Source organism: Nocardia sp. NPDC005746, assembly GCF_040630785.1.
Taxonomy (GTDB): Bacteria; Actinomycetota; Actinomycetes; order Mycobacteriales; family Mycobacteriaceae; genus Nocardia.
This window is the reverse complement of the sequence record NZ_JBEXYE010000033.1, coordinates 1-46,824: the sequence shown is the minus strand read 5'-3', so window position 1 is coordinate 46,824 and position 46,824 is coordinate 1. Positions and strand designations below refer to the sequence as shown.

Here is a 46,824-nt window from a genome sequence, read left to right as displayed (position 1 = left end):
TACATCTCCGGCCGCCGTTCGGATCTCATCCTGCGCGGCGGCGAGAACGTCTACCCGCAGGAGATCGAGAACGTCCTCGACGAGCACCCGCTGGTGCGCGAGTCGGCCGTGATCGGCATCCCGCACGAAGACCTCGGCCAGGAGGTGGCCGCCATCGTCGTGGTCGACGATCCGCAGACCCTGACCGAGGACGAGCTGCGCGACCACGTGGCCAGGCAACTGGCCTACTTCAAGGTGCCCGCCCGCTGGCTGGTCACCGCGGATCCGCTGCCGCGCAACGCCACCGGCAAGGTGCTGCGCCGCGACCTCACCATGGGGAAGTGAATTCCACCCGGGCTCGGCGGTATGTGGCAAGCCCAATACATCGCCGTCAAACTCTGCGGCGGCTATCCTCTGGTTTGAGCGGGGCCGTGTCCGGGTTATGTTCCCGTGCAAGCGATCTGCGAAACCCGGCGGGGGATGCTGCGTTGAAGTGGCGATAGACACGCGGTGGCGGAGGCAGGGGTGAGTCGGAACCTGAGCCGGAACCCGTGCGCGGCGAGTTGCCTCCAGCGCAACCGCAACCCCGAGCCGAACCGATTGCGGTGCACGACAACGCGCTCATCGTGGCGAATCCTGACCCGTCGCTGACAACGCCGTCGGCGGTCTGGATCGCGGCCGACGGCACCGCGCTGGTCGGCGCGCTCGCCAAACGCAAGGCACGCCAACGGGGTACGCCGCCGGCTAGGTTCTTCAAGCGGAGCATGGGCACCGATCGGCCGGTCACCGCGGGCCACGCGGTCCTAATCCCATTGCAGGCGTCGGTCCCCCTGCTGCGGCACCTGAAGCAGACCGCCTAGGCGACGCTGGGCGTGCCGATCGAGCGGGCCGTCATCACCGTGCCCGCGTAGTTCGAGACCAGCGCCAAGACCCAGGCCACCAAGGCGGGCGAGGCGGCGGGGCTGGAGGTGGCCGAGACGCTCATGGAGCCGGTGGCCGCCGCCCTCGCGCACATGCACGAGAACGGCTGGTCGGAGTCCGAGCTCCGCCGCTAGAGGCAGCGGGCCGAGTCGCCTTCGATGCCGGCGACTTCGTGGCGTGGCCGCGGGTGAACGAGCAGCTCGCGGATCTGATCCACGAGGTCACGCAGATTCCGTCGATCAACGAGATCGTGATCATGCAACAGAACCGGGCGGCCTGCGCGAGTACCTGCGTAAGGACATCGACGGGGTCGACGCTGCCATCCACGCCAAATACGCCGAACTGCCATCGGATCCGCGCATCGATCCGCAGGATCGCGTCAAGCTGCCCGGCCGGCGCGACGGTCTGCTCGCCGAACCGGCCGCCATCTCCCTCGCCGTCGACGACGTGGATCCGCAGCGGCCCGGCGCGCCCGAACAGTTGAAGACCATCCTGCTCGAGCGGCTCCGACCGCTGGAACGGCGCGTCACCGGCTGGGGACGCGATGCGGGCATCGGCGGACGCCGTAACCGGCCCCGATCCGAGCTCGAACAGGGCGGGTCGAGTTCAGCGCATCCGCGCTGATCGGCCCGGGAGCGCGCGGGGACGCGCCCTCCGGTCCGGCACTGGACGAACCGGAGTGCCGGGCCTCGCCGACCGCGCCGCATTGTCGACTGTGTCGAGGCTCTCTTTGCGGCAAATTTACTGCGACATCACAGGTCACGCGCAGGGAGTTGAGCAGATGCATCTCGGAGCCGTCGGCACGCTGGACGAGGATCGGACGGAGGCCGCCCCCCGCCTCCGCTTCGATCCCGATTCGCTGCCGCCCCGTGCGAGGCTGACCTGGCCCGGCGCCCCGGCGTCATTGACCGAGCTGATCGAGATCTTCTCGGCCCTGGGCCTGCACGTCACCACCCACGAGGTGAGCGTGGAGGGGCTGTGCACCGAGCATCGATTCACCTTCCGGCCCACGGCCTTCGGGCTGAGCGAGCCGACGGCCGAGCTGCTCGCGGAGGCGTTCACCGCCGCCACCGCGGGCACGCTGGAGATCGACGGCTTCACCGGTCTGATCGCCACCGCGGGCCTGGCCTGGCAGGACGCGATCCTGGTGCGGGCCGCCTGCCGGTATCTGCGGCAGGCAGGGCTGCGCATGAGCGAGCCCCGGATCGCCGAAATCCTCACCGCTCATCCGGATTTCGTGCGCGCGTTCGTCGCGCTGTTCCACGCGCGCTTCGATCCCGAGCACCCGGATCGCGCCACCGCGGCAGCCGATGCCGACGCCGAGGCCAAGCACCGCCTGGAGTCGGCCACCACCCTGCCCGAGGATCAGCTGCTGCGCGGGCTGTACACCTTCTGCACCGCGGTCTTGCGCACCAACTGGTTCCAGCCGGACCGGGCGGTCGCCGCGTTCAAGATCGATCCCGCGCGGTTGTCGCTGTCCACGCCGATCACGCCCTACCGCGAGATCTTCGTGCACTCCACCCGGGTCGAGGGCAGTCACGTGCGCGGCGGCGTGATCGCGCGCGGCGGTCTGCGCTGGTCGGATCGCGTCGACGACTTCCGCACCGAGGTGCTGGGCCTGATGAAGACCCAGACGGTGAAGAACTCGGTGATCGTCCCGATGGGCGCCAAGGGCGCGTTCGTCGTGCGGGGCGGCCGCACCGATCCGGCCTCGGCGGAATTCGCGTACGCGGCCTTCATCGGCGGCCTGCTCGACGTCACCGACAATGTCGTGGACGGCGTCATCACCACGCCCGCGCACACCGTCGTCTACGACGACCCGGATTCGTATCTGGTGGTGGCCGCCGACAAGGGCACCGCCCGCTTCTCGGATCTGGCCAATTCCATTGCGGTGGCACGTGGTTTCTGGCTCGGCGACGCCTTCGCCTCGGGCGGCTCGACCGGCTACGACCACAAGGCGCTGGGCATCACCGCGCGCGGCGCGTGGCGCTCGATTCGGCAGCATTTCGCCGAACTCGGCATCGATCCCGATACCCAGCCCTTCACGGTCACCGGTATCGGCGACATGTCGGGCGACGTCTTCGGCAACGGCATGCTCGAGACCGACCGCATCCGCCTGGTGGCCGCCTTCGACCACCGGCACATCTTCCTGGACCCCGACCCGGATCCGGTGCTCTCGCACCAGGAACGCACCCGGCTGGCCGGATTGGAGCGCAGCAGCTGGGCCGACTACGACCCGGCGCTGATCTCCGCGGGCGGCGGCGTGTGGCCGCGCACCGCGAAATCGGTGCCGCTCGCACCGGAGGTGCGGGCGCGGCTGGGCGTCACCGCCGCCGAACTACCCGCACCCGAGCTGATCCGGGCCATGCTCGGCGCGGAGGTGGACCTGCTGTTCAACGGCGGCATCGGCACCTACGTGCGGGCCCGGGACGAACAGGACGCCGACGTGGCCGACCCGTCCAACGACGAGGTGCGGATCACCGCGGATCGACTGCGCTGCCGGGTCATCGGCGAGGGCGGCAATCTGGGGCTCACCCAGCAGGCCCGCATCGAATTCGCCGTCGCCGGCGGCAAGGTCAACGCCGACTTCATCGACAACGCCGCCGGCGTGGCCACCTCCGACCGCGAGGTGAACCTCAAGATCGCGCTGGATTCCGCGGTGGCAGCGGGACTGTCGACCGTCGACGAACGCAATCGGCTACTGGCCGCGGAGGCCGACGCCGTGGCCCGCGCCGTGCTCGCCGACTGCGATCGACAGGCACTGGCCATCAGCCTCGCCGAGACGCACGCCCCCTTCCTCATCGACCGGCACGGCCGCCTGATCGAGAACCTCGAGCACGCGACCGAACTCGACCGAGCCGCCGAATTCCTGCCCACCCCGGCCGATCTCGCGGCGCGCCGCCGCGCGGGCAAGGGCCTGGTGCGCCCGGAGATCGCGGTATTGCTGGCCACCGCCAAGAACCTGGTCCGCGAGGAACTGCTGGCCTCGGACGCGCCGACCGACCCGGTGGTGACCGGCGCGCTGGCGAGCTACTTCCCCGACCGCATCCGGGACCTGCTGGGCGAGCGGCTGCTGGGCGAGCATCCGGTGGCCCGCGAGATCATCGCGGTGGCCGCGGCCAACCAGGTGATCAATCGGGTCGGCCCCGGCATGATCCACCGGCTCGAGGAGCGGCTGGGCGCGGGCACCCCGCAGATCGTGCTGGCCTGCGCCGTCGTCGACGCCGTCCTGGACGTGGACCGGTGGTGGCGTGAGGCACTGGCATTGCCGGGCGTCTCCCCGCAGATTCGGATGGGCATCCTCAAGGGCATTCAGGACGCGGTCGAACAGGCCACCGCCTGGCTGCTCACCCATCGCAGCGCGGCCACCTGGTCCGCCGAGATCGACTGCCACGCACCGGTTGTCGCCGAACTGATGACGGTCCTACCACGCCCCGGCGGCTATCCCGGGCGGGATCTGGCCAACCTGCGCCTACTCGCCCAGGCCCTGCCGCTGAGCGCGACCGCCCGCCGCACCGGGCTGCCGGTCACGCTGGTCAGCCAGACCTACCGCGAGCTCGGCGAATTGATCGGCCTGGACTGGCTGGCCACGACCTTCGCGGCCACCCGCACCTCCGACCACTGGGAGACGCTGGCCGCCGCGGTGCTGGCCGATGAACTCCAAGCCCGCTGGCACGCGCTCGCGGCGGCGGTCCTGTCCTGGGCCTCCCCCGCCGATTCGGCCCGCGACCACGTCGCCGCGTGGAAGTCCTCGCCGGCCGCGCTGCGGCTGGTGGAGCTGGTCGCGCGCCTGCGCCGTTCGGGCACGGTCGATCTCGCCCGGCTCTGCGTCGTCAACGCCGAACTCGCGACCGCCGCCCTCGGCAACGAGTAGCCGCCACACCACCGATCAGCGGCGGGCCACGACGGCCAGCAGCAGTTCGGCGCGAACCAGCGCCTGATCGAGCTTGCAGCCCAGGATCGATTCGATCCTGGCCACGCGGCTGCGCAGGGTGTGGCGGTGCACGCCGAGCGCGGTGGCGGCGGTCTCCCACTGGCCGTGGGCCTCGAGGTAGGCGCGCAGTGAGCCGATGAGATCGGTGCCGTGCCGGTCGTCGTAGTCGATCAGCGGCTGCAGCATGGCCTCCGACACCGCGCTCAGCACCCGCTGGGCCTCCGGAAAGGCCAGCAGCGCATGGCCCGCCAGCGCCGCCAGCTCCAGCGGGCGGGCCCCGGGCGCCGCCGCCGAGGCGGCCAGCTCGGCATTGTCGACAGCCGCACTGAAGCGGCGCAGCGGATGCGGGGAGCTCAGCCCCGCGCGCACGGTGGCGCGCACATCGGCGGGCAGATCGGCCAGGAGTTGCTCGGCGACCTCGTCGGTGTCGGAGCCGCGGAGCAGGACCGCGGCGTGGTCGCCCGTGACGTGCGCGAACAGCTGCCGGTTGAGCAGGCGCAGCCGCGCGTCGATCGCGTCGAGGGCGACCGCCGCGGCCTCGGGCCCGGGGCACCACAGCACCAGGGCGCGGATGCGGCCGGTGCGGTCGGCGGCCGCGGTCAGGTGCTGCCACATGCTGTCGGGGTCGCCCGGCTGTTGCAGCAGCATGGCGATGGCTTGAGAGTTCAAGTGGTTCTGGGCCATTCGCAACCGGGCCGGCTTCTCGAAGTCGAGGGCGAGCAGCGAGCTGGCGTGACCGAGCAGCACCTGATCGACCGGACCGAGTGCGGTGGCGGTGACGACCGCGAGGTGCCCGTGCACGGTCTGCCCGGCACTGATGGCCTGCAGCACGATGTACTGCCCCGACGACACCTGGATGACGCCGCTGCCCGCGCTCTCGCCGTGCGCGGCGATGAACTCCCCGATGCGGTCGAGGGTCTCGGCGGCGGGCGACCGCGGATGCGCCTCGGTCACGACGCCGTCGCCGCCGACCACGAGCACCGTCGCCGACAGCGCCACCGACAGCTCCTTGATGACCGCGCGCACGCCCTGCACGGCCGCCCGCGTCATGCGCGGCTGCGCCCGCGAGGCGCGCAGCACCTTTTCGTACTCCTGCTCGGCGAGCCGCTGCATGACCTTCTTGGTGATGGCCGCGAACGGGGTCGGCAGCGGCACCTCGAACAGCGGCAGCCCGAGCCGGTCAGCGGCCTCGACCAGATCCGCGGGCACCGTCTCGTGCGAGAGCCCGATGCCGAATCCGACGCCCGCCACCCCGGCCGCCCCGAGGTCCTCGAGATACCGCGACCGGTCGGCGCGACTGAGCGGCAAACCCATGCCGGTGGTCAGCACCAGCTCGCCCCCGGACAGCCATTGCTGGGGTTCGGTCAGCTCAGAGGTCAGGACGAGGGTGATGGCCCGTCCGAGCCCGCTCGCGCCGCCCTTGAGCACGAGGCCCAGCTCAGGTTGGGACAGGACCCATCGGACAGGTATTCCCGCGTTCACAGCGCTCCCATAGCAATCTGGACGATCTGTCGAAACCGAATTCTTCTCCCACGCCGATCCGGCAGGTGACGCAGGGGTGTGTTGCGCAGCACACTAACTGGCAACCCCACAGAACGCACTTTCGAACGAGATCGGGCACACACATGACGACTGAGCTGCTCCGCAACTACATCGATGGCCGGCTGGTGCCCGCCACCACGTCGGAGTCGTTCGAACTGATCAGCCCCGTGGACGAAGCGGTGACCGGCCTCAGCCCGATCTCCGGCCGGGCCGATATCGACGCCGCCGTCGCCGCCGCCACCCGCGCCCTCCCCGCCTGGAAGGCGACCACCCCGAGTCAGCGTCAGGCCGCGCTGCTGAAGTTGGCCGACGCCATCGAGGCCAACTCCGACGCCCTCGTCGAGGCGCAGTGCCGCGATACCGGCCAGCCCAAACATCTGGTCGCCTCCGAGGAGGTCGCCGCCGGCGCCGATCACCTGCGCTTCTTCGCGGGCGCCGCGCGCATGCTGGAGGGCAAGTCGGCCGGCGAGTACATGTCCGGGTTCACCTCATATGTGCGCCGGGAGCCGATCGGCGTGATCGGCCAGGTGACCCCGTGGAACTACCCGCTGATGATGGCCATCTGGAAGATCGGCCCGGCCCTGGCGACCGGGAACACGGTGGTGCTCAAGCCCAGTGACACCACCCCGGGCAGCACCCTGCTGCTGGCCGAGCTGTCGCACGGCATCCTGCCCGACGGCGTGCTCAATGTGGTGCTGGGCACCGCGAGCACCGGCGCGACCCTGGTGAGCCACCCCGACCTGGACATGGTGGCGATCACCGGTTCGGTGCGGGCGGGCATCGCGGTGGCCGAGGCCGCCGCCGCGCAGGTCAAGCGCGCGCACCTCGAACTCGGCGGCAACGCGCCGGTGATGATCTTCGGCGACGCCGATCTGGCGCTGGCCGCCGACCGCATCGGCGACGCGGCCTTCTTCAACGCCGGTCAGGACTGCACCGCCGCCACCCGGGTGCTGGTGCACGAGTCGGTGCACGACGACTTCGTCGAGGCGCTGGTGAAGAAGGCGCGGACGGTGAAGCCGGGCCTGCCCGACGACCCCGACGCCGCCTACGGCCCGCTCAACAACATCCGGCACTTCGAGTCCGTCATCGGCAAGATCGCGGCGCTGCCCGCGCACGCCAGCGTCGCCACCGGCGGTGAGCGGGTCGGCGAGCGCGGCTTCTACCTCGCCCCGACCGTCATCACCGGTGTGCGCCAGGACGATCCGATCGTGCAGGAGGAGATCTTCGGCCCGGTCATCACCGTGCAGACCTTCGCCGACGAGGCCGCCGCCGTGCGGCTCGCCAATGACGTCGTCTACGGCCTGGCCTCGAGCGTGTGGACCCGCGATCACGGTGTGGTACAGCGCGTTTCGGCGGCCCTGGACTTCGGCGCGGTGTGGGTCAACTGCCATATCCCGCTGGTGGCGGAGATGCCGCACGGCGGGTTCAAGCGCTCCGGCTACGGCAAGGATCTCTCCGCCTACGGCGTGGAGGACTACACCCGCGTCAAGCACGTGATGAGCGCGCACGACTGAGTCCACCGCGCCACCCGACCTGTCACTCCTTTCCGCAGAAAGACTTTCGATGACCGAGATCACCTACCGGCTCCCGCAGCAGCGGGTGCTGACCACCGCCCTACCGGGCCCTCGCTCGCAGGAGCTGGCCGCCCGCCGCAAGGCCGCCGTCGCGGCCGGGGTGGGTTCCACCGCGCCGGTGTACGCGGCCGACGCCGACGGCGGCGTCATCGTCGACGTCGACGGCAATTCGCTGATCGACCTGGCCGCCGGTATCGCGGTGACCAATGTCGGCGCTTCGCACCCCAAGGTGGTCGCGGCGGTGCGGGAGCAGGTCGAGCGGTTCACGCACTCCTGCTTCATGGTCACCCCGTACGAGGCGTACATCGAGGTGTGCGAGCAGCTCTCGGCGCTCACCCCGGGCGATCACGAGAAGCGCAGCGTCCTGTTCAACTCCGGCGCGGAGGCGGTGGAGAACGCGGTCAAGGTGGCGCGCCTGGCCACCGGCCGGACCGCGGTGGTCGCCTTCGACCACGCCTATCACGGCCGCACCAACCTGACCATGGCGCTGACCGCGAAATCCATGCCCTACAAGTCGCATTTCGGTCCGTTCGCCCCCGAGGTGTACCGGATGCCGATGTCCTACCCGTTCCGCGACGGCGGGCAGGACGGCGCGGCCGCCGCCCGCGAGGCGATCACCCGGATCGAGAAGCAGATCGGCGCGGATTCGGTGGCGGCGATCATCATCGAGCCGATCCAGGGCGAGGGCGGATTCATCGTGCCCGCGGCCGGTTTCCTGCCGACGCTGGTGGAGTGGGCGCGCGCGAACGGCGTGGTGTTCATCGCCGACGAGGTGCAGACCGGTTTCGCGCGCACCGGCGAATGGTTCGCCTGCGATCACGAGGGCGTGGTCCCCGACATCATCACCATGGCCAAGGGCATCGCCGGCGGTATGCCGCTCTCGGCCATCACCGGCCGCGCCGAACTGCTCGACGCCGTGCACGCGGGCGGCCTGGGCGGCACCTACGGCGGCAACCCGGTCGCCTGCGCGGCGGCACTGGCCGCCATCGACGCCATCCGGGACCACGATCTGCCCGCCCGCGCCCGCCGGATCGGCGAGACGGCGCTGACGCGCTTCCACGCCCTGGCGCGGGAAGTTCCGGCCGTCGGCGACGTGCGCGGCCGCGGCGCCATGCTGGCGCTCGAGTTCGTCCGCCCCGGCACCACCGAACCCGATGCGGCACTGACCGCCGCCGTCGCCAAGCGCTGCCTGGAGCAGGGTGTGCTCACCCTGACCTGCGGCACCTACGGCAATGTCATTCGACTGCTGCCGCCGCTGGTGATCAGCGACGAACTGCTCGACGAGGCGCTGACGGTGCTGTGCACCGCCATCGCCGATCTCGCGGGCCGATAGGGGGCTGGGACGACAATGTTGGAATACGACAACATCAGCGCCCGCGTCCCCACCGGGATGTGGATCGACGGGGCGTCCGCCCCGGCCGCCGGCGGCCGCACCTTCGCGGTCCACGATCCGGCCGGTGGCGGGGTCCTCACCGAGGTCGCCGACGCGAACGGCGAGGACGCCCTGCGCGCCCTCGACTCGGCCTGCCGGGCCCAGTCCGCGTGGGCCGCGACGTCTCCGCGGGAACGTTCGATGATCCTGCGCCGCGCCTGGGAGATCCTGCTCGAACACACCGAGGACATCGCGCTGCTGATGACCCTGGAAATGGGCAAGACCCTCGCCGAAGCGCGCGGCGAGGTCGCCTACGGCGGCGAATTCCTGCGCTGGTTCAGCGAGGAGGCCGTGCGCGTCGGCGGCCGCTACACCGAATCCCCCGCCGGGACCGGGCGCATCCTGGTCACCCAGCAGCCGGTCGGCCCCTGCCTGGCGATCACTCCGTGGAACTTCCCGCTGGCCATGGGCGCTCGCAAGATCGCCCCGGCGCTGGCCGCGGGCTGCACCGTCATCGTGAAGCCCGCCGAGGACACCCCGCTGACCATGCTGGCCCTGGCGCGGATCTTCGCCGAGGCCGGTCTGCCCGCGGGCGTGCTGTCGGTGCTGCCGGGCAGCGATGCCGCGGCCATCACCGCGCCGCTGCTGGCGGATCCGCGCCTGCGCAAGGTGACCTTCACCGGTTCGACCCGGGTGGGCAAACTGCTGCTGCGTCAGGCCGCCGACAATGTCCTGCGGACCTCGATGGAGCTGGGCGGCAACGCCCCGTTCATCGTGTTCGAGGACGCCGACCTCGACCAGGCGCTGGCCGGGGCGATGGCGGCGAAGATGCGCAACGGCGGCGAGGCGTGCACCGCGGCCAACCGCATCTACGTGCACAACTCGATTCGCGCGGAGTTCGCCTCGCGCCTGGCCGAGAAGATCGGCGCGCTCCGCGTCGGACCCGGTTACGCACCGGGCGTCGACACCGGCCCGCTGATCAACGAACGGCAGCGCAAAACCGTTGCGGCACTGGTCGACGACGCCGTCGCCGGCGGCGCGGTGGTCCGCACCGGCGGTCAGATCATCGACGGGCCGGGCTGGTTCTTCCAGCCCACCGTGCTCGACGAGGTGCCGCGCACCGCGCGCATGCACCGCGAGGAGATCTTCGGCCCGGTCGCCGCCGTCTACGGCTTCGACACCGAGGACGAGGTCGTGGCCCTGGCCAATGACACCGAATACGGCTTGGCCGCCTACTTCTACACGCAGGATCTGGATCGCGCGCTGCGCGTGTCCGCCGCGCTCGAGGCCGGGATGGTCGGCGTGAATCGCGGCGTCATCTCCGATCCGGCGGCCCCGTTCGGCGGGGTGAAGCAGTCCGGTCTGGGCAGTGAGGGCGGGTCCGAAGGGATCCACGAGTACCTCGACACCAAATACGTCGCGCTGACCCGCTGACGTCATTCCCCGGCACCCCGGCCCCTGCGCCGGATCCGGTGCCAACCCGGTCTCCGGCAATGACGCCGCCGATCGGTTCGCCACCGCGGCGCGGTGCGGTCGAGGGCCCCGGCCTTCGACCGCGCCACACCCCGTACCAGGAGCTTGGATGCTCGTACAGAACACCTCCGAGACGGCAGAGCCCGCTCAGGACCACACCGCTTCCAGCGGTAAGGGATTGGCCACCGACAAGGTCGGCACCCTGGCCGGCGCGGTCCTGAGTATCGCGTCCATCGCCCCCGCCTACACCACCACGGCCAGCGTGGGCCTGATCGTCGCCGCGGTCGGCCTGAAGATGCCCGCCCTGCTGATCGCCGGGTTCGTTCCGATGTTCCTGGCGGCCTTCGCCTATCGCGAGTTCAGCACCGAGACACCGGACTGCGGAGCCTCCTTCACCTGGTCGGCGCGCGCGCTGGGACCCTACGTCGGCTGGATGGCCGGCTGGGGTTCGGTGATCGCGGTGGTCATCGTGCTCGCCAATATCGCCGCGGTGGGAGCGGAGTTCCTCTATCTGACCATCGGACGGATGACGCACTCGGAATACATTGCGGCACTGGGTGAGAACAAGCTGATCAATATCGTCACCACGCTCGTCTTCCTGGCCGCGGCCGGATGGGCGGCCAGTCGGGGCATCAGTTCCAGTGAGCGGGTGCAGTACGTGCTCGTCGGGTTCCAGCTGACCGTGCTGCTGCTGTTCGCGGGCATCGCCCTGGCCAAGGCCCTCAGCGGCGATACGCCGTCGGGGCTGAGCTTCAGCCTCGACTGGTTCAACCCGCTGACCGGACTCACCCTGGGCGCCTTCGCGATCGGATTGATCGGCTCGGTGTTCATGTACTGGGGCTGGGATACCGCACTCACCCTGGGCGAGGAGTGCAAGGACCCTCAGCGCACGCCCGGCCGCGCCGGACTGCTGTCGATCCTGACCGTGCTGGGCACCTATCTGCTGCTGGCGGTCGCGCTCATGTGGTACGCCGGGGTCGGCGACACCGGCATCGGCCTGGGCGGGGAGAAGGCCCGCAACAATGTCTTCGGCACGCTCGCCGAACCGGTGATGGGCAGCGCCGGTGAACTGCTGCTGTTCCTGGCCGTCCTGGTCTCCACCATCGCCAGCCTGCAGGCCACCTTCCTGCCCGCCGCGCGCGCCATGCTCGCCATGGGCACGTTCAAGGCGCTGCCCGAACGGTTCGCGTCGGTGCACCCGGTGTATCAGGTGCCGCGGTTCGGCGCGGCGGTCGCCGCGGTGGTGGCGGGCGGTCTGTACGCGATCACCGCGCTGCTGTCCGAGCACGTGCTGCTGGACACCATCGCCGCCCTCGGCATCATGATCTGCTGGTACTACGGCATCACCGCGTTCGCCTCGGTCTGGTACTTCCGCAAGCGGTGGTTCGCCTCCGCGCGCGACACCGTGTTCAAGCTCGTGTTCCCGCTGCTGGGCGGAGCCATGCTGCTGGTGGTGTTCGGCATCTCGGTCCGCGAGAGCCTGAAGCCCGAAGTCGGCAGCGGCGCTTCGATTCTCGGCATCGGCCTGGTGTTCTACCTCGGCTTCGGGATCCTGGCGCTGGGCGCGGTGCTCATGCTGATCCAGCGCTGGCGTCAGCCGGAGTACTTCCAGGGCAAGACCTTGCCGCGCGCGGTGTCGGGCGATCCGATGCCCGAGCCGGTCGCACCCCATCTGAGCGGGCACTAGCGCGCCGCACCCTTTCGACCATCAGGAGTTGTCATGCACGTCATCACTTGTTTCGAACCACCCGTTTCGCATGCGCGAGTGCAGGATCCGGTCCGCCCGCCGCTGCGGGTCGCACTGGTCCAGCACCGCTGGCAGGCCGACGGCGAGGCCGTGATCGCCGAGCTGAACGAGGGCATCGCGCGCGCCGCCGAGCTGGGCGCCAAGGCGGTCTTCCTGCCCGAGGTCACGCTGAGCAAGTACCCCGCCTTCGTGCGCGGCGGCGAGAATCCGGGCGCCGACGCCGAGGACCTGACCACGGGTCCGACCTTCACCTTCGCGGCCAAGGCCGCCATCGAGCACGGCGTGTTCGTGCACGCCTCGCTGTACGAGCGCGCCGACGAGGGTGACGGGCTCGGCTTCAACACCGCGATCCTGGTGTCCCCCACCGGCGAACTGGTCGGCCGCACCCGCAAGCTGCACATTCCGGTGTCGGCCGGCTACTACGAGGACACCTACTTCCGGGCCGGACCGGCCACCGACGAGGCGTACCGGCCGCACAGCCACCCCGATCTCGGCCCGGCGCGCATCGGTATGCCGACCTGCTGGGACGAGTGGTTCCCCGAGGTCGCCCGCATGTACTCGCTCGCGGGCGCCGACGTCATCGTCTATCCGACCGCCATCGGCTCCGAGCCCACCTTCCCGGATTTCGACACCCAGCCCCTGTGGCAGCACGTGATCGTCGGAAACGGCATCACCGCGGGCACTTTCATGGTGGTGCCCAATCGTTACGGCGACGAAGGCGAGATCACCTTCTACGGTTCGTCGTTCATCTCCGACCCGTACGGCCGGGTGCTGGTGCAGGCTCCGCGCGACGAATCCGCCGTGCTGGTGGCCGATCTGGATCTGGATCAGCGCACCGACTGGCTGACGCTGTTCCCATTCCTGGACACCCGCCGCCCCGACACCTACGCCCGCCTCACGGCTCCGGTCGACACCGAGCACCCCTTCGGGCGGGCCTGATGAGCTGGCGTATGCCCGCCGAGCACGGGCCGCACCGCCGCACCTGGATGGCGTTCCCACCCGAGGGTTCGGAGATCACCGCGACCCCCGAGGCGACCGACGAGGCTCGCAGCGCCTGGACCGCGGTCGCGCACGCGGTGGCCGAGTTCGAACCGGTGACCATGGTCGTCGATCCGGCCGACGTCGGCACGGCCCGGCGCACCCTGTCCTCGGCGATAGACATCGTGGTCGCGCCGCTCGACGATGCCTGGATGCGCGATATCGGGCCGACCTTCGTGCACGCCGACGACGGTTCGGTGGCGGCCGTGAACTGGGTGTTCAACGGGTGGGGCCAACAGGATTGGGCCTCCTGGGACGACGACCGCGAGATCGGCCGGGCGGTCGCGGCGGCGGCCGGGATCCCGGTCGTCGAGTCGCCGCTGGTGAACGAGGGCGGCGGCATCCAGGTCGACGGCGCGGGCACGGTCATCCTCACCGACACCGTGCAGTTGGACCCGTTCCGCAATCCGGGCCTGTCCAAGGCCGAGGTCGAAGCCGAACTGCGGCGCACCATCGGCATCGATACCGCGATCTGGCTGCCGCGCGGGCTGTGGCGCGATTCCCAGCGCTTCGGCACCCGCGGGCATTCCGACATCGTGGCGGCGCTGCCCGCGCCCGGGGTGGTGCTGGTGCACGATCAGCGCGACGGCGAACATCCCGACCACGCGCTCAGCCTCGAGCTGATGAAGCAGTTCGCGAACGAGACGACTTCCGCCGGAAAGCCTTTCACGGTCGTCCCGCTGCCCGCGCCGCGCACGCTGCGCGACGCGGAGGGGTTCGTCGACTACAGCTACATCAATCACTACGTCTGCAACGACGCGGTCATCCTGTGCGGGTTCGACGACCCGAACGATGCCGAGGCCGCGTCCGTGCTGGCCGAGGTCTATCCCGGCCGGACCATCGTCACCGTCGACGCGCGGCCGATCTTCGCGCGGGGCGGCGGAATCCACTGCATCACCCAGAACGAACCGCTGCCGGTCTCTGCCGGGCGGTAGCGGGCTCACCCGCACGGACATCGGACCGTCACGCCACCCTGGCGAATGAGGGGCGGTCCGGTGCGCCGAATCGGCGCGGGCATGATCGTGACCGCGCCCACATACTGAAATAGCAACCTCCGGGCTATCCGGAGGTCCTCGAATTACCGGTTAAGGAGCTCTCGTGGCTGTCATCACTCGTGACGTCGTGATCGTGGGTGCCGGACCCTCCGGCCTGACCGCTGCGGCGGAATTACGGAAGGCCGGCCTCACGGTGGCCGTATTGGAGGCCCGCGATCGGGTCGGCGGCCGCACCTGGACCGGCGACGTCGACGGCGCCATGATCGAGATCGGCGGCCAGTGGCTGTCCCCGCACCACACCGCCGCGCTGGCGCTGGTGCGCGAACTCGGGCTGGAGACCTTCTCCCGCTACCGCGACGGCGACTCGGTCTACCTGGCCGCGGACGGCACCCGCCAGCAATTCGTCGGCGACGTCTTCCCCGCCGCCCCCGAGACCGCCGCCGAGATCGACCGGCTGATCAAGCTGCTCGACGAGCTGGCGGCCGAGGTCGGCGCCGAGGCCCCGTGGACGCATCCGCAAGCGGCGGAGCTGGATTCGGTGCCGTTCAGCATCTGGCTCGAACGCCAGTCCGACAACGAATACGCCCGCGAGACGGTGTCGTTCTACGTCGCCGGCGCCATGCTGACCAAGCCCGCGCACACCTTCTCCACCCTCCAGGCCCTGCACATGGCCGCCGCGCAGGGGTCCTACACCTCGCTGGCCACCGACACCTTCATGCTCGACAAGCGCGTGGTCGGCGGGATGCAGCAGGTGTCGCAGCGCCTGGCCGCTCCCCTCGGCGCCGATCTGCACCTCGGTGCGCCGGTGCGCCGGATCCAGTGGTCCGAGACGGGTGTGACCGCCTTCGCCGACGGCGATCTCGAGGTGCGCGCGAACCGCCTGGTACTGGCGGTGCCGCCGAACCTGTACGCCGGTATCAGCTTCGATCCCCCGCTGCCGCGCCGCCGCCACCAGATGTACCAGCACATGTCGTTCGGCTTCGTGGTGAAGGTGCACGCGGTGTACGAGACCCCGTTCTGGCGCGCGAAGGGCTTGTCCGGCACCGGCTTCAGCGACACCGACATGGTCTCGGAGGTGTACGACAACACCAACCACGGCATGGACAACGGCGCCATGGTCGGTTTCATCGCCCACGAACAGGCCGACGCCTACTTCGCCATGGGTCCGGCCGAACGCAAGCGGGCCGCGCTCGACTGCCTGGTGCGCTACCTGGGCCCCGAAGCCGCCGAACCGGTCGTCTTCTACGAATCCGATTGGGGCTCCGAGGAATGGACGCGCGGCGCCTACGGCGTCAGCTTCGACCTCGGCGGCATGACCCGCTACGGCCACGATCACCGCGACCCGATCGGGCCCATGCACTTCGCCTGCTCGGACCTGGCCGGCCACGGCTTCCAGCACGTCGACGGCGCGGTCCGGATGGGCAAGGCGGCGGCCGCCGCCATCGTGGCGCAGCACAGTCTGGTCTGACGCACCTCGATGAGCGATCGGGGGGACCGCTACACTGGGCCACTGACTGAAATTTCAGTCGATAGCGTGGCCCGGTGTCGAAGGAGGTAGGGCGCATGGATACATCGGCGTTCGGCCGCTACGACCTGCAATCGCTCATCGGTGAAGGCGGTATGGGACGGGTCTATCGCGCCTACGACACGGAAACCGACCGGGTCGTCGCGGTGAAGGTCCTGCACGAGCGCCTCGCGACGGACCCGGAATACCGGGAGCGATTCCGTCGCGAGGCTCACTCCACCGCGCGGCTGCGCGAGCCCCACATCGTGCCTATCCACCACTTCGGCGAGATCGACGGCCGCCTGTACCTCGACATGCGGCTGATCGACGGCACCGATCTGCACACGCTGCTGTCCCAGCGAGGCGCCATGCCGCCCCGGCTGGCGGTGTCGTTCATCGACCAGGCCGCCGCCGCGCTGGACGCCGCGCACGCCGAAGGCCTGGTGCACCGCGACGTCAAACCATCCAACCTGCTGATCAACGGCCGGGACTTCGTCTATCTGATCGACTTCGGCATCGCCCACTCCGGAGCGGTGGGCCTCACCGGGGTCGGCAACGCGATCGGCACCTTCACCTATATGGCCCCCGAACGGTTCACCACCGGCCATGCCGACGCGCGCTCGGACGTCTACGCGCTGGCGTGCGTCCTGTACGAGTGTCTCACCGGGAACCGCCCCTATCCGGGCGACAGTCTGGAACAGCAGCTGGCCGGGCATCTGCACACCCCGCCGCCGCGGCCCAGTCCGGCCCGGCCCGGCATTCCCGTCGCACTCGACGAGGTGATCGCGCGCGGGCTCGCGAAGAATCCCGACCACCGCTACCCCACCGCCGGGGCGCTCGCGGCGGCCGCCAGACGCGCGGTCGAGTCCGCTCCCCGCACCGCCTCGCCCTTCGAATCCGGCAGCGGCGCACGGCAACCCGCCACCCGGATCCTCCCGCCACCGCCGCGGCTCGGTCCGCCCGCCCCGCCACCCCGGCCGGTCGCGGCGCCGGTGCCATCACCCCGACGGCGGCGCCGAGCCGTCGGCGTCATCTCGAGCGTGGCGATCCTGGCGGCGCTGATCGGCGCGATCACCTACTTCCTGCTGCCGCCCGCCGCGGAGGAGGAGCCGGACTACCGGACCGGGTACTCGGTCGAGACCACCGGTTACCCGTCCGAAGCCGGCTCCCCCGTCCCGAGTGAATAGGAACTCAGTAGTCCCACCCGCCGATCCGAAGGATGGCGTTGGTCGATCCGACCGCGCCTGGCGGGGTGCCCGCGACGATGACCACCAGATCGCCTCTGCGATAACGGTTCATGGCCGGCAGCGCATCGTCGATCCGGGCGATCATGCCGTCGGTGGAACGCACCTCGGGCAGGATGAAAGTTCTCTGTGCCCCAGGTCAGGGCCAGTTGGTCGCGACGGCGAGAATCCCGACCGTGCGGCTGGCCCGCGCGTCCGCCGCCCGCACCCGCTCGTAGCCGGCCCGGTGGTCGGCGTGGCTGAAGTTCATTCGGGCGATATCCATTCCGCTGGTGACGAGATCCTCGATCCCCGCATCGGTGGCGACCTCTGGTCCCAGGGCGCACACCCCCGGCGCGCCGGCGGGTGCCGCTCCGCGGGGTTTCAAGCGCGGAGTGGGCGGGGATCATGGTGCGAGCGTTGTCAATTCGGCGCCTTCCGTGGCCGAGAGCACAGACCGGTCCGCCAGGGGATGCGGGAGCATCGCCCTGGCGGATGTCGGTGCGCTGATCGATGGTTGTGTACAGCTCAGGGGTTGGTGTCGGCCGGGATCGATCGACGCCGGGGACGCCATCCCGGCCGCGGGACACTGTCGAGCAGCGCCCGCGTGTACGGGTGCCGGGGGTCGCGGAGCAGCTCGTCCGTCGGCCCGGCTTCGACGATCCGACCGGTCTGCATGACGATGCAGTGCTCGGTGATCTGGCGGACGACCGCCAGGTCGTGGGTGATGAACACGTAGGAGATCCCGGTGGACTCCCGGATATCGTCGAGCAGGTTGAGGATCTGCGCCTGGATCGAGACATCCAGGGCGGCAACGGCTTCGTCGAGTACCAGCACCCGGGGATCGGCGGCGAGCGCGCGGGCGATGGCGACGCGCTGACGTTGGCCGCCCGACAGGTGCGCGGGCAGGGACGCGAGCAGGCGCGCGTCGAGCGCGACCATATCGGCGAGTTGCCGCACCCGCTCGGCGGTGGCGGCGTGCCCGGTGTGCAGGCGCACGGCCTCGGTGAGCGTCTGGCGGACCGTGCGCTGGGGATCGAGGCTGGTATACGGGTCCTGGAACACCATCTGCGCCTCCCGGGCCCTCGCGCGGCGCGCACGCGTGGAGCGCGACGGCCGGGATCGGTCGCCACCGCAGCAGACGATGCAGCCGGCGCTGGGCTGTTCCAGCCCGATGATCATGCGAGCGACGGTGGTCTTGCCCGAGCCCGATTCGCCGACGATGCCGATCGAGGACCCGGCGGCCAGTTCGAAGGACACGTCGGTGACCGCGGCGAAGGCGCCGAAGTTCTTGCACAGTCCGGAGACTCGCAGTGCCGGTTCGTTCATTCGGTGTCTCCTCGCAACCGCGGTCCGAGTTCGTCGGCGCGCAGGCATCGCACGGCGACGCCGGATTCGTGGGTCAATGGCACGGGGCCGGATTCGGTGCAGCCGGGCACGTGGAAGGGGCAGCGGGCGGCGAACGCGCAGGTCGGTTCCGCCTCCCACGCCCCGATCGGGCGTCCGGGGATGGCCGCCAAGCGCGTCCGGGGCCGGTCGAGGTCGGGTCGCGCGCCCGCCAGGGCCGCGGTGTAGGGATGTCGCGGATCGTGGTGCAGCGCTTCCGATTCCTGCGATTCGACGATCTGGCCCGCGTACATGACGGCGGTGCGGTCGCAGACGGCGGCGGCGAGATCCAGGTCGTGGGTGATGAACAGCAGCGACATCCCGGCGTCGTGGCGCATCTCGTCGAGGATCGCCATCACCTCCGACTGGGTCGTCACGTCGAGGGCGGTGGTGGGCTCGTCGGCGAGGATGAGCTTGGGTTCGCCGAGCAGGGCGGCGGCGATCATGACCCGTTGCAGCATGCCGCCGGACAGGTCGCCCGGGTACTGCCGCATCCGGCGGGCGGTATCGGTGATCCCGACCTCGGAGAGCATGCGCTGCGCGCGCCGGGTCGCCTCGTGCCGGTCGGTCCGGCCGACCGTCCGCAACTGCTCGGTCAGGAAGTCGCCGATGCGCCGCACCGGATTGATGTACGCGCGGGGGTCCTGGAAGATCACCGCCAGATCGCCGCGCTTGCGGCGCAGGGCGTCACCGCGCAGGGCGAGCAGGTCCTGGCCGTCGAAGCGGATGGTCCCGGTGGTCTCGGCCCGGTCGGGCAGCAGCCGGGCCAGCGTCCGCAGGGTCATGGACTTCCCGGCCCCGGATTCCCCGACCAGCCCGAGCGCTTCGCCGCGCTCGATGGTCAGCGAGATGTCGCGCAGGACTTGGCGTTTGCGGCCGCCGACGTCCAGGGTCAGATTCAGTCCCTCGATCGCGACCAGCGGCGCGTCGGCGCCGGTGGCCGCGGGACCCCGCGACCCGGGGACGGTCTGGGGGGTGGCGGTAGTCATGAGCGTTCCCTGCCCTGCTTGTCGTTGAGGCGTTCACCGAGGATGTTGAAGGAGACGATGACCAGGACCAGCGCGGCGCCCGCGACGAACGATTCGGCGGGAAACCCTTGCAGCACACCGGTTTCTCCCTCGGAGACCATGACGCCCCAGTCGGCCTGCGGCGGCTGGACACCCAGTCCGAGGAAGGAGACCGCCGCGAGATCCAGTGCGGCCCAGCCGAACAGGATCGTGGCCTGCGCGACGAGCAGGGGCGCGATATTGGGGATCAGGTGCCGGATCGCGATGGACCAGGCGCCGCTCCCCTGCACCTCGAGCGCCTCGATGTAGGGCAGCGAGCGTTCGCGCAGGGCCGCGCCGCGCACGATCCGGGCCACGTAGGGGGTGTAGGCGACCGCCAGCGCGAGCGCCGCCGACCACTGGCTGGGCCCGAAGACCGCCGCGCCGAGGACCGCGAGCAGCAGTCCCGGGAACGCGAACACGAGATCGGATCCCGAGGAGATGACGCTGTCGGTCCAGCCGCGCCGCCACGCCGCGAGCACCGCGAGCGCGGTCCCCGCGATGATCGCCACCGCGGTGACGATGAACGCGCCCAGCATGGACGAGCGCGCCCCGACGAGCAGACGCGAGAGCAGGTCACGGCCCTGGGAGTCGAAACCCAGCGGGTGCGAACCGGTGGCGCCGACGAACGCGTGCGAGAGGTTGCTCTCGTTCGGCGGGAACGGGGCCAGCAGCGGCCCGAAGACGGCGACGATGATCGCCAGCACGATGATCACCGCGCTCGCGTAACCGATCCAGCCGACACCGTTCAGGCCGGGAACCCGCCACCTGCGTCCGGTCGGGAGGCTGACATCCGAGGCGGGCACGGGCCCGGAGACGATGGTCATGCCGCCGCCGTTCCGAGACTCACCCGCGGGTCGAGCAGCGCGTAGAGGAAGTCCACGACGCTGTTGACGATCACGAACGCCACCACCATGAGCAGCGAAATGGCTTGGACCACTGCGAAATCCTTGTTCTGTGCGGCCGTGACCAGACTCGATCCCAGCCCGTTGAGGTTGAACGCCTGCTCCACGATCGACACCAGCACGATCAGCGACGCCAGGGCCAGGCCGGTGACGGTGGTGATGGGGATCGCGGCATTGCGCAGAATGTGGCGGCGCAGAATGTGGTGCGCCGGCAGGCCGCGACTGATAGCGGTCCGGACGTGCTCGCGGGCGGATTCGGTCCGCACCGACGCCCGGGTGATGCGGGCGACCAGCGCCAGCGACGAGCACGCCAGCGCGATCGCCGGCAGCGTGAGATGTTTGATCTGGTCGGCGAATCCGACGCCGTCGCCCAGGGCCGGGAACCAGTGCAGCTTCACGGCGAACAGACTGATCAGCGCGAGAGCCGCGACGAAGGACGGGAGCGCCGCGAGCACGGTGGTGGTCAGCAGCGCCGCGGTGTCCAGGATGCCGGGCTTGAGGGCGCTGAGAACGCCGATGCCGATACCGATCACCACAATGATCAGCGACGTGTAGGCCACCAGCAGCAACGTGGTCGGCGCACGTTGCGCGATGAGCGTCGACACGTCCTGCCGGGTACCGATGGAGTAGCCGAGGTCGCCGTGCAGCGCCGAGGTCAGCCAGTACCAATAGCGCACCGGCAGCGGGTCGGCGAGGTGATACCGCTCGGTCAGCACCGCGCGGTACTCCGGGGTGATCTGCCGCCCGCCGGTCAGCACCGCGATGGGGTCGCCCGGCGCCAGATACATCGCGGCGTAGACGCCGATGCTGGAGATGAACAGGGTCGCGAGCAGCAGGGCGCCGCGTCGCAGGAGGAAGCCGCGCATGTCATTGCCCCCGGCCGAGTCCGGCCAGCCACGGCGCCTGCATGTAGGCGAACGAGGAGGGCGCGCCGGTGAGCTTCTTGTCCAGGATCAGGAACAGCGCGGGATGGACCATCGGGATCCAGGGCAGGTCGGCCATGACCAGCCGGTCGGCCTCGATCATGGCCGCGGCCCGCTGGTCCGGGTCGGCCTGGGTGCGGGCGCGTTCGAGCGCGGCGTGCAGTTGCGGATTGTCGTAACCCGAATAGTTCTGCGCGCCTTTGGGTTCGGTGTAGCTGGCGATCAGCGCCGCGGGATCGGCGGAGTCACCGTAGGTGGTGGTGCTGAACGCGTCGACACCCTCGCGGGCCTTGGGATCGGTGAACAGGTTGATGTAGTTCTGCGGCGAGACGTTGGACAGGCTGGCGTTCAAGCCGATCGAATCGGCCGCTTCCAGCCACGCGTTGGCGGCGGTGTTGACCGTGGACAGTCCGGTGGAGGTGGCGATGACGAACGGCTTCCCGGTGGCTCCGGCCTCGCGGATGAGCTGCTTGGCCCGCTCGAGGTCGGGCGCGGGATCCGGCGCCGCGTTCCAGGCCGCGGTGAACGCGTCCTTCGCGTACCCCCAGGTGCCCGGATTGGTGGACATACGCGGCCCGACCGCGTTGCCGCCGTACACCGCGGCGCTGAAGGCGTTGCGGTCGAAGGCCAGCGACAGCGCCTGCCGGACCCGCAGGTCGCCGAGCACGCCGGTGAGATTGGCGGGGATCAGGAATTCGGTCTCGCCCGAGGGTCCCTTGTGGATCTCGACATTCTTGATCTGCTCGAGCTCCCGGAATGTGGAGGTGTCGGTCAGATAGGTTCCGCTGATCTCGCCGGTCGACAGCCCGGTGGTCAGGGTGGCCGCGTTGGAGACTCCGCGGAAGTCGATCCGGTTGGTCATCGGTTTCAGCGACGGATCCCAGTAATTCGGATTCGCCGTCACCGTCAGCGATCTTCCGGCCGTCCACTCGGCCAATTTGTACGGCCCGGTGCACATCGCGCCCCCGTCGGGCGTGCCATAGCGCTGCCCCTGACCGCGGGCATACCGTTCCTCGATGACCACACCCGCCATCGACGAGAGCTCCCCGGGCAGCCAGTAGTCCGGGCTGCTGAGGGTGAGCGTGACGGTGTCGGGACCATCGACGGAGATCTTGGTGATGCGGTTGAGGACCGTGCTGTAGAAGCCGCCCGTCTGGGTGTCCATATTGCGTTGCAGGCTGAACGCGACGTCGGCCGGAGTCAGCGGTTGACCGTCCCAGAAGCGCACTCCGGCACGCAGTTTCAGGACCAGGGTGGTCGGGGTGGCGAAGTGGTATTCACTGGCCAGCCCGGGCGCGAGCGACCCGTCGGGCTGTTGGCGCAGTAGCGATTCGCACAGCGTCGAGACCACGGTGTTCTCCGGGTAGTCGAACGCGGTGGCCGGATCGATCGTGGTGGGGTCGCGGTACAGCGCCCAGGTGGCGCTGTCCGCGGGCCCGGCCGCCGCGGCGGTCATCGAGGGGAGGCCCAGGAAGTTCGAGCTGGAGATGGCGGTGGCGGAGGTTTCCGGCCGTCCGCCGCACCCGGCCAGCAGAGCTGTCGCACAGGTGGCCAGGGCGACCGTTTTCATTGTGGTGATGCGCATTTCGTCCCTCGGAATGTCGTGGGCCTGTCTCGGTGTGCCGCGGGCTAGCCGCCGGGCACGGGAGGGGTGGTGCTGTTATGCCTCGACGGCGGCAGATTCGGCGGTGAGAGCGCCGTAACTGGCCGGGCGGCGGGTGTCGAACATGCCGAAGGTGAGCCAGTCCCGACGCTGGTCCAGATCCAGGTCCGCGACCAGGACGGTGTCCCGGTCCCGCGGCGCCTGCACGATCGTCCGCCCGTACGGATCGGAAATGAACGACGACCCGTAGAAGGTGATGCCGTCCTCGTGCCCGATCCGATTCACCGCGACCATGAAGGTGGCATTCGCCAGGCCATTGGCCGCGATCATCTGATGCCACATCGGCAGAGTGTCGAATTCCTTCAATTCGGGATCACTGCCGATCGCGGTCGGATAGACCAGAATCTCCGCGCCGCGCAGCGAATACACGCGCGCCAGTTCCGGGAACCACTGATCCCAGCAGGTGGGGAATCCGAATCGGCTGCCCGCCGCGTCGATCACCGGGAATCCGCTGTCGTCGGAATCGAAATAGCGGTCCTCGTGATACCCGGGGAATTGGGGAATGTGCAGTTTGCGGGTGCGGGCCAGCACCTCGCCGCTGGGCGCGACCAGGATCGCGGTGTTGTACCCGCGGCCGGTGTCGCTGTGCTCGTAGAGCGAGGCGTGCACCAGGATCCCGTGGCGGGCAGCGAGGTCCCGCGCGAACGTAGTGGTGGGCCCGTCGGGAATGGTCTCCCGGTGCGCCGCGGCCTCGGCGTTGTCGGGCACGGTCGCGAAGTACGGGCTCAGGGTCAGTTCCTGCAGGCACACCACCTGCGCCCCGAGCAGCGCCGCGCGGGCGACGCCGGCGGCCAGGACCGCGCGATGTTCGTCCGGATCGGCGTGCCAGCTGGTCTGCACCGCGCCGACCCGGATCGGGGTCCGCGTCGGCGGGTCGGTGCGGGCCGGTGAGGACGTCGGCGTGCCGAGCGCGGTGACGGTGACGAAGGTGCCGTCATCGGTGTGGTCGGGTCCACGGAAATCGAGGTCGCTCACAGGTTCACCCCCGCGCTGGTCACGGCCGGGATCTGTTGGGTGATGCAGTGGACGCCACCGCCGCCGAAGGCGACGATATTGCCCGGGACGCCGACGACTTCGCGATCGGGGAAGGCCTTGCGCAGGGTGTCCAGCGCGGGCTCGTCGAGTTCGTGCCCGGCGGTCGGGGTGATCACCGCGCCGTTGGCGACGTAGAAGTTGGCGTAGGCGACCATGGTGTCGGTGCCGTCGGGCAGGGTGGTGACCGGGAATTCGGGCAGTTCGTAGATTTCGAACGGCCGGCCCGCCGAGTCGGTCGCGGACCGCAGCACCTCGAGGTTGGCGGCCATCCGCTCGTAATCGGGCAGATCAGGATTCGTACAGGTCTGGGCGACCACCGCGCCCGGCCGCACGAACGTGCAGACGCCGTCGACGTGGCCGTCGGTGTGAGCGTCGTCGAAATGCCCGTAGGGCAGCCAGATCACGGTCGTGATGCCCAGTCGCAGCCGCAGCTCCGCCTCGATCTCCTCCCGCGACATCGACGGGTTGCGATTCGGGTTGAGCAGGCACTGCTCGGTGGTGATGAGGGTGCCCTCGCCGTCGACGGTGATCGAGCCGCCCTCGAGCACCATGCCCGAGGCGTGGCGATCGAAACCGAGGGCCTGGAGTATCCGCCCGGCGAGTGCGTCGTCCTTGTCGTAGGGCAGGAATCGTTCGCCCCACGAGTTGAAGCGGAAGTCGACGCCCGCGCGCCGCCCGTCCCGATCCCGCACGATCAGCGGCCCGGAATCCCGGATCCAGGAATCGTCGATCGGCATCTCGACGACATCGACCGCCCTGCCGCACGCCTTGCGCACCTCGTCGGCCTGACCCGGATTGGCGATCATCAGCACCGGCTCGAAGTCACCGATGGCGTTCGCGGTCGCGGCGTACTCCGCTTTCGCTTCCTCGAAGTAGGGGCCCCACAGGCTTTCGCGGGTCGGCCACGCCATGAGGCAGCGCTCGTGCGGCGCCCATTCGGCCGGCATTCGCCAGGTGGTGGTTGTACTGCTTTCCATTTGCGTTCTTCCGATCGTTCGGACGTCGAAACGTAGGGGCATCTTCACACTGACCAAATTGTTAGTCAATGGCGCTGACCGGCCTGGACCTGCTGCGATACCTGCCGGTCAGCGGGTTGCGGTCAGTTCACCGGAGCGGGCGGGGTGGCCAGGTCGGCGAAGAACTGGAACAGGGCCACCGCCGTGATCGGCCCGCCGACGGCGATCAGACCGACAGCCGCACCCAGCGGCGCGGTGGCGGCGGCGGTGACCAGGCAACCGCCGATCGCGCCCGGGATCGCCAGGGTCCCCAGGGTCGGGATGCCCGCGCCGGCGCCCAGCAGCGCCCCGCCCGCGACGCAGCCCACGGCCGCGCCGATCGCGGTTCCGATCAGGGTGCCGACCGCGGCGCCGATGGTGGCGGCACTGGAGAGGTTGGCCAGCGCCTGGTTGTAGTTGGGATTGGCGGTCGCGTCGATCGAGGTCAGCGTCGGCGTTCCCGCCGGAACCGGCACCGCCGCGGCCGGATCGGTACCGGGCGTCAAGGTGGCGGTGTTGCCCTCGACGCGGGCCGCGATCGGCCAGACCATGCCCTCACGCTGATAACTCAGCGGCAGCACCGCGACCGGTGCGCCGCTGCGGTCGAGCACCTCGAACCGGCCGTCCCGGGCGGCCAGCGAACCGGCGTCGGTGGTGACCACGACCGAGTGGTCGACCAGGGTGGCCCGGTACTGGATGCCGGGTGCCGAGTTCGGCGAATCCGGCTGCGCACCAGCGATATTCGCGGTCATCGACGTGCTGGCGAGAGCGGCCGCCGCCAGGGCCGCGGTCGTGGTGATCGAGCGAAACTTCATCCTGATCTCTCCGGTTGGGGATGTTCGGTGTGGATCAGTGTGCGCCGCATCACTCCCGTGATCGCCATGACAATGTGTCTAAATTTTCAGTCAGTATTCGCCCGACCGTCCACTGGAAGTGCGACAGACTCCGCACTACAAGTGCATGACGCGCCCGTACGGCGGCTATCGATTGAATTTTCAGTCAGGGCTATCATCTCGGTAGCCCTGCGATCGCTCATGCGATCGGAACCCATCAACGGACCGGACAACAAGGAGTGGCGCGATGCGGCGGCGGCGATTCTTTCAGGTGAGCATGGCGATGGCGGGCGGTCTGCTGCTGGCCGCGTGCGACGACACCGGCTCGGACACCAATGACACTCCGCCCAGCCGGGTTCCGCATGACGACCGCGCCTGGTTGATGCCCGAGGAGGGCGATCCGCACACCCGGACCTGGATGGCATTCGGTGCGAGCGAACGGGTCTGGGGCGCGGAGCTGCTCCCGGTGGTCCGCCACAACCTGGCCTCGATCGCGCAGGCCATCGCGCGGTTCGAGCCGGTGTCGATGCTGGTCCGCCCCGAGGAGATGGACATCGCGCGCGGGCTGATCGGCGGCGCGAACGTCGAACTACTGCCCGCCGCGCTCGGCGATCTGTGGATGCGCGACACCGGGCCGGTGTTCGTCAAGGGCGTCGGGGCGCTCGCGGGGGTCGATTTCAACTTCAACGGGTGGGGCGGGAAACAGTCGCACGCCCAGGACGCGAAGGTCGCGCAGATCGTCACCGGCCGGGCCGGGGTCGAAACGCTGCACACCGGTCTGGTGCTCGAGGGCGGCGGGATCGAGGTCGACGGCCAGGGCACCGCCATCATCACCGAAAGCTGTGTGCTCAACGACAATCGGAACCCGGGTTGGAGCAAGCCGGAGGTCGAGGCCGAGCTGAAGTACCTGCTCGGCCTCGAGAAGATCATCTGGCTGCCCGGCATCAAGGGCCACGACATCACCGACGGCCACACCGACTTCTACGCCCGCTTCGCGCGGCCGGGCGTCGTCGTGGCGGGCCTCGACACCGACCCCGAGTCCTACGACCACGACGTCACCCAGCGTCACCTCGAAATACTGAGGGACGCAACGGATGTGCACGGCAACCCGCTGCGGGTGGAGGTGATCGAAGGTCCGGCGCAGGTACGCCCGCAGTACCGGAACGAGAAGGACTTCGCGGCCGGGTACATCAACTTCTACGTCTGCAACGGTGCTGTCATCGCGCCGCAGTTCGGCGATCCGGACGGCGATGCGGCCGCCAAGGACACCCTCGAGCGTCTGTTCCCGGACCGCGAGGTCGTACAGATCGATATCGACGGCATCGCCGCGGGCGGCGGCGGTATCCACTGCACCACCCAGCAGCAGCCGGTCGGCTAGCGCGGTGAGGGAACGTGAACGGCACATCCTGGACGCGGCGGTCCGGGTGATCGCCGAGGACGGGGTGCAGGGTTTGCGCATCGGCAAGTTCGCCGCCGAGGCCCGCGTCTCGACCGCACTGATCTACCACTACTTCGAGGATCGGGCGGGCGTGCTGCGCCATGCCCTCGAATATCTGGATCTGCGGGCGGCGGCGCACATCGAGGAGGCGGTGCCCGCGGACCTGTGCCCGCGCGCCGCACTCGACCGGATGCTGCTGGTGGAACTGCAGAGCGCGCTCGACGTGCGCATGCACTGCATCGCCTGGGGTGAACTGCGGGCCAGCGCGGTGTTCGCGCCGGAGCTGCGGGAGACATTGCGGTCGACCACCGGTGAATGGGTCGACCATGTCGCGGATGTGATGCGGGAGGTGGTCGAGACCGCGCACGGTAGCCCAGCGCCCGACCTGACCGGCGCGGCCGAACGCCTCACGACCCTGGTGGAAGGCTTGAGCAAACGGTGGCTCAGCGGGTACTGCACTATCGAGCGGACCCGTGAATTGCTCTCCGGCGCAATCACTGCCGAGCTCGCCACGATCTGATCGGTGTCAGACCCGGCCCAGTTCGGCGACGACCGCGCCCGCGAGCAATTCGCGGGCGCGAGCCAGGTCCAGGGAGCCGCTGAGCCAGCGCTCACTGAGGCCCTCCACGAGGGCGGTGAGGCGTTCGGCGGCGGCGGTGGGGTTGACGTCGCGGACCGCGAGCCCCGCCTCGCGGGCCCGCTCGATGAGGGCGGCCGCTTCCTCGACCCAGCTCTCGGTCGTGGTGCGCAGCTGTTCGCGCAGATCCTCGGAGAAGACCGCGCTGGCCCGGAGTTCGCCCCAGGCGATGCTGTTGTTGCGCACGTCGGGAACGTCCTGGATCTCCAGCAGCAGCATATGTTCCAGCGCGGCACGGGGATTGGCGATCGCGAACGCCGAATCGGTATAGCGCTGCGCCTGGGCGTTGATGAATCCCAGCGCGGCGTCGAGCACGCCCGACCGATCCTTGAAGTGGTAGTAGATCAGCGCCGTGGAGACTCCGGCTTCGGCGGCGAGCTTCTCGATACGCAGCCCGCGCACGCCGTCCTGGGCGATGACGCGAATGGCTGCTTCCAGGATCTGAGTCTGACGGTCGGACACGGAACCTCACTTTACGGATGTGCCGGATGATCGGACGTATACGGGTCCCGAGGGATGGGCGGAGTGCTCAGGTTCGCGGGTTCCTGCTGGGTGGTGCAGTGGATGCCGCCACCGCCCGCGGCGATGCCGTCGATCGGGATCTGCGCGACGTAGCGGTCCGGGAACAGGCGGCGCAGGGTGGCGTGTGCCGCCGAATCCGCTCGGGGATCACCGAATTCGGGTGCGATCACCGCGCCGTTGCAGACGTAGAAGTTGATGTAGCCCGCCGCGAAGTCCTCGCCGTCGAACTGCGGGCGGACCTGCGACGGCCCCTCGATCACCTCGACCCGCAAGGGCCTGCCCCGGGCGTCGGTGGCCGAGCGCAGGATCTCGAGATGCGTGTGGGTGACGTCGTAGTCGAAGGAGTCCGGGTCGGTGTCCAGCCCCGCCACGACCACACCCGGCCGGGCGAAGCGGGCGTAGAAGTCGGTGTGCCCGTCGGTGATGTCGTAGCCGGCGATGCCCGGCAGCCAGATGATCCTCTCGAGGCCGAGCAGGTATCGCAGCTCGTCCTCGACGTCCTTCTTCTTCCAGCCCGGGTTCCGATTGTTGTTGAGCACACAGCTTTCGGTGATGATGGCGGTGCCCTGGCCGTCGACCTCGATTCCGCCGCCCTCGAGCACCAATTCGGCGGGCAAGGACTCCACTCCCGCCGTGCGGGTGACGAAGTCGGCCACCTTGCGATCCTGCCGGGCCTTCTGTTTCCCGCCCCAGCCGTTGAAGTTGAAATCGACCGCGGCCATACCGTTCTCGCCGTGTACGAAGACCGGTCCGGAATCGCGCATCCAGATGTCGTCGAGCGGCGCGGGGATCAGGTCGATACGGGGGTCGGTGAGCAGGCGGCGGGCCAGATCGAGGTCCTCGGGGCGGACCACCACCGAGACGGGTTCGAATCGCGCGATCGTCAGCGCGATCCGCGCCAGATCGTGCTGGACCTGTGGCAGCAGGCGTCTCCCCCACACCGCCTCGTTCGCGCCGAAGGCCATCCAGGTCCGCCGGTGCGGATCGCCTTCCTCCGGCATCGACCAGCGGCGGCCGTCGTCCTCGAAGTCGCGCGAATCTCCCAGCAGGCGGCTCAGCGCACCGCTCGCGAATCGGCCCATACCCATGCTTTCTCTCCCGTACTTTTCGAAAGCCCCGCACACCGACTCTAATCTTGACTGAAATTTCAGCCAACACCGGCGCGCGGGGCGGCCTCCGTGATCCCGCAGGTGGTCTAGGCCGTGTTTTGAAAGTAGTTCGTGTGGAGGGGTGCCGCGAAGCGGCACCCCTCCACACGTGAGCTGGAAAGCGCTGTCCACGTTGGCAAATGGGCGAGGTCTCCGGTAGATGGTTCAGCGACCAAGCAGAACTTCACACCGGAGACCTCGTGGCCAGCGTAGCGGTGACGAGGCGATCGGATCTGACCGATGCCCAGTGGGCACGGTTGGAACCGTTGCTGCCTCGCGGCAAGAAGGCGGGCCGTCCGCCGAAATGGAGCAGACGCCAACTTATCGACGGGATCCGATGGCGCACCCGGGTCGGGGCACCGTGGCGGGATGTGCCGGTCGAGTACGGGCCATGGCAGACGATCTATGGAATGTTCCGGCGCTGGCAGCGGGCCGGGAACTGGGTTTTCATCCTGAAGTTGCTGCAAGCGTTGGCCGACGCCGTCGGCGCGATCTGCTGGCAGGTGAGTGTGGATTCCACCATCGCGCGGGCTCATCAACACGCCGCCGGAGCCCGCCGCGACGGTGACCGACAGGTCGAACCACCTGGCGGGGTCTATCCCGAACCTGCCGATCACGCGTTCGGTCGTTCGCGCGGCGGCTGGGGCACGAAACTGCACGTGGCCTACGAACAGGGACTGCGCCCGTTGGCAGTGGTACTGACCGGTGGCCAGGCCGCCGACAGTCCGCGCATGAGCGCGGTACTGGAGGCGATCTGGGTGCCGCGCTTCGGGCCGGGGCGGGCGCGAGTTCGTCCGGACCGGGTCTTGGCCGACAAGGCGTATTCCTCTCGCGCCAACCGCGCCTATCTGGCCCGACGTGGCATCCGGGCGACCATCCCGATTCCGGCCGACCAACTCGCCAAACGCCGCAACCGCGGCTCAGGTGGCGGGCGGCCACCGGCATTCGACCCCGAGATCTACCGCGACCGCAACGCCGTCGAGCGCGGCATCAACCAGCTCAAGCAACACCGCGCTGTCGCAACACGATTCGACAAACTCGCCGTCCGCTACCTGGCCACGATCCACATCGCCGCCATCAACCAATGGCTACGGTGACCCGACTTTCAAAACACGGCCTAGTCCACCGGTTCCTGCTGCGTGGTGCAGTGGATACCGCCGCCACCCCAGGCGATGCCGTCGATGTTCACCTGCACGATCTGCCGGTTCGGGAACAGCCGGGCCAGGGTGGACTTGGCGGCCGAATCCGCTTCGGCGTCACCGAATTCCGGGGCGATGACTGCGCCGTTGCAGACGTAGAAGTTGATGTACCCGGCCGCGAAGTCCTTGGTCTTGTACTCGGGCCGGACCTGGGTCGGCGCCTTGATGACCTCCACCTGCACCTGCCGGCCGCGCGCATCGGTGGCCGTCTTCAGGATCTCGAGGTGGCGCTTGGTGACGTCGTGGTCGTAGGACTTCGGGTCGGTGTCGAGCGCGGCCACCACCACCCCGGGCCGGGCGAAGCGGGCGTAGAAGTCGGTATGCCCGTCGGTGATGTCCTGCCCCGCGATACCGGGCAGCCAGATGATCTTCTTCAGCCCGAGCAGCTTGTCCAGTTCGGCCTCGACATCGGCCTTGCTCCAGCCGGGGTTGCGATTGGCGTTGAGCACACAGCTCTCGGTGATGATGGCGGTGCCCTCGCCGTCGACCTCGATCCCGCCGCCCTCGAGCACCAGCTCGGTCGACACGGTCCGCGCCCCCGCGCGACCGGCGACCAGGCCCGCCACCCGCGCGTCCTGCCCGTGCGCCTGCTTGTTGCCCCACCCGTTGAAGTTGAAGTCGACCCCGGCCTTGCCGCCGCCGCCCTTGACGAACACCGGCCCGGTGTCGCGCATCCACAGATCGTCGAGCGCGGCGGGCACCAGCTCGACGTTCGCCCCGCCGATCAGCCCGCGCGCGATGTCCGTCTCCTCGGGACGGACCAGCATCGACACCGGCTCGAACCGCGCGATGGCCTGCGCGATCGAGGCCAGGTTGCGCTGGGCCTCGGGCAGCACGTCACCATAGGCGGCACTCGCTCCGAACGCCATCCAGGTGCGCTTGTGCGGCTCCCCTTCCTCCGGCATCGACCACGGCCGGTCGCCGCCCCCACTGCCGGTGGCGGGCATGGCCGAGGCGGCCTTGGCGGCGAGGAGCACCCCGCCGACCACACCGATACCCGTCTGTACGAACCGACGACGCTGCATACATATCTCCCAAAAATCCGGTCTTGCTCGAAGGCTGCAACGGTATCCCTGACTAAAAATTCAGTCAAGGAGTGAGCGGCAGGAGTCCCCGGCCGTCGCGAACAGGTCAGTGCGCCAGCGTCAGCGTGGGCGGGGGCCGACGGAAACCGCGGGTCAGGATGCCGAGGTAGAGCACGCCCGCACTCAGCCAGACGGCGCCGATCACCAGGGTCCGTCCCATGTACACCAGGCCGAACAGGATCAGCGACGGCAGGCCGAGGACGCGCCGCAGCTGGGCGTCACCGGTGGGGTCGCCGGTCCGAGCCCGGGGTGTGGTCCGGGCTTCAGGGAAGGTCATCGTCGTTCTCGCATTCGATGGTCGTGCGGTTCCCCGCCGCGGCGAGGCGGTAGGTGGTGTGTCCGGCCAGCCAGGTCTCCAGCACCTTGATCTCCGGGATCGATGGCGGGGCAGACGATCTCGGGTCGGTGTCGAGCCACACCAGATCGGCGGCGGAACCGGGGGCCAGAGTCCCCCACGCGGCGTCGCGGCGGTCCGCGAAGGCCTGGTGGGCGACGCCGGCGGTGTAGGCGTCCAGGGCGGTGGTGATGTCGAGGAGCTCGGCGGGAATCCAGCCGCCGCTCAGTTCACCCGCGGCGTTGCGGCGGGTCACCGCCGTCGCGATGCCGTCGAGCGGAATCGCCGACGACACCGGCCAATCGGAGCCGAACGCCAGGCGGGCGCCGCTCTCGGCCAGGCTCCGGAAAGGGTATTGGCGTTCGGAACGCCGAGCGCCGAGCCGGGGCATGGTCAGATCGACCATGACGGGGTCGAGTTGCGCCCACAGCGGCTGCACATTCGCCACCACGCCGAGTGCGGCGAACCGTGGAATGTCGTCGGGGCTGATCAGTTGCGCGTGGGCGATCACCGGTCGCCGGTCGCGCGGCCCGTTGCGGTCGGCGCAGGCCACGACCGCGTCGAGTGCCGACCGGACCGCCGCATCGCCGATGGCGTGGATGTGCAGCTGGAACCCGGCGGCGTCGACGGCCGCGGCGGCGTCGGCCAGCGCCGCGGGCTCCCAGGTGTCCATGCCGCGCGAATGGCGGTGGGTGCAATACGGTTCGAGCAGCGCCGCGGTCTCGTTCTCGATGATGCCGTCGGCGAAGAACTTGACCGAATTCGCGGTCAGCAGTGGGTGATCGAGGGTCCGGACCCGGGCGCGGGAGGCGAGCAGGGTGGGCAGGTCCTCGGTGAACCGGCGCGGGTCGGCCAGCAGCGCCAGGTTCACGCGGGTCGACAGCGCACCGGAGCGAGCGGCCTCGAGGTAGACGGCGACGTCGGACGCCTCCACCCAGGCGTCTTGCACCCAGGTGACACCGTGCCGCGCGTACTGCGCGGTCGCGCGCCGCAGCGCGTCGACCCGCGCGGTGGTCTCGCCGGCGGGTGCGGCGGCCAGGAGCAGGTCCACCGCCCCGGCCTCGCGCAGCGTGCCGAGTGGGCTCCCGTCCAGCCGCCTCGGGATCTCGCCGAGCACCGGTTCGGGTGTGTCGGCGGTGATGCCGGCCAGTTCGAGCGCCGCCGAATTGCACCAGACCGTGTGATAGTCCCAGGCCCGCAACAAGACTGGGCGGTCCGGGACCGCGTTGTCGAGCCAGGCGGCGTCGAAGAGCCCGTCGGGGGCGAGACTGCTGTCGTAGCCCGCGCCGATGATCCAGCCGGGGCCGGGATGCCGCCCGGCCCATCGACGCAGCACTTCGGCGATCTCGGAAACGCTTGTGCAGGTTCGCACCTGAGGGCCGACGGCCTCCAGTCCGCCGAAGATGGGATGCGCGTGCCCCTCGCCGAACGCGGGCATCAGGAAGCCTCCGCGCAGATCGACGGTCCGCAGATCACCGGCCGGCACGGTCCGGGACCACCGCACGGCGTCCGCGCCGACCGCTACGACCCGGCCGTCCGCGATGCCGAGCGTCTCGTATTCGGGCTCTCCCGGCGACCAGATCGACCCACCGAGGAACAATGTGGGGCGTTTCCGCGGGCCTTGGGCACGCAAATGACGATCCCTACTCTCGCACGCCTATTGTGATGTGAGTCACGTGAACTGAAGTCATTATGCGGCGAATTCGAGAATATGCAACCTGCCTTGTCGGCGAAACTCGGCCATGTTTCCACACCGAAACGTACATTGGCTTCGAGCGGTCGATTTGCATGCGTGACCGCCGTGCCGATCCGCCGATTTAATGCCCCCTCACCTGCGCATACGTCGAACTTTTCGGTCGAACTCCGACCCAGGACGACACCCGCGCAGCCAGCCCCCGGTGAGGCATCGGTCACACTTCCGATCGCGGCACGGATCGCGGCAGAAACCCTGTCCAGCCCTTATTGCCTAGTACTATCAATCAAAGAATGAATTCCGATTGGTTCTATCAATTAGCGCTCGATAGTTTCGAAAACAGCGATCCCACCACCTTTCGGAATGAGGCCAATTCATGTCGCTGATCAACAAGCGGATCAAGTCCTTCTCGGCGGAGGCGTTCAAGGACGGCTCCTTCGTGACCGTTTCGGACGCGGACATCCAGGGCAAGTGGGCGGTCTTCTTCTTCTACCCGGCCGACTTCACCTTCGTGTGCCCGACCGAGCTCGGCGACCTCGCCGACCACTACGACGAGCTGCAGCGCCTGGGCGTCGAGGTCTTCTCCGTCTCCACCGACACCCACTTCACGCACAAGGCGTGGCACGCGTCCTCCGACACCATCGGCAAGATCAAGTACGCCATGATCGGCGACCCCGCCCTCCGGATCAGCGCCGACTTCGGGGTGCTTCGCGAGGACGAGGGCCTGGCCGACCGCGGCACCTTCCTGGTCGACCCGGACGGCGTCGTCCAGTTCACCGAGGTCACCGCGGAGGGCATCGGCCGCAACGCATCCGAGCTGCTGCGCAAGGTCAAGGCCGCCCAGTACGTTCGCTCGCACCCGGGCGAGGTCTGCCCGGCCAAGTGGGAAGAGGGCGAGGAGACCCTGGCCCCGTCCCTGGAGCTCGTCGGCAAGATCTGATTCGCCGACGCCTGCCCGCACCCGTTCCCGACCCATCGGAGTAGACCCGCATGCTCGACGCCTCGCTCGCACGCCAACTGAAGACACTGCTGGAGAAGGTGACTCAGCCGATCGAGCTGGTGTCCACCCTCGATGACCGCCCCAAGTCCGCGGAACTCGCCGAACTCCTCGACGAGATCGCCGGTCTGTCGGATCTGGTCACCCACGCGCGCACCGGCGACGACCCGCGCCGGCCGTCGTTCGTGATCCGCCGCGCGGGCACCGGCATCGAGGTCGGGTTCGCCGGAATCCCACTCGGACACGAGTTCTCGTCTTTGGTTCTCGCGCTGCTGCAGGTCGGCGGCCACCCCTCGAAGGAGGCCGCGGAGCTGCTCGCCCAGGTGCGCGATCTCGAGGGCGAGTTCCACTTCGAGACCTATTTCTCCCTGTCCTGCCAGAACTGTCCCGATGTCGTGCAGGCGCTGAACCTGATGTGCGTCCTGAACCCGACCATCACGCACACCGCGATCGATGGGGCACTGTTTCAGGACGAGGTCGCCAACCGCCAGGTGATGGCGGTGCCGAGCGTGTTCCTCAATGGTGAACCGTTCGGCTCGGGCCGGATGAGCCTCGAGCAGATCGTCGGCCGGCTCGATGTCGGGGCCGCGGCGCGCACCGCCACCGCGATCTCCGAGAAGGACCCCTTCGACGTGCTCGTCGTGGGCGGCGGACCGGCGGGAGCCACCGCGGCGATCTACGCGGCGCGCAAGGGAATTCGGACCGGAGTCGTGGCGGAGCGCTTCGGCGGTCAGGTGCTCGACACGGTGGGCATCGAGAATTTCGCCTCGGTGCCCTACACCGAGGGCCCGAAGCTCGCCGCCGCGCTGGACGACCATGTTCGCCGGTACGACGTCGACATCATGAACGCGCAGCACGCCACGGCGCTGATCCCGGCGGTCACGGAGCAGGGTCTGGTCGAGGTGGAGCTCGCGAGCGGTGTGCGCCTGCTGGCGCGCAGCGTGATCCTCTCCACCGGGGCGCGGTGGCGGTCGATGAACGTTCCCGGCGAGACCGAATACCGGAACAAGGGCGTCACCTACTGCCCGCACTGTGACGGCCCCTTGTTCAAGGGCAAGCGCGTGGCGGTGATCGGGGGCGGGAATTCCGGCGTCGAGGCCGCCATCGATCTCGCCGGGATCGTCGCGCACGTGACGCTGGTCGAATTCGACGCCGAGCTGCGTGCCGACGAAGTCCTGCAGCGCAAGCTCCGCAGCCTGCCCAATATCGACATCCTGCTCAGCGCGCAGACGACCGAGGTGGTCGGCGACGGCGTCAAGGTCACCGGCCTGACCTACGCCGATCGCACGACCGGGGCGTGGCATTCGGTCGACGTGGATGGCGTCTTCGTCCAGATCGGACTGCTACCCAACACCGAATGGCTCTCCGGCACTGTCGATCTCACCCCGCGCGGTGAGATCGTCATCGATGATCACGGCCACACGTCCGTTCCCGGCGTGTACGCGGCGGGCGACTGCACCACGGCCCCGTTCAAGCAGATCATCGTCGCCGCCGGCGCCGGAGCGACGGCGGCCCTCGGTGCGTTCGACCACCTGATCCGCACCAGCCCGGCCCTCGAAACCGGTGCGCGATAGCTCACCCGAGCGGACCGAGGTACCCGTCGGTCCCGGTTCGTCCGCGAGTCCGGTGCCGGGTCCGCCACGATCACGGGACCAGGGGCAGGGAGGGCGGAAAGGTCACCGGGACGGTGACCGGGGCGCGATGGAAAGTGCTGGTGCGCCATGGCAGTTCGGACAGGGGGACCGCGAGTTTGATGTCGGGGAGGGCATCGAGGAGTTGGTCGAGGGCCCCGCGAGCGATGATGGAGGCTATCGGCTGGGCCGGACAGGTGTGGGCGCCCGAACCCCAGGCGAGGTGGGAGCGATTGCCGGTGTGGTCGCCGGAGACGGCGGGGTCGTTATTGCACGCGGTAATGCTGATCAGGACCGGTTGGTTCGCTGGGAGCCAGGAGCTGCCCACCAGCTGGGGCTGCTGCGGGTAGCGGGGGCATGCGTTGGCGAGCGGGGGGTCGGTGAACAGGACCTTGTCGATGGCGTCGCGCAGTTGGAGGGAGCCGGCGAGGACGTCGTCATGGAAGGAGGTGTCGTCGGCCATCAGGACCAGGGCGCTGACGATGAGATTCCAGGTCGATTCCGCGCCCATGGCGTAGAGCTCGGCCAGTTGTTCGACGATCTCGGCATCGGCGAAACCGGCGGCGTGGCCGATCAGGGTCGAGGTGACGTCGCGGTCCGGGGAACGCCGCCTGATGGCTACCGATTCGGCCAGGACGGCGCGGAATCGGCGCTCGGCGAGGTCTGCGGCGGCCGTGTCGGTGGCCTCGATCAGATCCATCAGTGCGGCGCCGGCTTCCGCGCCGAGCACGAGCGGCAGGCCCATCAACTCGTTGAGGACGCGCAGGGTGAGCGGGCGGGCGTAGTCGGCGAGCAGGTCGGCCTGCCCGACGCCGCAAAAACTGTTGATCAATGGCACAGCGGCGGATTCGACCGTGTCGAGGAGCCGGTACTGGTCGATGTCGGCCATTGCGGCCAGATAGGCCGAACGGTGGGTCGATCGGCCCTTGTCCGACGATTCCACGGGACCCCACTCCATGATGGGCATGACCGGGCAGCTCTCCGGAATGGTCTCCTCCCAGGCACGCGAATCGGCCGGAAAGCGCTCGGGGTCACCGAGAATCCGTAGCGCCTCGCGATAGCCGAGGACCAGAACGGCAGGAATTCCGGCGGCCAGTTCGATGGGCGCCACAGGGCCGTACCGGCGGCGCAGGTCCTCGTACGCGCGGTGCGGGTCGGCGGCGAATTCTGGCGAGTGCAGCTTCACTCGCGCGGCTCCGCGCAGCGGTTCGGCACTGGAAACTCGAACATCTTCAACGTGCAACTCCCATGAACGGGTGAAACATGATCGGTGAGAAGTGCTCAGAACAAACGAAATCACGTCGGTGATTGCTGCGGGGATGCGATCGGTCCTGTGCCGCATCGATATCCCGTAACCTGCGCGGACCCTGCAGTCCGGTCCGCGGCGATGCTACCGACGTGCCGGAGAGACCGTGATACGCCTGTCTATCCGGCGACACGTTAAACATGCTCCGCTGTAACAGGTTTCGTTCACTCGTCGAATGTTACCCCCAGCTACCATCGCGCGCATCCTGGAGTAGGTGAGGATAGTCGAGCAGCAGTCGTGTTGTTGCTCATGGTATGTCGGAAATTAGCTGATCCCTGTGATCCGCTGTGGTGCGCACCCGTCTCCGAATTCGGGTGCGCACCTTGCCCATCGAGTGTCAGCCCGGAATCTGGTTGGCCAATCCGTTTCGCCGGAAATCGGAGAACTGCTGGGAGTCAGTGCAGAAGCCGCAGTCGGGGCCGAAGAATTCGGTGCGGGCGTTCGCGTCGTCCATCAGCCAGTACCGGAGCCAGGCCATGGACGGGCCGCGCATGTCCCCACCTGTGATGCCGGTGCCGAAGTGGGTGGCCCCGCGCAGCTCCGCGTACTCGGCCGGGGCCTGGTCGACGGCGTTGTACATGGCCTTCACCAGGACCGGCCACACGATCGCGTCGAACTGGCCGGCGAGGAACAGCGACGGCTTGTGGAGCTGGCCGGGGTCGTTGAGGGGTCCCGGCTGGATCGCGACGACCGTGTCGACGCGGGGGTCGACGGCGGCGTTGATCGCACCCGACCCGCCCTGGGAGTGTCCCGCGGACCCGATCCGGTCCAGGTTGACCTTGCCGTAGAAGACGCTGGATGGATCACCGTTGAGCTTCTCGATGAGGTCGATCCCGCTGCGCATGGTGATCGCGAAATTGCTCACGGGCGTATTGGCTGCCACCACGATGAAGCCGTGGCTGGCGTAGTGGCGCAGCAGCAGGGTGTACGCCCCGGGCAGCACGCCGGTCCCGTTGCCCCAGATGATCACCGGGTGCTTCTCCCCGTGCGCGCCCATGGTCTGCGGGTAGTACAGCGTGTGCACGACACCGATACTGACCTCCGGCGAATAGGGGCCCGCCGCAGCCCAGTTCCGGCCCACGCTCGGAATGCCGTCGGCGTGGGCGGGCGGCGCGACGCCGGTGAGAGTCAGCGCGGTGACCGCCGCCGTGACGAGGGCCGTCACGGCGGCGCGGAGGATGGAGGTGCGAATGCGCATGCGCGAACACCGTCCCTTTCGAATGCGGCCCGGAGGGCGGATTACACACCGGCGCAGCGTGACTGCGGTCCGGCGACTAGGCCGTTTGCCTGGCGGAAAGCTATGGCGCGTTCCCGCCGCGTGCGGCCGGAATCCGTTTCCCGGCGAAAGTCTTGTGCCTGAGCACAGACGGGCGGTCGTGAGACTGTTTCGCCTGCCCAGACCGGGGCTATCGGCGGGCCGCCTCGACCGCCAGCGCGAGCTCGATCATCGCGCGGGGTTCGGCGATGGACCGGCCGGTGAGCTCCTCGACCCGCCGCAACCGGTTCAGCACGGTGTTGCGGTGGCAATACAGGATCGCCGCCGCACCCGCCGCCGAGCCGCCCGTGTCGAGCCACGCGGTCACGGTGGCCAGCAACACGTCACGCTCGGCCGCGGGCAATCCGAGCACCGGGCCGAGCACTACGGACCGGAGTCGCTCGGCGAGGTCGGACTGCGCGGCCACCAGGGCGGCGGGCAGTCGCCGATCGAGCACCACCACCTCGTCGGCGCCGGGCGCGCAGGTCTGCAAGGCGATCTCTGCCAGCCAACGGGCCCTGGCCAATTCCGCCAGCGAACCCACCACCGGACTGATCCCGGCCGCCACCCCGTGCTCCTGGAGTAGCCGGGCAGGTTCGGTCAGTGGGTCACCACCAAGCGCGATCAGCCCCACCTCGTGGTCGGCACGGATCCGCCACAGGATGTGAAAACCGTTGGTGGCCGGGCGCCCCCGATCGCGGGGCAGACCCGCGATCGGGGTCACCGACCGCACCGCGGCCACCGCGTAGCGGGCCCGCTCGGGCAGGCCGAGGAACGCCGACGCCTCCGCAACCAGTCCCGCGCCCCCACCTGCGGGAAACGTCGCTCCCGGACCCCCGAGCAGCACGTCGAGCACCGCGTTGCGCCGCTCACCGTCCCGTGCCAGCCGCTCCGACTCCACCGCCTGGTAGGCCTCGGTGACAGCCCCGATCAGCAGATCGACGATGTCCCACAGATCACCCACGCACGGCAGCAGATCCGGCAGCGAGGCCGGATCCTTCTCCGTCACCGTCGCGATCATCGCCTCCCACAGCAGCCGACAGCCCCGCCGGTACGCGTCCTGCAGCGAGGCCAGCGGCAGCCCTTGCCCCGCCCGCGTCCGCCCGGTCCAGGTCGCGTCGGAGAGATCGATCGGCTGGTCCTGCGAACGGTCCAACATCGAGGCCACGGTCTGACGCAGATTGCGCAGGATCGTGTCCCGCAACTCCGCGGGCGCGATCAGCGCGGCGTATGCGGCGTCGTCTGTGATGATCCGCTCGGACAGACCGGTGGCGATAGCGGGCAACCGATCCGAGAGCGGCTCGGCCACGGCGGCCAGGATGTGCGATGTCTTGTCCCGGTCCAGCACCTGGCCGCCGCCTTCCTCCACCAACGACCCCGCGGCCACGCAACGCTGCGCGACCAGCATGGTAGCCCGCCCGCCCCGGGGTGTAACCCAGAACTTATTGCAATCCAACCGCAATACAGCACCGGCTGGTGGTGCACCACCTCGGACAACACCCAACCGTCCGATCGAAATCATCGGCGGCCCCGACAAACTCGTCGAGTCTCGGCGGCGTGTTGGACGGACCCGACTGCAACATCGTCATAGGCACCGCGAGACGAGTAGTTCCGAAGTCGGGAACCCGAAGACCTCCCTGCCCAAATGCGCTCGTCGAGCGGCGTGGGCGAGAGCGCCGCCGAAAAGTCCGCCGGCGGTCGCCACCGACCAGGCTTTGTTCGTCCGTGTCGGCGGTAATTCGGTTGCGGTTGTGTGCGATTGCGGTCTCCCCAGCGGACGGCATCGGCCCGCAATCCGGGGACCACCACGATGATGGGTGCGACGAGGGCGGGTTCGCCTTGCGGGGTTCCCCACGACACGATCGCCGGTACCGGCTGTCCGGGCGCCGGCCATGGCGGCGAGATGCGCTGCGCGGTGGGTCGATCGGCCGGCGCCGACAGATTCGACGGGCCCCCACTCCATGATGGGCATGACCGGGCAGCCCTCTGGAATACCCGACTGCCAAGAGCGTGGATCGGCCGGAAAGTGTTCGGGGTCACCGAGAAACCGAAGCGCCTCGCGATAGCCGAGGACCAGAGCGGCAGGGATACCGGCGGCCAGTTCGATGGGCGCCACGGGGCGTACCGATGGCGTAGGTCCTCGTAGGCGCGGTGCGGATCCGCGGCGAATGCGGGCGATTAACGACGTTCCCTTCGCGTTTGCTGCACAGCACCGATCGCATTCCTGACAGCGGAGCATGTTTGACGTGACGGTTGGCAGTCCGAGCGCACCACCGAACGCGTCTACGCCGCAGGAGGTTTCGCCGCCCCGACGCAAGCAGTCCCGCGGATTTGGTCGAGAACCGGCGCAAAGCCCGAGCCATGCACCGCCCCACCGGTATCGCAGCGGCTCAGGCGCTGATCCACAGCCAAGAGGGTGGTCGCCTTCTCGGGAACGCTCCGCTCTCAACCATGTCCCGGTTGGCTCTGCTGGGCCACCCATGCGGCGATCTGGGCGCGTGTGGTGAATTCGAGTTTGGTCAGGATGTGTTCGACGTGTCCGTTCGCGGTCCGCAAAGAAATGCGCAGCCGATCAGCGATGGCCCTGTTGGTCAGGCCGGAGGCGACGAGGTCGGCCACCTCCCCCTCCCGAATTGTCAACCGCGACTGACCATCAGCCGCGGCCCTCGGTTGCTCCCCCAGCGCATAGTCGATCGCGGCGTCGAGATCCAGTGCGGCGCCTTCGCGGTAGGCGGTGTCGAAGGACCGCTGGCCCAGGCTGTGGCGAGCGGCTTGCTTGCAGCCCTCGTGCTGATCCACAAAGTCCGGATACAGCACGGCGGAACCGCCAATCGTCCGAGAGAGGGCTCGCGCGGCACCCAGCAACACGGCCGCGCGCCGCGCGCTGCCCTCCGCTCCTACAATCCAGGCCAGTGTTTCCAGGGCTATCGCGGCCATGAACGGGTCCTTCTGCTGCCCGATCAGCCGCAGTCCCTCCCGCACCAGCCGCAGAGCCCTGTCACTATCACCCTGGCGCCACACCGCAACCGCTGTGTCGCACAAGGCATAAGACCGATGTACAGCATCGCCGTGGGACTCCGTGACCGCGAGGGCCTGCTCGTGATACGAGAGGGCCGCAGCGGTGTCCTCCCGGAATTCGTGCACCCAGCCGAGTCCGAGCAGAGCCCAGATCTGGCCGTAGACGTCGCCCTGGGCGGTGAATGACTCGAGTGCGGCCTCCAAGGGGGCACGTGCTCGCGCAGGATCGTCGCCGCTGCGGACCGCGTGGAGACCTGTGGCGAGATCCGCGAACGCGTGCACGATCGGATGCTCGGTCCGATCAGCCAGGGCCTGCGCCTGCATCACCAGTGAGGCCGCTGCCGCCAGATCGTTCTGGGAAACTGTCACGATGGTGGCGCGCCACAGTGCCTTGGCGCGTAGCACCGTCGCAGTCGTGGGTCCGCCGGCGAGGGCGCGATTGAGCCAGTACCGTGCCTCGGCCAGCTGACCGTGGGAGAACCAAAATGGTTGCAGGGCCGCCGCGAGCGACAAGGCGGCCTCGGATTCCGCCTCAGCACCGGTCAGGCAGAACTCCAGCGCCTCGCGCAGGTTCGATTGTTCGCGGTCGAGAGAGGCGATCCAGTCGAGCTGGCGCGGGCTGATCCAGTCGGCCTCGGCGCGCTCGGCGAGCCGTCGATACCAATCCAGATGGCGGCAACGGAACTTCGTGTACTCGTGGGCCTCTTCGAGCTTCTCGCGGCCGTATTCGAGCACCGTCTCGAGCAACCGGAATCGCACCAGCGAGCCCGGCCCCTCCCGGATCAGAATGGACTTGTCGACCAGGGCGGCAAGTACATCCGGCACATCCTCCGTCATCAAGTCGTCTCGGCACACATGTTCGACGGCGTCGAGTTCGAAGCTGCCGGCGAACACCGACATCCGCGCCCAGAGCGTTTGTTCGGCCGGGCTGCACAGCGAATAGCTCCAGTCGATGCACCACCTGAGGGTCTGCTGGCGGCTGGGGGCGCTGCGGCTGCCGCGCGTGAGAAGTACATACCGGTCGGTGAGCCGCCGCATGATCTGCTCGGGAGACAGCGTCCGCAACCGAGCCGCCGCCAATTCTATCGCCAACGGCAGCCCGTCGAGGCGGCGACAGATCTCGGTGACGGCGGCCACGTTGCCGTCCGTGAGCGCGAATCCTGGCACGACGGCGGCGGCCCGTTCGACGAACAGTGTGACGGCGTCATAGTGGGCCGCGTCCCGCAGTGACAGTTCTCGATCCGGGGCGGGCACGGTCAGTGGCTGCACCCGCAGCACCGCTTCGCCGTCTATGTCCAGAGGCTCGCGGCTGGTGGTGAGAATTCGTAGTTCGGGGCACGCACACAGCAAGGTCTCAGCGATCTTCGCCACCGTGTCGATGATGTGCTCGCAGTTGTCGAGCACCAGCAGCAACTGCTTCGGAGCCAGGAATCCGATCAACACATCGAGTACCGGCTTCCGTTGTGGCCGCAACCCGACGGCGGCGGCGATCACGCCGGGCAGCAGCGCACCGTCTTGCAGCTCCGCGAGCTGAACCAGCGCCACTGCGTGCGGACCCTTGCGTTGCGCACCTGCCGTGATCCGCAAGGCCAGTCGCGTCTTGCCCACCCCGCCGATCCCGGTCAAGGTCAACAGCCGCGAGCTCGTCAATAGGCTCTTGGCCTCGGTCAGTTCAACGCGCCGGCCGACAAAACTTGTCAGATCCAGCGGAAGAGCTGCCTCTGCGCCAGCCAACAAACCGGACGACTCGGGTCGTACTCGTGAGCGGTCAACGGCCGGCGGAATCAACGGAGCAGGAGCGCTTTCCTCCCGCTCAGCACCCGCCGCGGCCTGCACTGCCATGCCATCGACCGGCCACCCGTGCTCGGCCTGCAGTCGCTGCAGCTGCTCGCCCAACGCCGCCATGGAAGGCCGCTGCTCAGGGTCGCGGGCCATCGCACATTCGATGGCGGCCGAGATGTCGTCATCGATGCCGTGCACACGCAGATTTGGCGTCGGTTGCAGGGTAATTCGCGCGAATTGGGCGACCAGCTCCTCGCCGTTACGCCGCTCGAACGCCGCATGTCCGGTCAGCAACGCGAAGCAAGTAGCACCGAGGCTATAAACGTCCGCCGCCGCGGTCGGCTCCTCACCCGCCAGTACCTCCGGTGCGGTGAAGGCCGGCGAACCCGTTATCGTTCCGGTAACGGTGCGAAATCCGTCGCCAACGCGCGCGATCCCGAAATCGGTCAGTGCCAATTCGCCGTAATCGCTGATCAGGATGTTGCTGGGCTTTACGTCCCGGTGGAGGATGCCGAGCCGGTGCGCGGTCTCCAACGCCCCGGCAACCTGCACGCCCACGCGCAACGTCCCCTCCGCCGATAGCGGACCATGACGAGCAACTCTGGCAGCGAGGGAACCCCGCTGGTAGTAGGGCATTACCAGATACGGCCGACCGGACGCGGTGGTGCCCACCTCCAATACCCCGACGATGCGTGGATGTCCGGTCAGCCGGCCCATCGCCCGCTGCTCCCGGACGAACCGCTTCCGGTTGTCTTCCTCGAGGTCTGCGATCAGAACCTTTACCGCCACAATTCGATCCGACGCCGTCTGGGTGCAGTGATACACGATGCCGAAGCCGCCGCTCCCGACCTCCTGGGCATTCACGAATCCGGCAGCAGCCAGTTCCGCCGTGATCTCCGGGCCCACGGCATGGTGAGTTTCCACAGGGTCGGTTTCGCGCATCAGCTGTCCCTGCCTTCGTGACGTAGCCAGAATATCGCGCTGCCGAGCATATTGGCCTCGTTCTGTGGTGACGGCACACCGCACGAGCAACTCCATTTGATCGCAGCCATTACTGAAACCAGCCCATGGCGTCCATGCGCGAACTCTGTCGAGTCATGAAGCCCGGCTGGACGCGGTCAAAGTCGGCACCGGTCAGCGGCAGACCGTCTCGTGGACTGTGTTCAACCACGTCGTGCGACAGGCGCGTCCGCGATATGCAGGGGTCGTTCAGTCGACATTCGACCAATTCTGTTGTGCGACATGCCGATAGCAGAGAATTTCTCGGCGGTTGGGCATACTTCGGGTATCGAGGCTCGTCGCGACCGTAGTGGTGGGCGCGGCGGAATCCTTGCCGGGACCAGTTTTCGCCCAGCTGCGCCGGGATCGAGTGCCGCGGCGGGACCGGCACGTGATTGTGGGGTGGTGGATGGCGTTGGGTACTGCGGTGCCACCCAGCAGCCCGGCAGGCGAACCGCTCACTCACTCGCGAACACGCGCATCAGGTGAGCCGCGGCCGGCCGCAGGCATTCGGTTACGCCAACGGCGGTAGGCCCCGCCGGTGACCAGCAGGATCCGGTACGCGGAAACCAGAATCATCATGACCGCCATCAGCGCGGCGTCGAATATCGCGATCGGAGCCCGGGCGATGCGCTTGAAATTGCGGCGCAGCATGATCGCCGAATTGGCCAGTGGCGTGGAATGGTGTTCATCGTGCGACGGTCTCCATGGCGTGCCCGGTCAGGGCAAGGAAAACTCAGGGATGCGAACGGAAGCTCTTCGGCCTCGACTCGTTGCGGCGGGCGGCCGGGGAAAATCACTGACAGTCCGGTCAGGTGCGGACTTCCTGCACTGCGGCCCCGGCTCGGACCTCGAGGATGGCGAGCAGGACCATCCGGCACACGGACATGCCCGACAGATGTCCAGGCAACGTCAGCACTGTTTGCGCCTTGGCTCGGCGGCATTCCTGCACGAGATCGACGAATGCCGGGGGCAGTGTGGCGCTCTGCGGTGCCGGCTCGTGGAATACGGTGCCCAGCGCATACCCGAGTGAGCTGGCGGCGGCCCTCAATATGCTATCGCTGGAATTCGTGTCGCGATCACTCAGCAGGTCATCGCGCACGTATCCATAGGCAAGAGGCAGCAAAGCAGTCATCGAAAGCACCGGGCTTCCTGGTCGGTAGGCCACGAGAGGGTTATCTCCAGCGGCCGGGAGGGTGTGTCATCTGGATCTGTCAGCCCGGGGGCGGCATGTGGGCACCCTGTGGCATCGCTTTCGGTATGCGGGCGCGGCTGATGCGCTCACGGGAGTGGGCGGGTTGGAAAGACCACGGAGACAATGCCCTCCGGTTGCTGGGCATTCGGCGGGACCATGGAAACCTCCGCGATCGGTCCGGTGGATTTCGCTCCAGCATCGTCCGTGCGGAGTACTCTCACGACGGTTGAATGGCCGTGGTGACATACCTATTTTTGGCCGAGCGGCAGCGATTGTCGGTTGACAGCGGGCGTGCACGAGTTGGTTGGTGGCCCCGGATTTGTGCCACCACGCAGGCGAAACCCGCTGCGATAGCGATGCATGACGGGCATATGTTTGTTCCTCGCCCAACTAGTACTCCAACATCACTTCGTGATGTTTGCCTGTCTTCGCTGGTAGTGGGCTTGTTTGGCGCGGTGTTGATGTCTTCGTCGCCAGGTCGACCAGCGATATGCCAT

37 protein-coding genes and 3 pseudogenes are annotated in these 46,824 nt (G+C 68.7%); 17 read left to right on the top strand and 23 right to left on the bottom strand.

The window, feature by feature from the left end:
- Together ABZ412_RS34575 and ABZ412_RS34570 are read left to right on the top strand one after the other, a co-directional pair.
- Positions 1 to 324, top strand: a pseudogene (locus ABZ412_RS34575) (long-chain fatty acid--CoA ligase); the annotation flags it as partial.
- 260 nt (positions 325 to 584) lie between these two features.
- Complete coding sequence (locus ABZ412_RS34570; RefSeq protein ID WP_357289126.1) at positions 585 to 839, top strand: hypothetical protein; 255 nt, start codon at positions 585 to 587, stop codon at positions 837 to 839.
- Here ABZ412_RS34570 and ABZ412_RS34565 read toward each other — a convergent pair.
- Positions 836 to 994, bottom strand: a complete 159-nt coding sequence (locus tag ABZ412_RS34565; protein ID WP_357289123.1) for a hypothetical protein — start codon at positions 992 to 994, stop codon at positions 836 to 838. The two genes, ABZ412_RS34570 and ABZ412_RS34565, sit on opposite strands and share 4 nt — an antisense overlap.
- Positions 995 to 1,077: 83 nt before the next feature.
- On the opposite strand from ABZ412_RS34565, the gene ABZ412_RS34560 reads away from it, so the two are divergent.
- Together ABZ412_RS34560 and ABZ412_RS34555 are read left to right on the top strand one after the other, a co-directional pair.
- The gene (locus ABZ412_RS34560) at positions 1,078 to 1,524 is read left to right on the top strand and encodes a hypothetical protein (protein WP_357289121.1); all 447 of its coding nucleotides are present in this window, start codon (positions 1,078 to 1,080) and stop codon (positions 1,522 to 1,524) included.
- 157 nt (positions 1,525 to 1,681) lie between these two features.
- Complete coding sequence (locus tag ABZ412_RS34555; RefSeq protein WP_357289118.1) at positions 1,682 to 4,774, top strand: NAD-glutamate dehydrogenase domain-containing protein; 3,093 nt, start codon at positions 1,682 to 1,684, stop codon at positions 4,772 to 4,774.
- 15 nt (positions 4,775 to 4,789) lie between these two features.
- Here ABZ412_RS34555 and ABZ412_RS34550 read toward each other — a convergent pair whose 3' ends face one another.
- Entirely contained in the window at positions 4,790 to 6,316 is a 1,527-nt protein-coding gene (locus tag ABZ412_RS34550) for a PucR family transcriptional regulator (RefSeq protein ID WP_357289117.1), read from the bottom strand.
- 143 nt (positions 6,317 to 6,459) lie between these two features.
- On the opposite strand from ABZ412_RS34550, the gene ABZ412_RS34545 reads away from it, so the two are divergent.
- The 8 genes from ABZ412_RS34545 to ABZ412_RS34510 all read left to right on the top strand — a co-directional run bounded on the left by ABZ412_RS34545 (position 6,460) and on the right by ABZ412_RS34510 (position 17,266).
- Positions 6,460 to 7,890: an aminobutyraldehyde dehydrogenase gene (locus ABZ412_RS34545; RefSeq protein WP_357289114.1), complete on the top strand. Its 1,431-nt coding sequence runs from the start codon at positions 6,460 to 6,462 to the stop codon at positions 7,888 to 7,890.
- A gap of 49 nt (positions 7,891 to 7,939) precedes the next feature.
- Positions 7,940 to 9,283, top strand: a complete 1,344-nt coding sequence (gene gabT, locus ABZ412_RS34540; RefSeq protein WP_357289112.1) for a 4-aminobutyrate--2-oxoglutarate transaminase — start codon at positions 7,940 to 7,942, stop codon at positions 9,281 to 9,283.
- Between the two features lie 15 nt (positions 9,284 to 9,298).
- Positions 9,299 to 10,756, top strand: coding sequence for an NAD-dependent succinate-semialdehyde dehydrogenase (locus ABZ412_RS34535; RefSeq protein ID WP_357289109.1), 1,458 nt, complete (start codon positions 9,299 to 9,301; stop codon positions 10,754 to 10,756).
- Between the two features lie 148 nt (positions 10,757 to 10,904).
- Positions 10,905 to 12,482 (top strand): APC family permease, encoded by a 1,578-nt coding sequence (locus tag ABZ412_RS34530; protein WP_357289106.1) that lies wholly within the window; start codon positions 10,905 to 10,907, stop codon positions 12,480 to 12,482.
- Between the two features lie 33 nt (positions 12,483 to 12,515).
- Positions 12,516 to 13,481, top strand: a complete 966-nt coding sequence (locus ABZ412_RS34525; protein ID WP_357289103.1) for a nitrilase-related carbon-nitrogen hydrolase — start codon at positions 12,516 to 12,518, stop codon at positions 13,479 to 13,481.
- Entirely contained in the window at positions 13,481 to 14,515 is a 1,035-nt protein-coding gene (locus tag ABZ412_RS34520; protein ID WP_357289100.1) for an agmatine deiminase family protein, read from the top strand. Before ABZ412_RS34525 ends, ABZ412_RS34520 begins: the two co-directional genes overlap by 1 nt.
- 163 nt (positions 14,516 to 14,678) lie before the next feature.
- Complete coding sequence (locus ABZ412_RS34515) at positions 14,679 to 16,043, top strand: NAD(P)/FAD-dependent oxidoreductase (RefSeq protein WP_357289097.1); 1,365 nt, start codon at positions 14,679 to 14,681, stop codon at positions 16,041 to 16,043.
- A 95-nt stretch (positions 16,044 to 16,138) separates the two neighbouring features.
- Positions 16,139 to 17,266 carry a serine/threonine-protein kinase gene (locus tag ABZ412_RS34510; protein WP_357289095.1) on the top strand — a complete coding sequence of 376 codons (1,128 nt, stop codon included), beginning with the start codon at positions 16,139 to 16,141 and terminating at the stop codon, positions 17,264 to 17,266.
- Positions 17,267 to 17,270: 4 nt separating this feature from the next.
- Here ABZ412_RS34510 and ABZ412_RS34505 read toward each other — a convergent pair.
- The 10 genes and pseudogenes from ABZ412_RS34505 to ABZ412_RS34460 all read right to left on the bottom strand — a co-directional run.
- A pseudogene (locus tag ABZ412_RS34505) lies at positions 17,271 to 17,447 on the bottom strand (pyruvate kinase); the annotation flags it as partial.
- Positions 17,448 to 17,462: 15 nt separating this feature from the next.
- On the bottom strand, positions 17,463 to 17,690 hold the full coding sequence (locus ABZ412_RS34500; protein ID WP_357289092.1) for a pyruvate kinase: 228 nt from the start codon (positions 17,688 to 17,690) through the stop codon (positions 17,463 to 17,465).
- 140 nt (positions 17,691 to 17,830) lie between these two features.
- The gene (locus ABZ412_RS34495) at positions 17,831 to 18,631 is read right to left on the bottom strand and encodes an ATP-binding cassette domain-containing protein (RefSeq protein WP_357289090.1); all 801 of its coding nucleotides are present in this window, start codon (positions 18,629 to 18,631) and stop codon (positions 17,831 to 17,833) included.
- Complete coding sequence (locus ABZ412_RS34490; protein WP_357289088.1) at positions 18,628 to 19,677, bottom strand: ABC transporter ATP-binding protein; 1,050 nt, start codon at positions 19,675 to 19,677, stop codon at positions 18,628 to 18,630. The genes ABZ412_RS34495 and ABZ412_RS34490 overlap by 4 nt, the downstream gene beginning before the upstream one ends.
- Positions 19,674 to 20,561, bottom strand: a complete 888-nt coding sequence (locus tag ABZ412_RS34485; protein WP_357289085.1) for an ABC transporter permease — start codon at positions 20,559 to 20,561, stop codon at positions 19,674 to 19,676. Before ABZ412_RS34485 ends, ABZ412_RS34490 begins: the two co-directional genes overlap by 4 nt.
- Positions 20,558 to 21,505 (bottom strand): ABC transporter permease, encoded by a 948-nt coding sequence (locus ABZ412_RS34480; RefSeq protein WP_357289082.1) that lies wholly within the window; start codon positions 21,503 to 21,505, stop codon positions 20,558 to 20,560. Before ABZ412_RS34480 ends, ABZ412_RS34485 begins: the two co-directional genes overlap by 4 nt.
- 1 nt (position 21,506) lies before the next feature.
- Complete coding sequence (locus ABZ412_RS34475) at positions 21,507 to 23,147, bottom strand: ABC transporter substrate-binding protein (RefSeq protein ID WP_357289079.1); 1,641 nt, start codon at positions 23,145 to 23,147, stop codon at positions 21,507 to 21,509.
- A gap of 75 nt (positions 23,148 to 23,222) precedes the next feature.
- Entirely contained in the window at positions 23,223 to 24,200 is a 978-nt protein-coding gene (locus ABZ412_RS34470; RefSeq protein ID WP_357289076.1) for a nitrilase-related carbon-nitrogen hydrolase, read from the bottom strand.
- Positions 24,197 to 25,237: an agmatine deiminase family protein gene (locus ABZ412_RS34465; protein ID WP_357289073.1), complete on the bottom strand. Its 1,041-nt coding sequence runs from the start codon at positions 25,235 to 25,237 to the stop codon at positions 24,197 to 24,199. Before ABZ412_RS34465 ends, ABZ412_RS34470 begins: the two co-directional genes overlap by 4 nt.
- Positions 25,238 to 25,359: 122 nt before the next feature.
- Positions 25,360 to 26,070, bottom strand: coding sequence for a hypothetical protein (locus ABZ412_RS34460; RefSeq protein WP_357289070.1), 711 nt, complete (start codon positions 26,068 to 26,070; stop codon positions 25,360 to 25,362).
- A gap of 265 nt (positions 26,071 to 26,335) precedes the next feature.
- Between ABZ412_RS34460 and ABZ412_RS34455 the strand changes: the two genes are divergently transcribed.
- A complete protein-coding gene (locus tag ABZ412_RS34455; RefSeq protein WP_357289067.1) occupies positions 26,336 to 27,466 on the top strand; it encodes an agmatine deiminase family protein in 1,131 nt (376 codons plus the stop codon).
- A gap of 4 nt (positions 27,467 to 27,470) precedes the next feature.
- Positions 27,471 to 28,046, top strand: coding sequence for a TetR/AcrR family transcriptional regulator (locus ABZ412_RS34450; RefSeq protein ID WP_357289064.1), 576 nt, complete (start codon positions 27,471 to 27,473; stop codon positions 28,044 to 28,046).
- A gap of 6 nt (positions 28,047 to 28,052) precedes the next feature.
- Here ABZ412_RS34450 and ABZ412_RS34445 read toward each other — a convergent pair whose 3' ends face one another.
- Together ABZ412_RS34445 and ABZ412_RS34440 are read right to left on the bottom strand one after the other, a co-directional pair.
- Positions 28,053 to 28,625 carry a TetR/AcrR family transcriptional regulator gene (locus tag ABZ412_RS34445; RefSeq protein ID WP_357289061.1) on the bottom strand — a complete coding sequence of 191 codons (573 nt, stop codon included), beginning with the start codon at positions 28,623 to 28,625 and terminating at the stop codon, positions 28,053 to 28,055.
- 77 nt (positions 28,626 to 28,702) lie between these two features.
- Positions 28,703 to 29,767, bottom strand: a pseudogene (locus ABZ412_RS34440) (agmatine deiminase family protein); the annotation flags it as partial.
- Between the two features lie 266 nt (positions 29,768 to 30,033).
- Here ABZ412_RS34440 and ABZ412_RS34435 point away from each other — a divergent pair.
- Complete coding sequence (locus tag ABZ412_RS34435) at positions 30,034 to 30,930, top strand: IS5 family transposase (RefSeq protein ID WP_357289132.1); 897 nt, start codon at positions 30,034 to 30,036, stop codon at positions 30,928 to 30,930.
- A gap of 20 nt (positions 30,931 to 30,950) precedes the next feature.
- Here ABZ412_RS34435 and ABZ412_RS34430 read toward each other — a convergent pair whose 3' ends face one another.
- The 3 genes from ABZ412_RS34430 to ABZ412_RS34420 all read right to left on the bottom strand — a co-directional run bounded on the left by ABZ412_RS34430 (position 30,951) and on the right by ABZ412_RS34420 (position 34,084).
- Positions 30,951 to 31,979, bottom strand: a complete 1,029-nt coding sequence (locus ABZ412_RS34430; RefSeq protein ID WP_357289129.1) for an agmatine deiminase family protein — start codon at positions 31,977 to 31,979, stop codon at positions 30,951 to 30,953.
- A 184-nt stretch (positions 31,980 to 32,163) separates the two neighbouring features.
- The gene (locus ABZ412_RS34425) at positions 32,164 to 32,394 is read right to left on the bottom strand and encodes a hypothetical protein (RefSeq protein WP_357289058.1); all 231 of its coding nucleotides are present in this window, start codon (positions 32,392 to 32,394) and stop codon (positions 32,164 to 32,166) included.
- Positions 32,381 to 34,084, bottom strand: a complete 1,704-nt coding sequence (locus ABZ412_RS34420; RefSeq protein ID WP_357289054.1) for an amidohydrolase — start codon at positions 34,082 to 34,084, stop codon at positions 32,381 to 32,383. The genes ABZ412_RS34425 and ABZ412_RS34420 overlap by 14 nt, the downstream gene beginning before the upstream one ends.
- A gap of 436 nt (positions 34,085 to 34,520) precedes the next feature.
- On the opposite strand from ABZ412_RS34420, the gene ahpC reads away from it, so the two are divergent.
- Both ahpC and ahpF read left to right on the top strand, forming a co-directional pair.
- On the top strand, positions 34,521 to 35,084 hold the full coding sequence (ahpC, locus tag ABZ412_RS34415) for an alkyl hydroperoxide reductase subunit C (RefSeq protein WP_357289051.1): 564 nt from the start codon (positions 34,521 to 34,523) through the stop codon (positions 35,082 to 35,084).
- Positions 35,085 to 35,134: 50 nt separating this feature from the next.
- Positions 35,135 to 36,715, top strand: coding sequence for an alkyl hydroperoxide reductase subunit F (ahpF, locus tag ABZ412_RS34410; RefSeq protein WP_357289048.1), 1,581 nt, complete (start codon positions 35,135 to 35,137; stop codon positions 36,713 to 36,715).
- A 70-nt stretch (positions 36,716 to 36,785) separates the two neighbouring features.
- On the opposite strand, the gene ABZ412_RS34405 is transcribed toward ahpF, so the two are convergent.
- From ABZ412_RS34405 to ABZ412_RS34380, 6 genes are all read right to left on the bottom strand, one after another.
- Positions 36,786 to 37,958 carry a cytochrome P450 gene (locus ABZ412_RS34405; protein ID WP_357289046.1) on the bottom strand — a complete coding sequence of 391 codons (1,173 nt, stop codon included), beginning with the start codon at positions 37,956 to 37,958 and terminating at the stop codon, positions 36,786 to 36,788.
- Positions 37,959 to 38,415: 457 nt separating this feature from the next.
- Positions 38,416 to 39,276: an acetylxylan esterase gene (locus tag ABZ412_RS34400; RefSeq protein WP_357289043.1), complete on the bottom strand. Its 861-nt coding sequence runs from the start codon at positions 39,274 to 39,276 to the stop codon at positions 38,416 to 38,418.
- 208 nt (positions 39,277 to 39,484) lie between these two features.
- Positions 39,485 to 40,741 (bottom strand): helix-turn-helix domain-containing protein, encoded by a 1,257-nt coding sequence (locus ABZ412_RS34395; RefSeq protein ID WP_357289041.1) that lies wholly within the window; start codon positions 40,739 to 40,741, stop codon positions 39,485 to 39,487.
- 1,037 nt (positions 40,742 to 41,778) lie between these two features.
- Complete coding sequence (locus ABZ412_RS34390) at positions 41,779 to 45,075, bottom strand: protein kinase (protein WP_357289038.1); 3,297 nt, start codon at positions 45,073 to 45,075, stop codon at positions 41,779 to 41,781.
- Positions 45,076 to 45,594: 519 nt separating this feature from the next.
- Complete coding sequence (locus ABZ412_RS34385; RefSeq protein WP_357289135.1) at positions 45,595 to 45,786, bottom strand: hypothetical protein; 192 nt, start codon at positions 45,784 to 45,786, stop codon at positions 45,595 to 45,597.
- 157 nt (positions 45,787 to 45,943) lie between these two features.
- Positions 45,944 to 46,267 carry a hypothetical protein gene (locus ABZ412_RS34380; protein WP_357289035.1) on the bottom strand — a complete coding sequence of 108 codons (324 nt, stop codon included), beginning with the start codon at positions 46,265 to 46,267 and terminating at the stop codon, positions 45,944 to 45,946.
- Between the last annotated feature and the right edge of the window lie 557 nt (positions 46,268 to 46,824).

What these genes read in the sequence shown, in the direction of transcription:
- ABZ412_RS34565 (WP_357289123.1), bottom strand. Translation starts at nt 994, where the DNA reads ATGTGCGCGAGGGCGGCGGCCACCGGCTCCATGAGCGTCTCGGCCACC.
- ABZ412_RS34555 (WP_357289118.1), top strand. Translation starts at nt 1,682, where the DNA reads ATGCATCTCGGAGCCGTCGGCACGCTGGACGAGGATCGGACGGAGGCC.
- ABZ412_RS34545 (WP_357289114.1), top strand. Translation starts at nt 6,460, where the DNA reads ATGACGACTGAGCTGCTCCGCAACTACATCGATGGCCGGCTGGTGCCC.
- gabT (WP_357289112.1), top strand. Translation starts at nt 7,940, where the DNA reads ATGACCGAGATCACCTACCGGCTCCCGCAGCAGCGGGTGCTGACCACC.
- ABZ412_RS34535 (WP_357289109.1), top strand. Translation starts at nt 9,299, where the DNA reads ATGTTGGAATACGACAACATCAGCGCCCGCGTCCCCACCGGGATGTGG.
- ABZ412_RS34530 (WP_357289106.1), top strand. Translation starts at nt 10,905, where the DNA reads ATGCTCGTACAGAACACCTCCGAGACGGCAGAGCCCGCTCAGGACCAC.
- ABZ412_RS34525 (WP_357289103.1), top strand. Translation starts at nt 12,516, where the DNA reads ATGCACGTCATCACTTGTTTCGAACCACCCGTTTCGCATGCGCGAGTG.
- ABZ412_RS34520 (WP_357289100.1), top strand. Translation starts at nt 13,481, where the DNA reads ATGAGCTGGCGTATGCCCGCCGAGCACGGGCCGCACCGCCGCACCTGG.
- ABZ412_RS34510 (WP_357289095.1), top strand. Translation starts at nt 16,139, where the DNA reads ATGGATACATCGGCGTTCGGCCGCTACGACCTGCAATCGCTCATCGGT.
- ABZ412_RS34495 (WP_357289090.1), bottom strand. Translation starts at nt 18,631, where the DNA reads ATGAACGAACCGGCACTGCGAGTCTCCGGACTGTGCAAGAACTTCGGC.
- ABZ412_RS34490 (WP_357289088.1), bottom strand. Translation starts at nt 19,677, where the DNA reads ATGACTACCGCCACCCCCCAGACCGTCCCCGGGTCGCGGGGTCCCGCG.
- ABZ412_RS34485 (WP_357289085.1), bottom strand. Translation starts at nt 20,561, where the DNA reads ATGACCATCGTCTCCGGGCCCGTGCCCGCCTCGGATGTCAGCCTCCCG.
- ABZ412_RS34480 (WP_357289082.1), bottom strand. Translation starts at nt 21,505, where the DNA reads ATGCGCGGCTTCCTCCTGCGACGCGGCGCCCTGCTGCTCGCGACCCTG.
- ABZ412_RS34475 (WP_357289079.1), bottom strand. Translation starts at nt 23,147, where the DNA reads ATGCGCATCACCACAATGAAAACGGTCGCCCTGGCCACCTGTGCGACA.
- ABZ412_RS34465 (WP_357289073.1), bottom strand. Translation starts at nt 25,237, where the DNA reads ATGGAAAGCAGTACAACCACCACCTGGCGAATGCCGGCCGAATGGGCG.
- ABZ412_RS34460 (WP_357289070.1), bottom strand. Translation starts at nt 26,070, where the DNA reads ATGAAGTTTCGCTCGATCACCACGACCGCGGCCCTGGCGGCGGCCGCT.
- ABZ412_RS34455 (WP_357289067.1), top strand. Translation starts at nt 26,336, where the DNA reads ATGCGGCGGCGGCGATTCTTTCAGGTGAGCATGGCGATGGCGGGCGGT.
- ABZ412_RS34430 (WP_357289129.1), bottom strand. Translation starts at nt 31,979, where the DNA reads ATGCCCGCCACCGGCAGTGGGGGCGGCGACCGGCCGTGGTCGATGCCG.
- ABZ412_RS34425 (WP_357289058.1), bottom strand. Translation starts at nt 32,394, where the DNA reads ATGACCTTCCCTGAAGCCCGGACCACACCCCGGGCTCGGACCGGCGAC.
- ahpC (WP_357289051.1), top strand. Translation starts at nt 34,521, where the DNA reads ATGTCGCTGATCAACAAGCGGATCAAGTCCTTCTCGGCGGAGGCGTTC.
- ahpF (WP_357289048.1), top strand. Translation starts at nt 35,135, where the DNA reads ATGCTCGACGCCTCGCTCGCACGCCAACTGAAGACACTGCTGGAGAAG.
- ABZ412_RS34400 (WP_357289043.1), bottom strand. Translation starts at nt 39,276, where the DNA reads ATGCGCATTCGCACCTCCATCCTCCGCGCCGCCGTGACGGCCCTCGTC.
- ABZ412_RS34395 (WP_357289041.1), bottom strand. Translation starts at nt 40,741, where the DNA reads ATGCTGGTCGCGCAGCGTTGCGTGGCCGCGGGGTCGTTGGTGGAGGAA.
- ABZ412_RS34390 (WP_357289038.1), bottom strand. Translation starts at nt 45,075, where the DNA reads ATGCGCGAAACCGACCCTGTGGAAACTCACCATGCCGTGGGCCCGGAG.
- ABZ412_RS34385 (WP_357289135.1), bottom strand. Translation starts at nt 45,786, where the DNA reads ATGCTGCGCCGCAATTTCAAGCGCATCGCCCGGGCTCCGATCGCGATA.
- ABZ412_RS34380 (WP_357289035.1), bottom strand. Translation starts at nt 46,267, where the DNA reads ATGACTGCTTTGCTGCCTCTTGCCTATGGATACGTGCGCGATGACCTG.